The sequence below is a fragment of the Streptomyces sp. NPDC042259 genome (assembly GCF_055582085.1).
On sequence record NZ_JBVJDW010000001.1, the window covers coordinates 918845 to 975913 of the forward strand.

The 57069-nt window shown below is 72.9% G+C and carries 47 protein-coding genes, 4 tRNA genes and 2 pseudogenes; 37 read left to right on the forward strand and 16 right to left on the reverse strand.

The window, feature by feature from the left end:
* Positions 1-165 precede the first annotated feature (165 nt).
* Complete coding sequence (locus ACZ6MA_RS04125) at positions 166-777, reverse strand: SACE_7040 family transcriptional regulator (RefSeq protein WP_469430863.1); 612 nt, start codon at positions 775-777, stop codon at positions 166-168.
* An 88-nt stretch (positions 778-865) separates the two neighbouring features.
* On the opposite strand from ACZ6MA_RS04125, the gene ACZ6MA_RS04130 reads away from it, so the two are divergent.
* From ACZ6MA_RS04130 to glmS, 7 genes are all read left to right on the forward strand, one after another.
* Positions 866-2497 carry a carboxyl transferase domain-containing protein gene (locus ACZ6MA_RS04130; RefSeq protein WP_469430865.1) on the forward strand — a complete coding sequence of 544 codons (1632 nt, stop codon included), beginning with the start codon at positions 866-868 and terminating at the stop codon, positions 2495-2497.
* Between the two features lie 26 nt (positions 2498-2523).
* Positions 2524-4644, forward strand: coding sequence for an acetyl/propionyl/methylcrotonyl-CoA carboxylase subunit alpha (locus ACZ6MA_RS04135; RefSeq protein WP_469430867.1), 2121 nt, complete (start codon positions 2524-2526; stop codon positions 4642-4644).
* On the forward strand, positions 4641-5579 hold the full coding sequence (locus ACZ6MA_RS04140; protein WP_469430868.1) for a hydroxymethylglutaryl-CoA lyase: 939 nt from the start codon (positions 4641-4643) through the stop codon (positions 5577-5579). The genes ACZ6MA_RS04135 and ACZ6MA_RS04140 overlap by 4 nt, the downstream gene beginning before the upstream one ends.
* Before the next feature lie 3 nt (positions 5580-5582).
* A complete protein-coding gene (locus ACZ6MA_RS04145) occupies positions 5583-6743 on the forward strand; it encodes an acyl-CoA dehydrogenase family protein (protein ID WP_469430869.1) in 1161 nt (386 codons plus the stop codon).
* Between the two features lie 32 nt (positions 6744-6775).
* Positions 6776-7687: a DUF4429 domain-containing protein gene (locus ACZ6MA_RS04150; protein ID WP_469430871.1), complete on the forward strand. Its 912-nt coding sequence runs from the start codon at positions 6776-6778 to the stop codon at positions 7685-7687.
* Positions 7688-7787: 100 nt separating this feature from the next.
* Positions 7788-8063, forward strand: a complete 276-nt coding sequence (locus ACZ6MA_RS04155; protein ID WP_469430873.1) for a hypothetical protein — start codon at positions 7788-7790, stop codon at positions 8061-8063.
* Positions 8064-8122: 59 nt separating this feature from the next.
* The gene (gene glmS / locus ACZ6MA_RS04160; RefSeq protein WP_469430874.1) at positions 8123-9943 is read left to right on the forward strand and encodes a glutamine--fructose-6-phosphate transaminase (isomerizing); all 1821 of its coding nucleotides are present in this window, start codon (positions 8123-8125) and stop codon (positions 9941-9943) included.
* Positions 9944-10388: 445 nt separating this feature from the next.
* Here the strand turns inward: glmS and ACZ6MA_RS04165 are convergent, their stop codons facing one another.
* Positions 10389-10910: a universal stress protein gene (locus tag ACZ6MA_RS04165; protein ID WP_184729586.1), complete on the reverse strand. Its 522-nt coding sequence runs from the start codon at positions 10908-10910 to the stop codon at positions 10389-10391.
* 342 nt (positions 10911-11252) lie between these two features.
* On the opposite strand from ACZ6MA_RS04165, the gene ACZ6MA_RS04170 reads away from it, so the two are divergent.
* The 9 genes from ACZ6MA_RS04170 to ACZ6MA_RS04210 all read left to right on the forward strand — a co-directional run bounded on the left by ACZ6MA_RS04170 (position 11253) and on the right by ACZ6MA_RS04210 (position 20152).
* Entirely contained in the window at positions 11253-11585 is a 333-nt protein-coding gene (locus ACZ6MA_RS04170) for a hypothetical protein (RefSeq protein WP_469430876.1), read from the forward strand.
* A 368-nt stretch (positions 11586-11953) separates the two neighbouring features.
* Positions 11954-13309, forward strand: coding sequence for a helix-turn-helix domain-containing protein (locus ACZ6MA_RS04175; RefSeq protein ID WP_469430877.1), 1356 nt, complete (start codon positions 11954-11956; stop codon positions 13307-13309).
* 5 nt (positions 13310-13314) lie between these two features.
* Positions 13315-13920 (forward strand): oligoribonuclease, encoded by a 606-nt coding sequence (gene orn, locus ACZ6MA_RS04180; RefSeq protein WP_469430878.1) that lies wholly within the window; start codon positions 13315-13317, stop codon positions 13918-13920.
* Between the two features lie 98 nt (positions 13921-14018).
* A tRNA-His gene (locus ACZ6MA_RS04185) sits at positions 14019-14091 on the forward strand.
* A 140-nt stretch (positions 14092-14231) separates the two neighbouring features.
* Positions 14232-15200 (forward strand): hydroxymethylbilane synthase, encoded by a 969-nt coding sequence (gene hemC / locus ACZ6MA_RS04190; protein WP_469430880.1) that lies wholly within the window; start codon positions 14232-14234, stop codon positions 15198-15200.
* Between the two features lie 185 nt (positions 15201-15385).
* On the forward strand, positions 15386-16741 hold the full coding sequence (locus ACZ6MA_RS04195; protein ID WP_469430882.1) for an ABC transporter substrate-binding protein: 1356 nt from the start codon (positions 15386-15388) through the stop codon (positions 16739-16741).
* Positions 16738-17745: a carbohydrate ABC transporter permease gene (locus ACZ6MA_RS04200; protein ID WP_469430884.1), complete on the forward strand. Its 1008-nt coding sequence runs from the start codon at positions 16738-16740 to the stop codon at positions 17743-17745. Before ACZ6MA_RS04195 ends, ACZ6MA_RS04200 begins: the two co-directional genes overlap by 4 nt.
* Positions 17746-17754: 9 nt before the next feature.
* A complete protein-coding gene (locus ACZ6MA_RS04205; protein WP_469430886.1) occupies positions 17755-18669 on the forward strand; it encodes a carbohydrate ABC transporter permease in 915 nt (304 codons plus the stop codon).
* A gap of 49 nt (positions 18670-18718) precedes the next feature.
* A complete protein-coding gene (locus tag ACZ6MA_RS04210) occupies positions 18719-20152 on the forward strand; it encodes a GH1 family beta-glucosidase (RefSeq protein ID WP_469430888.1) in 1434 nt (477 codons plus the stop codon).
* Positions 20153-20158: 6 nt separating this feature from the next.
* Here the strand turns inward: ACZ6MA_RS04210 and ACZ6MA_RS04215 are convergent, their stop codons facing one another.
* Together ACZ6MA_RS04215 and ACZ6MA_RS04220 are read right to left on the reverse strand one after the other, a co-directional pair.
* On the reverse strand, positions 20159-21028 hold the full coding sequence (locus ACZ6MA_RS04215; RefSeq protein ID WP_469430890.1) for a spermidine synthase: 870 nt from the start codon (positions 21026-21028) through the stop codon (positions 20159-20161).
* Positions 21029-21155: 127 nt separating this feature from the next.
* The gene (locus tag ACZ6MA_RS04220; RefSeq protein ID WP_469431199.1) at positions 21156-21602 is read right to left on the reverse strand and encodes a hypothetical protein; all 447 of its coding nucleotides are present in this window, start codon (positions 21600-21602) and stop codon (positions 21156-21158) included.
* A gap of 266 nt (positions 21603-21868) precedes the next feature.
* On the opposite strand from ACZ6MA_RS04220, the gene ACZ6MA_RS04225 reads away from it, so the two are divergent.
* Positions 21869-23326, forward strand: coding sequence for a tetratricopeptide repeat protein (locus ACZ6MA_RS04225; RefSeq protein WP_469430891.1), 1458 nt, complete (start codon positions 21869-21871; stop codon positions 23324-23326).
* 610 nt (positions 23327-23936) lie between these two features.
* On the opposite strand, the gene ACZ6MA_RS04230 is transcribed toward ACZ6MA_RS04225, so the two are convergent.
* Complete coding sequence (locus ACZ6MA_RS04230; RefSeq protein ID WP_469430893.1) at positions 23937-24530, reverse strand: histidine phosphatase family protein; 594 nt, start codon at positions 24528-24530, stop codon at positions 23937-23939.
* Positions 24531-24796: 266 nt separating this feature from the next.
* On the opposite strand from ACZ6MA_RS04230, the gene ACZ6MA_RS04235 reads away from it, so the two are divergent.
* The 8 genes and pseudogenes from ACZ6MA_RS04235 (at position 24797) to ACZ6MA_RS04270 (ending at position 32433) form a co-directional block, all read left to right on the forward strand.
* Entirely contained in the window at positions 24797-25789 is a 993-nt protein-coding gene (locus tag ACZ6MA_RS04235) for a phosphatase PAP2 family protein (protein ID WP_469430895.1), read from the forward strand.
* Positions 25710-26384 (forward strand): annotated as a pseudogene (locus ACZ6MA_RS04240) (hypothetical protein); the annotation flags it as partial. The gene ACZ6MA_RS04235 and the pseudogene ACZ6MA_RS04240, both read left to right, overlap by 80 nt.
* Positions 26385-26906: 522 nt before the next feature.
* Positions 26907-27404 (forward strand): annotated as a pseudogene (locus tag ACZ6MA_RS04245) (hypothetical protein); the annotation flags it as partial.
* 100 nt (positions 27405-27504) lie between these two features.
* Positions 27505-29085: a hypothetical protein gene (locus ACZ6MA_RS04250; protein WP_469430897.1), complete on the forward strand. Its 1581-nt coding sequence runs from the start codon at positions 27505-27507 to the stop codon at positions 29083-29085.
* A 43-nt stretch (positions 29086-29128) separates the two neighbouring features.
* On the forward strand, positions 29129-30487 hold the full coding sequence (locus ACZ6MA_RS04255) for an AAA domain-containing protein (RefSeq protein WP_469430898.1): 1359 nt from the start codon (positions 29129-29131) through the stop codon (positions 30485-30487).
* Positions 30488-31071: 584 nt separating this feature from the next.
* Entirely contained in the window at positions 31072-31440 is a 369-nt protein-coding gene (locus ACZ6MA_RS04260; RefSeq protein ID WP_469430899.1) for a hypothetical protein, read from the forward strand.
* A 147-nt stretch (positions 31441-31587) separates the two neighbouring features.
* A complete protein-coding gene (locus ACZ6MA_RS04265; RefSeq protein ID WP_469430901.1) occupies positions 31588-32271 on the forward strand; it encodes a bifunctional DNA primase/polymerase in 684 nt (227 codons plus the stop codon).
* 88 nt (positions 32272-32359) lie between these two features.
* Positions 32360-32433, forward strand: a tRNA-Lys gene (locus ACZ6MA_RS04270).
* A gap of 70 nt (positions 32434-32503) precedes the next feature.
* Here the strand turns inward: ACZ6MA_RS04270 and ACZ6MA_RS04275 are convergent.
* Positions 32504-33727, reverse strand: a complete 1224-nt coding sequence (locus tag ACZ6MA_RS04275; RefSeq protein WP_469431200.1) for a M6 family metalloprotease domain-containing protein — start codon at positions 33725-33727, stop codon at positions 32504-32506.
* A gap of 385 nt (positions 33728-34112) precedes the next feature.
* Between ACZ6MA_RS04275 and ACZ6MA_RS04280 the strand changes: the two genes are divergently transcribed.
* Entirely contained in the window at positions 34113-35897 is a 1785-nt protein-coding gene (locus tag ACZ6MA_RS04280) for a putative bifunctional diguanylate cyclase/phosphodiesterase (protein ID WP_469430903.1), read from the forward strand.
* Positions 35898-36092: 195 nt separating this feature from the next.
* Here the strand turns inward: ACZ6MA_RS04280 and ACZ6MA_RS04285 are convergent, their stop codons facing one another.
* Entirely contained in the window at positions 36093-37232 is a 1140-nt protein-coding gene (locus ACZ6MA_RS04285) for an LLM class flavin-dependent oxidoreductase (RefSeq protein ID WP_469430904.1), read from the reverse strand.
* A 272-nt stretch (positions 37233-37504) separates the two neighbouring features.
* Between ACZ6MA_RS04285 and ACZ6MA_RS04290 the strand changes: the two genes are divergently transcribed.
* From ACZ6MA_RS04290 to ACZ6MA_RS04310, 5 genes are all read left to right on the forward strand, one after another.
* Positions 37505-38260, forward strand: coding sequence for an IclR family transcriptional regulator (locus tag ACZ6MA_RS04290; RefSeq protein ID WP_469430906.1), 756 nt, complete (start codon positions 37505-37507; stop codon positions 38258-38260).
* 122 nt (positions 38261-38382) lie between these two features.
* A tRNA-Lys gene (locus ACZ6MA_RS04295) sits at positions 38383-38456 on the forward strand.
* Positions 38457-38610: 154 nt separating this feature from the next.
* Positions 38611-39045: a hypothetical protein gene (locus tag ACZ6MA_RS04300; RefSeq protein ID WP_469430908.1), complete on the forward strand. Its 435-nt coding sequence runs from the start codon at positions 38611-38613 to the stop codon at positions 39043-39045.
* A 77-nt stretch (positions 39046-39122) separates the two neighbouring features.
* Positions 39123-39890 carry a DsbA family protein gene (locus ACZ6MA_RS04305; RefSeq protein WP_469430909.1) on the forward strand — a complete coding sequence of 256 codons (768 nt, stop codon included), beginning with the start codon at positions 39123-39125 and terminating at the stop codon, positions 39888-39890.
* Positions 39887-40765 (forward strand): cytochrome c biogenesis CcdA family protein, encoded by an 879-nt coding sequence (locus tag ACZ6MA_RS04310; protein ID WP_469430910.1) that lies wholly within the window; start codon positions 39887-39889, stop codon positions 40763-40765. The genes ACZ6MA_RS04305 and ACZ6MA_RS04310 overlap by 4 nt, the downstream gene beginning before the upstream one ends.
* Before the next feature lie 81 nt (positions 40766-40846).
* Here ACZ6MA_RS04310 and ACZ6MA_RS04315 read toward each other — a convergent pair whose 3' ends face one another.
* Both ACZ6MA_RS04315 and ACZ6MA_RS04320 read right to left on the reverse strand, forming a co-directional pair.
* Positions 40847-41437, reverse strand: coding sequence for a lytic polysaccharide monooxygenase auxiliary activity family 9 protein (locus ACZ6MA_RS04315; RefSeq protein WP_469430912.1), 591 nt, complete (start codon positions 41435-41437; stop codon positions 40847-40849).
* Positions 41438-41699: 262 nt separating this feature from the next.
* Complete coding sequence (locus ACZ6MA_RS04320) at positions 41700-42437, reverse strand: C40 family peptidase (RefSeq protein WP_469430913.1); 738 nt, start codon at positions 42435-42437, stop codon at positions 41700-41702.
* 496 nt (positions 42438-42933) lie between these two features.
* Between ACZ6MA_RS04320 and ACZ6MA_RS04325 the strand changes: the two genes are divergently transcribed.
* From ACZ6MA_RS04325 to glxA, 3 genes are all read left to right on the forward strand, one after another.
* Positions 42934-43007: transfer RNA gene (locus ACZ6MA_RS04325), tRNA-Lys, on the forward strand.
* Positions 43008-43336: 329 nt separating this feature from the next.
* Positions 43337-45214, forward strand: coding sequence for a glycosyltransferase family 2 protein (locus ACZ6MA_RS04330; RefSeq protein WP_469430915.1), 1878 nt, complete (start codon positions 43337-43339; stop codon positions 45212-45214).
* Complete coding sequence (glxA, locus tag ACZ6MA_RS04335; RefSeq protein WP_469430916.1) at positions 45211-47166, forward strand: radical copper oxidase GlxA; 1956 nt, start codon at positions 45211-45213, stop codon at positions 47164-47166. The genes ACZ6MA_RS04330 and glxA overlap by 4 nt, the downstream gene beginning before the upstream one ends.
* A 164-nt stretch (positions 47167-47330) precedes the next feature.
* Here glxA and ACZ6MA_RS04340 read toward each other — a convergent pair whose 3' ends face one another.
* The 6 genes from ACZ6MA_RS04340 to ACZ6MA_RS04365 all read right to left on the reverse strand — a co-directional run bounded on the left by ACZ6MA_RS04340 (position 47331) and on the right by ACZ6MA_RS04365 (position 53467).
* Positions 47331-48380, reverse strand: coding sequence for a glycoside hydrolase family 6 protein (locus ACZ6MA_RS04340; RefSeq protein ID WP_469430919.1), 1050 nt, complete (start codon positions 48378-48380; stop codon positions 47331-47333).
* A 175-nt stretch (positions 48381-48555) separates the two neighbouring features.
* On the reverse strand, positions 48556-49218 hold the full coding sequence (locus ACZ6MA_RS04345) for a class F sortase (RefSeq protein ID WP_469430920.1): 663 nt from the start codon (positions 49216-49218) through the stop codon (positions 48556-48558).
* A 19-nt stretch (positions 49219-49237) separates the two neighbouring features.
* Entirely contained in the window at positions 49238-49912 is a 675-nt protein-coding gene (locus ACZ6MA_RS04350) for a hypothetical protein (protein WP_469430921.1), read from the reverse strand.
* Between the two features lie 210 nt (positions 49913-50122).
* Positions 50123-50902 carry an HAD-IIA family hydrolase gene (locus ACZ6MA_RS04355; protein WP_362218630.1) on the reverse strand — a complete coding sequence of 260 codons (780 nt, stop codon included), beginning with the start codon at positions 50900-50902 and terminating at the stop codon, positions 50123-50125.
* A gap of 132 nt (positions 50903-51034) precedes the next feature.
* Complete coding sequence (locus ACZ6MA_RS04360; RefSeq protein WP_469430922.1) at positions 51035-51856, reverse strand: hypothetical protein; 822 nt, start codon at positions 51854-51856, stop codon at positions 51035-51037.
* Positions 51857-52003: 147 nt separating this feature from the next.
* Positions 52004-53467 (reverse strand): ROK family protein, encoded by a 1464-nt coding sequence (locus ACZ6MA_RS04365; RefSeq protein WP_469430923.1) that lies wholly within the window; start codon positions 53465-53467, stop codon positions 52004-52006.
* A 56-nt stretch (positions 53468-53523) separates the two neighbouring features.
* Here ACZ6MA_RS04365 and ACZ6MA_RS04370 point away from each other — a divergent pair, with 56 nt between their 5' ends.
* From ACZ6MA_RS04370 to ACZ6MA_RS04380, 3 genes are all read left to right on the forward strand, one after another.
* Entirely contained in the window at positions 53524-54642 is a 1119-nt protein-coding gene (locus ACZ6MA_RS04370) for a Gfo/Idh/MocA family protein (protein WP_469430925.1), read from the forward strand.
* A 56-nt stretch (positions 54643-54698) separates the two neighbouring features.
* Positions 54699-55163: a heme-degrading domain-containing protein gene (locus ACZ6MA_RS04375; protein ID WP_469431201.1), complete on the forward strand. Its 465-nt coding sequence runs from the start codon at positions 54699-54701 to the stop codon at positions 55161-55163.
* Positions 55164-55282: 119 nt separating this feature from the next.
* Positions 55283-56428: a serine hydrolase domain-containing protein gene (locus ACZ6MA_RS04380; protein WP_469430927.1), complete on the forward strand. Its 1146-nt coding sequence runs from the start codon at positions 55283-55285 to the stop codon at positions 56426-56428.
* 236 nt (positions 56429-56664) lie between these two features.
* On the opposite strand, the gene ACZ6MA_RS04385 is transcribed toward ACZ6MA_RS04380, so the two are convergent.
* Complete coding sequence (locus tag ACZ6MA_RS04385; RefSeq protein ID WP_469430928.1) at positions 56665-56943, reverse strand: hypothetical protein; 279 nt, start codon at positions 56941-56943, stop codon at positions 56665-56667.
* Between the last annotated feature and the right edge of the window lie 126 nt (positions 56944-57069).

Sequence of the window (57069 nt, forward strand, 5' to 3'; positions counted from 1 at the left end):
AAACCCCCCCCCCCCTCTCCTCTTTCCTCCCCCCCCCCCTCCCCTCCCCCCCCCCCCCCCCCTTCCGGCGGTGGACCCCGCGCCCGCAGGGCGCCCGCCGCCGCAGGCGGCACGACGGCCCGCAGCCGAAGAAGCCGCCGGCAACCGGAGAGGCACCGGAGTGGCCTAAAGGGCCCCAAGCGCTCCGAGCGCCAGCCTGCGCAGCAGCGCGGCCGTGGCCGTCCGGCCGGGAAGCGCGGCGGGGCGGCTGAGGTGCGGGGTGGAGTTGAGCAGCCCGAAGACGGCGTGCACGGCGGCGCGGACGTCGGCCTCGGTGGCATCGGGGTGCAGCCGGCCGACGACGTCGACCCACAGCTCCACGTACCGGCGCTGGAGCGAGCGCACCAGCTTGCGGTCGCTGTCGCGCAGCTGGCCCAGCTCACGGTCGTGGAGGGTGATCAGCGCGCGGTCGTCCAGGGCGAAGTCGATGTGGCCGTCGATGAGGGAGTCGAGGACCGCGGCGTCGTCGCCGCCCGCCCCGGTCGCCTCGGCGACGCGCGCGCGGCCGCCCGCGAAGAGCCGCTCGCTGATCCCCACCAGCAGCTCCGCCAGCATCGCGTCCTTGCCCGCGAAGTGCCGGTAGAGGCCGGGGCCGCTGATGCCGACCGCCGCCCCTATCTCGTCCACCCCGACACCGTGGAAGCCGCGCTCGGCGAAGAGCCGGGCGGCCTCCCGGAGGATCTGCTCCCGGCGGGTGGGGGCGGGGGCGGGCTGGAGGCGGGTTGCTGCGTCTGTCACGAAAACAATTCTAGACAGCGGCGTTAGTGGTCGTTAACCTGAGGGAAACGTGTTAACGCTCATTAACCGAGCAAGGGAGCTCGAGTCCATGCAGCAGGCACCGGTGCTGGGGAGCACCGCAGATCCGGCGTCCGACGCCTGGCGGGCCAACGAGGCCGCCCACCGCGAGCTGGCCGCCGGACTGCGCGAGAAGCTCGCCGCGGCACGGCTGGGCGGCGGCGCGAAGGCCCGCGCCCGGCACACCGCACGCGGAAAACTGCTCCCGCGCGACCGGGTGGACGCACTGCTGGACCCCGGCTCGCCGTTCCTGGAGCTGGCGCCGCTGGCGGCCGAGGGGATGTACGGCGGGGCCGCCCCGGCGGCGGGCGTCATCGCCGGCATCGGGCGCGTGTCCGGACGCGAGGTGGTCGTCGTCGCCAACGACGCCACCGTCAAGGGCGGCACGTACTACCCGATGACCGTCAAGAAGCACCTGCGCGCCCAGGAGGTCGCGCTGGAGAACAGGCTCCCGTGCCTGTATCTCGTGGACTCCGGCGGCGCGTTCCTCCCCCTGCAGGACGAGGTCTTCCCCGACCGCGACCACTTCGGCCGGATCTTCTACAACCAGGCCCGGATGTCCGGCGCCGGCATCCCGCAGATCGCGGCGGTGCTCGGCTCCTGCACCGCGGGCGGCGCCTACGTCCCGGCGATGAGCGACGAGGCGGTGATCGTGCGCGACCAGGGCACGATCTTCCTGGGCGGCCCGCCGCTGGTGAAGGCCGCGACGGGCGAGGTCGTCACGGCGGAGGAGCTGGGCGGCGGCGAGGTCCACTCCAAGGTCTCGGGCGTCACCGACCACCTCGCCGAGGACGACGCGCACGCCCTGCGGATCGTGCGGAACATCGTGGCCACCCTCCCCGGGCGCGGCCCGCTGCCGTGGACGGTGGAGCCCGCCGAGGAGCCGAAGACCGATCCGCGAGGGCTCTACGGCGCGGTCCCGGTCGACTCCCGCACCCCGTACGACGCGCGGGAGATCATCGCGCGGATCGTGGACGGCTCCCGGTTCCAGGAGTTCAAGGCGGAGTTCGGGCAGACCCTGGTGACGGGCTTCGCCCGGATCCACGGCCACCCGGTGGGCATCGTCGCCAACAACGGCATCCTCTTCTCCGAATCCGCCCAGAAGGGCGCGCACTTCATCGAGCTGTGCGACCAGCGCGGCATCCCCCTGCTCTTCCTCCAGAACATCTCCGGCTTCATGGTCGGGCGCAGTTACGAGGCGGGCGGCATCGCCAAGCACGGCGCGAAGATGGTCACGGCGGTGGCCTGCACCCGCGTCCCCAAGCTCACGGTCGTCGTCGGCGGCTCGTACGGCGCGGGCAATTACTCGATGTGCGGCCGGGCCTACTCCCCGCGCTTCCTGTGGATGTGGCCCAACGCCAAGATCTCCGTGATGGGCGGCGAGCAGGCCGCGTCCGTCCTCGCCACCGTCAAGCGCGACCAGCTCGAAGCGCGCGGGGAGGAGTGGAGCGCGGCCGACGAGGAGGCGTTCCGGGCACCGGTCCGCGAGCAGTACGAGACGCAGGGCAGCGCCTACTACGCCACCGCGCGACTGTGGGACGACGGGGTCATCGACCCGCTGGAGACCCGGCAGGTGCTGGGCCTGGCCCTGACCGCCTGCGCCAACGCCCCGCTGCCCGCGAAGGACCCGTCGGCGCCCGGCTACGGCGTCTTCCGGATGTGAGCGCCCCCATGACTAGCGGAGACTCCATGTTCGACACCGTCCTGGTCGCCAACCGCGGCGAGATCGCCGTCCGCGTCATCCGTACGCTGCGCGCGCTCGGCATCCGTTCGGTCGCCGTGTTCAGCGACGCCGACGCGGACGCCCGCCATGTGCGCGAGGCGGACACGGCCGTGCGGATCGGCCCCGCGGCGGCGGCGGAGAGCTATCTGTCCGTCCCGCGCCTGCTGGCGGCGGCGGCGCGCAGCGGGGCGCAGGCCGTCCACCCCGGCTACGGCTTCCTCGCGGAGAACGCGGCGTTCGCCCGTGCCTGCGCGGACGCCGGGCTGGTGTTCATCGGCCCGCCCGCCGAAGCGATCCAGCTGATGGGCGACAAGATCCGCGCCAAGGAGACCGTCCGGGCGGCGGGCGTGCCGGTCGTGCCGGGCTCCTCCGGCAGCGGTCTGACCGACGCGCAGCTGGCGGACTCGGCCCGGGAGATCGGGATGCCCGTGCTGCTCAAGCCCTCGGCGGGCGGCGGCGGCAAGGGCATGCGACTCGTGCGCGACGAGGCGCTGCTGGGCGAGGAGATCGCCGCGGCCCGGCGCGAGGCCCGGGGCTCCTTCGGTGACGACACGCTGCTCGTCGAGCGGTGGGTCGACCGCCCCCGGCACATCGAGATCCAGGTCCTCGCGGACGGCCACGGCAACGTCATCCACCTCGGCGAGCGCGAGTGCTCACTCCAGCGCCGCCACCAGAAGATCATCGAGGAGGCGCCGTCCCCCTTCCTCGACGAGGCCACCCGGGCGGCGATGGGCGAGGCCGCCGTGCAGGCGGCCCGCTCCTGTGGGTACACCGGCGCGGGCACGGTGGAGTTCATCGTGCCGGGCGACGACCCCGCCTCCTACTACTTCATGGAGATGAACACCCGCCTCCAGGTCGAGCACCCCGTCACGGAGCTGATCACGGGGCTGGACCTCGTCGAATGGCAGGTCCGGGTGGCCGCCGGCGAGCGGCTGGACCGGGCCCAGGCCGAGGTGACGCTGACCGGCCACGCGGTCGAGGCCCGCATCTGCGCGGAGACCGCCCGGCCCACGGCGGACGGCCGGGTGGACTTCCTGCCCTCGGCGGGCACGGTGCTCGCCCTGGGCGAACCGGCGGGCGCGGGCGTGCGGGTCGACTCCGGCCTCAGCGCGGGCACGGAGGTCGGCACCTCCTACGACCCGATGCTCGCGAAGGTCATCGCCTACGGCCCGGACCGCCCGACGGCGCTGCGCCGGCTGCGGGCCGCCCTCGCGGAGACGACTGTCCTGGGCGTGGACACCAACGCGGGTTTCCTGCGCCGGCTGCTGGCGCACCCCTCGGTGGTGTCGGGCGCGCTGGACACGGGCCTGGTCGACCGCGACGCGGGGGCGCTGGTGCCGCGCGGGGTACCGGACGAGGTGTACGCGGCGGCGGCGCTGCTGCGCCAGTCGGCGCTGGCGCCGGCCGCGCGTGACGCGGGCGGCTGGGTGGACCCCTTCTCCGCCCCGACGGGCTGGCGCCTGGGCGGCGAACCGGCCTGGACGGTCCACCACCTGCGCGTACCGGGCCAGGACCCGGTGCCGGTGCGGGTACGCGGCGACGTGACGAACGCGCAACTTAACGTCGCGGGCTCCGCCCAGGTTCCGGGGACGGACACCTCAGCGACCCCGGAAACGGGCGTCGGGGCCCGCAGCGTGAAGCTGTTGTGCCTTCGGGGGGCCGGGGGCTTGTCCCCGGGGGCGGGGAGGGGCGGGGTGGGGGAGATCACCGTCGACATCGACGGCCTCACCCACACCTTCACCCATGCCACCAGCCCGGAGGGCACCTGGCTCGGGCGCGACGGCGACACCTGGCACGTCCAGGACCACGACCCCACCGCCGCCCGCGGTGGCGCGGGCGCCGCGCACGCCGGGGCGCTGACCGCGCCGATGCCCGGCACGGTCACCGTCGTCAAGGCCGCCGTCGGCGATGCCGTGACCGCCGGGCAGAGCCTGCTCGTGGTGGAGGCGATGAAGATGGAGCACGTCATCTCCGCACCGCACGACGGGACCGTCACCGAGCTGGACGTGACGGCGGGCGCCACCGTCGCCATGGACCAGGTCCTGGCCGTCGTCACCCCCGCCGACGCCCCGCGGGAGGAGTCATGACCGACGGACTGCCGATGGTCGTGCCGGAGCCCGGCCTGCCGGACCGTGTCCGGATCCACGAGGTCGGCCCCCGCGACGGGCTGCAGAACGAGAAGACGGTCGTCCCCGCCCCGGTGAAGGCGGAGTTCATCCGCCGGCTCGCCGACGCCGGGCTCTCCACCATCGAGGCGACGAGCTTCGTGCACCCCAAGTGGGTGCCCCAGCTCGCCGACGCCGAGCAGCTGATGCCCCTGCTCGACGGTGTCGCGGCCCGCCTCCCCGTCCTGGTGCCGAACGCGCGCGGCCTGGACCGCGCCCTGGCCCTCGGCGTGCGCGAGGTCGCCGTGTTCGGCAGCGTCACCGAGTCGTTCGCCAAGGCCAACCTCAACCGCACGGTCGACGAGTCGCTGGAGATGTTCGCGCCCGTCGTGGCCACGGCACGGGAGGCCGGCGTCGGTGTGCGCGGCTATCTCTCGATGTGCTTCGGCGACCCCTGGGAAGGGGCCGTGCCGGTCGGGCAGGTCGCGCGGGTCGCCCGCCGGCTGCTGGACCTCGGCTGCGACGAGCTGAGCCTCGGCGACACGATCGGCGTCGCCACCCCCGGCCACGTCACCGCCGTCCTGACCGCGCTGGACGCGGCGGGCGTGCCGGCCGAGCGGCTCGCCGTGCACTTCCACGACACCTACGGGCAGGCCCTGTCCAACACCCTGGCGGCCCTGCGGCACGGCGTGGGCGTCGTCGACGCCTCCGCCGGCGGCCTCGGCGGCTGCCCCTACGCGAAGAGCGCCACCGGCAACCTCGCCACCGAGGACCTCGTGTGGATGCTCGACGGCCTCGGTATCGACACCGGGGTCGACCTCGGCCGGCTCACCGCCACAAGCGTGTGGATGGCCGGCCACCTGGGGCGGCCCAGCCCGTCCCGTACCGTCCGCGCCCTCTCCCACCAGGAGCTTTGAGTCATGTCGCTGGACCACCGCCTCTCCCCCGAGCACGAGGCCCTCCGCCGTACCGTGCGGGAGTTCGCGCACGACGTCGTCGCGCCGAAGATCGGCGACTTCTACGAGCGCCACGAGTTCCCGTACGAGATCGTCCGGGAGATGGGCCGCATGGGCCTGTTCGGGCTGCCCTTCCCCGAGGAGTACGGCGGGATGGGCGGCGACTACCTGGCCCTTGGTCTCGCCCTGGAGGAGCTGGCCCGCGTCGACTCCTCCGTGGCGATCACCCTGGAGGCCGGGGTCTCGCTGGGCGCGATGCCGGTCTTCCGCTTCGGCACCGAGGAGCAGCGGCGGGAGTGGCTGCCCAAGCTGTGTTCCGGCGAGATGCTGGGCGCCTTCGGGCTGACCGAGCCCGAGTGCGGTTCGGACGCGGGCGGTACGCGCACCACCGCCCGGCTGGACGAGGCGACGGACGAGTGGGTGATCAACGGCACCAAGTGCTTCATCACCAACTCCGGCACCGACATCACGGGCCTGGTCACGGTCACCGCCGTCACCGGCCGCGACGAGAACGGCAAGCCGCGCATCTCGTCGATCATCGTGCCGTCGGGCACCCCCGGCTTCACCGTCGCCGCCCCCTATTCCAAGGTCGGCTGGAACGCCTCGGACACCCGTGAGCTGTCCTTCTCCGACGTCCGGGTCCCGGCGGCGAACCTGCTGGGCGAGGAGGGCCGCGGGTACGCCCAGTTCCTGCGCATCCTCGACGAGGGCCGGATCGCGATCTCGGCACTGGCGACGGGGCTCGCCCAGGGCTGTGTCGACGAGTCGGTGTCCTACGCCAAGGCCCGGGAGGCGTTCGGCAAGCCGATCGGCGCGAACCAGGCGATCCAGTTCAAGCTGGCCGACATGGAGATGCGGGCGCACACCGCCCGGATCGCGTGGCGCGACGCCGCGTCGCGGCTGCTGCACGGCGAGCCGTTCAAGAAGGAGGCGGCGCTGGCCAAGCTCTACTCCTCCGAGATCGCCGTCACCAACGCCCGCGAAGCCACCCAGATCCACGGCGGCTACGGATTCATGAACGAGTACCCGGTGGCCCGTATGTGGCGGGATTCCAAGATCCTGGAGATCGGCGAGGGCACGAGCGAGGTCCAGCGGATGCTGATCGCCCGCGAGTTGGGCCTGTAGGACGCCCCCGCGCGGCTGCGAGAATTCCGCCCATGGCCGAGATCCTGCAGAAAGACGGTACGTGGGCGTTCGACGGCGACACGATACGGATCGTGCCCGGGCGGGAGCGCGGGGTGCACCCGCTGCGCCAGACCCTGGGCGAGCTGGCCGTTCCGCTGACGGCGGTGGCGGGCGTCGCCTTCGAGCCGGGCCGTAAGGGCGGCCGGCTGCGGCTGCGGCTGCGCGACGGGGCCGACCCCCTGACGCAGGCCGCGCGCGGCCGGCTGCCGGACGGCGCCGACCCGTACCAGCTGGCGGTCGAGCCGGACCGCACGGGCGTGGCGGAGTACTTCGTGGCCGAGGTGCGCGACGCCCTGCTGCTGGAGGGGGTGCCGGACGGTCCCACGGACCGCTATCTGCTGCCGGGGCCCGCCGTGCCGCTGTCGCTGGGCGCGGGGGACGGCACGGCCTCCTTCGACGGCGAGTGGGTCCGGCTGGAGTGGAACTGGATGACGGAGGAGGGCAAGAAGTCCGCCGGAACGCGCACCTTCGCGGTGGCCGACCTCGCCTCGGTGGAGTGGCTGCCCTCCCACGGCCTGGAGAACGGCTGTCTGCGCTTCGTCCCGGCCAGGGGGACGACGAAGGCCCCGCCGAAGCACGACCCGTACGCGATCGTGCTGTACGGCTTCAAGAAGGACGCGCTGATGGCGCTGGTCGCGGCCGCGGTGCTGGCCCGGCTGCCGCACCCCTCGGGTGCGGCGGCGGGCCGCCCCGCCCCGGTCCTGCCGGCCGGCGGGAGCGCTGTCCCGGGCTCCGGCCCGGGCCCCGGCCCCGGTGGCGCTCCCGGCTCCGATCACGACGCGCTGCTGCGGCGCCTGCGGGAGCTGGGCGAGCTGCACGGGAGCGGGGTGCTCACCGACGAGGAGTTCGCGGCGGCGAAGCAGGCCGTACTCAAGCGCTTCTAATCCGACATTTCCCGGCCTTCCCCACCCTTTCGATCTTCACTCCTGCCCGATATCGGGCAGGATTCTTGCGAAAGGCCTCGGCACCCCTCAGTATCAACGGGTGCTCGAACGCCGTATGACCCATGACGACCTGGTGGACCACCTGGTGCGCAGCACGCCGCTTCAGCGCGGCGAGGCCGCCCGGGTGGTGCTGGACGTCCTGGCGTACTTCGACGAGTCGACCGAGACGTTCGTGCGTCGCCGACACCGCGAGCTCCAGTCCGGCGGACTGAACAACGCGGAGATCTTCGAGCGGATCGCCACGGAGCTGCCGCACCGCGCGGTGGCCCCACCCGAGCTCTCGCTGCGGCAGCTGCGCCGCATCGTCTACGGCTGAGTCGGCGGCTCCTGCCGCCGCCGAGCATCACTGATCGTTTGTCTGGGAGGGTCAACACCATGTGCGGAATCGTCGGTTATATCGGTAAGCGCGATGTCGCGCCGCTGCTGCTGGAGGGTCTCCAGCGCCTGGAGTACCGCGGCTACGACTCCGCCGGTATCGCCCTGCACGCGAGCGGCAAGACGGGCGGTCTGAAGTCCGCCAAGGCCAAGGGCCGCGTCCGCGAGCTGGAGTCGCGCCTGCCCAAGCGCTTCAACGGCACCACCGGCATCGCCCACACCCGCTGGGCGACGCACGGCGCGCCCAACGACGTCAACGCCCACCCGCACCTGGACGCCGAGGAGAAGGTCGCCGTCGTCCACAACGGCATCATCGACAACGCCTCCGACCTGCGCGCCAAGCTGACGGCCGAGGGCTTCGTCTTCGTCTCCGACACCGACACCGAGGTCCTGGCCCACCTCATCGCCCGCTCCGAGGCGGCGACGCTGGAGGAGAAGGTCCGCGAGGCCGTCAAGCACATCGAGGGCACGTACGGCATCGCCGTCCTGCACGCCGACTTCCCGGACCGCATCGTCGTGGCCCGCAACGGCTCCCCCGTGGTGCTGGGCATAGGCGAGAAGGAGATGTTCGTCTCCTCCGACGTCGCGGCGCTGGTCAGCCACACCCGCCAGGTCGTCACCCTCGACGACGGCGAGATGGCCACCCTCCGGGCGGACGACTACCGCACGTACACCACCGAGGGTTCCTCCACCTCGGCGCAGCCGACCACCGTCGAGTGGGAGGCCGAGTCGTACGACATGGGCGGCCACGACACCTACATGCACAAGGAGATCCACGAGCAGGCGGATGCGGTCGACCGCGCGCTGCGCGGCCGGATCGACGACCGCTTCTCCACCGTGCACCTGGGCGGGCTGAACCTCGACGCCCGTGACGCGCGCGCCGTGCGCCGGGTGAAGATCCTCGGCTGCGGCACCTCGTACCACGCCGGTCAGATCGGCGCCCAGATGATCGAGGAGCTGGCGCGGATCCCCGCCGACGCCGAGCCGGCCTCCGAGTTCCGCTACCGCAACCCGGTCGTGGACCCCGACACCCTCTACATCGCGGTCTCCCAGTCCGGTGAGACCTACGACGTGCTCGCCGCCGTGCAGGAGCTCAAGCGCAAGGGCGCCCGCGTCCTGGGCCTGGTCAACGTGGTGGGCTCCGCGATCGCCCGCGAGACCGACGGCGGCATCTACGTGCACGCCGGCCCCGAGGTCTGCGTCGTCTCCACCAAGTGCTTCACCAACATGGTGGTCTCCTTCGGTCTGCTCGCCCTGCACCTGGGCCGCACCCGTGACCTGTCCGTCGCCGACGGCAAGCGGATCATCGCGGGCCTGCGCAAGCTGCCCGAGCAGATCGCCGAGATCCTGGCGAACGAGGGCGAGATCGAGAAGCTGGCCGGGGAGTACGCCGACGCCAAGTCGATGATGTTCATCGGCCGCGTCCGGGGCTACCCGGTCGCCCGCGAGGCCTCGCTGAAGCTCAAGGAGGTCTCGTACATCCACGCCGAGGCCTACCCGGCGTCCGAGCTCAAGCACGGCCCGCTGGCCCTGATCGAGCCCGCCATGCCGACGGTCGCGATCGTCCCGGACGACGACCTGCTGGAGAAGAACCGCGCCGCGCTCGAGGAGATCAAGGCCCGCAGCGGCCGCATCCTCGCCGTCGCGCACCAGGTACAGGAGAAGGCCGACCACACCATCGTGGTGCCGAAGAACGAGGACGAGCTGGACCCGATCCTCATGGGCATCCCGCTGCAGCTCCTCGCCTACTACACGGCGAAGGCCATGGGCCGCGACATCGACAAGCCCCGCAACCTGGCGAAGTCCGTCACGGTCGAGTAAGACCCGGGGTCTCGATCGGTAGCGGCCTGTCCCCGCGACCACGCGTCGAGCAACCCCTGGCGGCGAAGCCACGCCCGCGAAAGCGGCGGCGCTTCAGCCGCGAAAAGGGGACGGTCTTCCCCGCACGTGCCACCACGCGCGCGGGGAGGACCGCCTCCCCTGCGCCGGCGTCGCCCGCACGCCGGCGGTGATGCCGCCGGTCCCGGGAGCCGTCACCTCCCGTCCGGCAGCACGTCACATGTAGCGGGTTGTACCCGCCGCCGCGGCGCTATCCACCTCTACGCGCGAGTAGATTCATCCGGTTCGTCAAGGGTGGAATCGGCGCCGCTCCGGGCGTATCGCGCCACCATCTCCCCTGCGGCGCGGCCGAGTTGGCGCCGGATGGCCGACGCCCGCACACCTGCCGCGGCCGGGGGCCACGCGAGCGGTACGGCGGGACCGGGACTTAAGGGATGACGACGACCGGCCGCTGCGCGCGCCGTGCCAGCCGCCCCGCGACGGAGCCGAAGATCCGGCCGACCAGGCCGTGGGTGGAGCCGACCACGATCGCGTCCGCCGCGTACTCCCGGCCGACTTCCTCCAATTCGTGGCAGATGTCCCCACCGCGCTCCACCAGGATCCAGGGCACCTCGGACAAATAGTCCGCACAGGCCAGTTCGAGGCCGAGCACTTCCGTCCGGTGGTCGGGGACGTCCACGAAGACCGGCGGCTCACAGCCCGCCCATACGGTCGTCGGCAGCCGGTTGGCCACATGGACGATGATCAGCCCGGAGCCCGAGCGCCGGGCCATCCCGATTGCATATGCAAGCGCTCGCTCGCTCGACGTGGAGCCGTCGAAGCCCACCACGACACCGTGCTGGAACGCCGGATCGCAGGCATGACGTGTTTCTTCCGCCGCTTCGGGGTGCGCCGCTTGATCGGCGACCCGCTTGCGGTCCGCGGGTTCGGAGAATTCGTGACCGGCCATCGGTGTCTCGGCGAAGGAGTCCTCTTGCGGAGGGGGATCGACGGGGGCTGATTGGAGTTGTCGAGGGGGACGGATCGGATGGATCAAGAACGAAAAAATCCGTCCGGGATTCATCTTTTCAAGTGCTTACCCCCCAGGGTACGGCGCCACTCGCCGGCTGCCCAGAGGCCGCCCGGCCGGGCACGCCGGTTTCCACACCCCCCGGGGCGTTCCCCGGAGCATGCACGAGGGCGGCGCGCAGCGCAATGCCCCGGCCGGGCCCCGGATCCCCCGCTTCCCAGTGACCCCGGGGGCGGCCGGGCGTTGTACTACCGCCAGCAGCCGCCACCAGGGAGCCGTTCCGTGCCCGGAACCCGCGAGTCCGCACGCGCCGACGCCGCCAAGGGGGAGTCCCCCGATCCGGTGAGCGACGTAGTCCGCTGGGCGGCCTTCAGCTGCGCCCTGGTCCCCGTCGTCCTGCTGATGTGCGGTCAGTCCTTCGGCGGTGCCGCCGGCACGGCGGCCGGTCTGGTGGCGGTCACCTGCGCCTGCCACGCCCTACTGCGCCAGTCGGAGCGCAGCGCCGCCCGGGTGGCGGCGGAACAGTCGATTCCGCACCGCGGCAGGCGGGGCCGCACCGGTACCGGATCGCATCGCGGAGCGCGTCATCCCGGCACCGGCTCATCGGTCGACTGACGTCCTCGCACGCCTGCACCCATAGGTTTTCAGCCAACTTGGGGCCGAACTCCATCCCTTGGCCAAAGCACCCCCCAACAGCCGGTCGACCAGCAAGGGAAGGGCCGTTGAGGGCGGTTGCGCCCTACGGGGAGTGGGCATGGGCGAGAGGCGTACTTTTCACCGAGCCCTGCAAGTGCAACGCTTCGTGATCGAACGCTTCACGCCAAGTTGTCATGTCGACATAGAGCCGGGTGGTGAACTGGTCACCGCGTCTCCATTCGACGCAGTAGATTCGATCTTGGCCATGACCGGCGGGGGAACCGTTCAGGACCGAGGGGAAACGTGCAGGACCGAGAGGACTCGACCGCCGAGGGGGGCTTAGCGCCATGAGCCAGGACTCCACGACCGTACCGGAGACCGCGCGCAAGCTCTCCGGACGCCGCCGCCGGGAGATCGTCGCAGTGCTGCTATTCAGCGGCGGCCCCATCTTCGAAAGCTCCATTCCGCTCTCCGTGTTCGGCATCGACCGACAGGACGCAGGAGTCCCCCGCTACCGCTTGCTGGTGTGCGCGGGCGAAGATGTGCCATTGCGAACAACCGGCGGCCTTGAACTGACCGCACCGTACGGCCTGGAGGCACTCTCCAGGGCGGGCACCGTCGTGGTGCCCGCGTGGCGGTCGATCACCCAGCCGCCACCGACCGCCGCACTCGACGCGCTGCGCCGCGCCCATGAAGAGGGCGCCCGCATCGTCGGGCTGTGCACCGGGGCCTTCGTACTGGCCGCCGCGGGGCTGCTCGACGGCAGGCCCGCCACCACCCATTGGATGTACGCGCCCACGCTCGCCAAGCGCTATCCGTCGGTCCACGTGGACCCGCGGGAGCTCTTCGTGGACGACGGTGACGTACTGACGTCCGCGGGCACCGCGGCAGGCATCGACCTGTGCCTGCACATCGTCCGTACCGACCACGGCGCCGACGCGGCGGGGGCCCTGGCCCGTCGTCTCGTCGTACCGCCACGCCGCAGCGGCGGGCAGGAGCGCTATCTCGACCGGTCTTTACCGGAGGAGATCGGCGCCGACCCGCTCGCCGAGGTCGTCGCCTGGGCCTTGGAGCACCTCCACGAGCAGTTCGACGTGGAGACCCTGGCGGCGCGCGCCTATATGAGCAGGCGCACCTTCGACCGGAGGTTCCGCTCGCTCACCGGGAGCGCTCCGCTGCAATGGCTGATCACCCAGCGGGGGCTTCAGGCGCAGCGGCTCCTGGAGACCTCGGACTATTCCGTGGACGAGGTCGCCGGGCGCTGCGGCTTCCGCTCGCCGGTGGCCCTGCGCGGTCACTTCCGGCGGCAGCTGGGGTCCTCCCCCGCCGCCTACCGGGCCGCCTACCGGGCACGCCGGCCGCAGAACGGCGCGGCCGACCGGGCGGAGCGGGGCGAGCGTCCGGACCGTCCGGACAGAGGGGACCGCTTCGACCGGCAGGATCTGCCCGAGCAGCGGACCGGGGAATCCTCGGTGATGGCGATGCGGCGCACGGCCATGGCCGGCGCCCATGCCGTGACCGGCGCGTCCCTGGCACCGCCACCACCCCACGGTGGACATAGCGGGCATATGGGATCCGGCGGCCATCTCGGCCATGGGTCCGGACACAGTGGTCCCGGCGGGCTCGGCCCCGAGCCCGGCAAGCCGGAGTCCGACCTCTACAGCCCACGCCTGCCCGGGCAGCGGGAACGCCCCGTAGGGTGAGACGTATGAACGATCGCATGGTGTGGATCGACTGCGAGATGACCGGGCTCTCGCTGTCGGACGACGCGCTCATCGAGGTGGCCGCCCTGGTCACCGACTCTGAGCTGAACATCCTCGGCGACGGCGTGGACATCGTCGTCCGCCCGCCCGCCGAGGCCCTGACCACCATGCCCGAGGTGGTGCGCCAGATGCACACGGCCTCCGGGCTGCTCGCCGAGCTGGACGGCGGGACGACGCTCGAGGACGCGGAGCGGCAGGTCCTGGCGTATGTGCGCGAGCACGTCCCGGAGCCGGGCAAGGCCCCGCTGTGCGGAAACTCGGTCAGCACCGACCGTGGGTTCCTGCTGCGGGACATGCCCGAACTGGAGAACCACCTGCACTACCGGATCGTCGACGTGTCCTCGGTGAAGGAGCTGGCCCGGCGCTGGTTCCCCCGCTCCTACTTCAGCAGCCCGAAGAAGAGCGGCAACCACCGGGCACTCGCCGACATCAGGGAATCGATCGCCGAGCTGCGCTACTACCGCGAGGCGATCTTCGTACCGCAGCCCGGCCCGGACTCGGACACGGCGAAGGCCATCGCGGCCAAGCACGTCCTGCCCGCTCAGGGATAGTGACGCAGCTCGCTCCCAGGACGCGTGTCATCTGGGAGCGAGCACCCCTGAAGACCCTGTACACTTTTTCTCAGCCGGTGGGAAACGCACCGGACATGGTGGGTATAGCTCAGCTGGCAGAGCACCTGGTTGTGGTCCAGGATGTCGCGGGTTCAAGTCCCGTTACTCACCCTGTATGACGAAGGCCCGGTCTGTGAGAACAGACCGGGCCTTCGTCGCGTCCCCGCCTCTTCCGTCCCGTGCGGCTGATCCGTCGTCAGCGGGGCCTGGTGCCGGTACCGGGGTGCGGGCAACGTGCCATGGTGCTTTCTGTGAACCCCTCCCCCCACAGCCGCCCGCTGCGCATCGGCACCCGCAAAAGCCCCATGGCGCTGGCCCAGACCGAGCGGGTCCGCGAGCTGTTGCGCAAACTCGAACCCGATCTCGGAATCGACGTGGTCCCCCTGGAGACCGAGGCCGACCGGTGGCAGGGCGATCTCGCGAAGCTCGGCGGGAAGGGCCTCTTCGTCAAGGCCATCGACCTCCGGCTGCAGAACGGCGACATCGATCTGGCCGTCCACTGCCTGAAGGACGTCCCCGGCGACGGGCCCCTCCCCGAAGGGCTCGTCTTCGCGGCGATGCTGCCGCGCGACGACGTCCGCGACGTCCTCGTCGTCCCCGAGGACTCGGCGGTGCGCACGCTCGCCGATCTGCCCGCCGGGGCCCGTGTGGGCTCGTCCTCGGTACGCCGCCGGGCACAGCTCGGCCGCGCCCGGCCGGATCTGCGGATCGTGCGGGTGCGCGGCACCCTCGGCACCCGTCTCGACAAGCTGGACGGCACGAAGGCCGTGGTCCCCCCGCTCGACGCGCTGGTCGTGGCGGCCGCCGGGCTCGACCGGCTCGAGCTGCGGCAGCGGGCGCGGCAGGTGTTCACCCTCGAAGAACTCCTGCCCGCCGTCGGCGCCGGGGTGCTGGTGCTGGAGTGCCGCCGTGCCGACGACGGCCTGCGCGCCCTGCTGCGGCGGCTGGGCGACGCGCGGACGCTGGCGGAGGCCACGGCGGAACGGGCGATGCTCTACAGCCTGCGCGGGCACTGCAACTCCCCCATCGCGGGGTACTGCGACACCGAGGTCGACGGGCGGCTGTCGCTGCGCGGCATGGTCTTCGACGAGACCGGGTCCACCTTCGTCCGGGCCCACATCCGGGGCACCGCCGACGACCCGGTGGACCTCGGCAACCGGGTCGGCACCGAACTCCTCCGCCAGGGGGCGGCCGATCTCATCGCCGGAACCGTCCACTGAGCGATCCCCGCGCACACCCATCCCGGTGACTTCGACGAGACACGCCCTCACCCTTTCGGGTAGGGGCGGCGCCGACGACACGCGCGGCCCTTCAATGAGCGGGAGGCGGCGCGGCCGCCCCGCCTCCGCCGGGAAACCGGCCCTGACGCACCACCAGTTCCGTCGGCGGCATCAGGAGGACGCAATTGCGCGGCAGCACGGGCACCCACCGGCGGCGGACGACGCGGCTTCGCGGACACGTCCTGGCGGCCGTCGCCGTGCTCGGCGCGGCGCTCCTCGGTGGCTGCGCCCGGGACGGCGGCACCGCCGCGAGCGGCACCGGGGGCGCCACCGGGGGCGGGGGCGGCGGGAAGACCACGATCACGATCGGCACCTTCGGGGTCTTCGGCTACAAGCAGGCCGGGCTCTACGCGGAGTACGAGCGGCTGCACCCGGACGTCACGATCAAGGAGAGCGTGATCGAGCGCAACGACACCTACTACCCGCAGCTGCTGACCCATCTCGCGGCGGGCGGCGGGCTCGCCGACATCCAGGCCGTGGAGGTCGCCAACATCAACGAGGTGGCCACGACACTGTCCGGCAAGTTCGAGGACCTGTCGAAGGCGGCGGGGGTGCGCAGGGGCGACTGGCTGGACTGGAAGTGGCGGCAGGCCACGGACCGCGCGGGGCGGACGGTCGGGCTCGGCACGGACATCGGACCGATCGCCGTGTGCTACCGGAAGGACCTCTTCGCCAAGGCCGGACTGCCCACGGACCGGGAGGCGGTCGGCAGGCTGTGGGCCGGTGACTGGCAGAAGTACATCGACACCGGCAAGGCGTACAAGAAGCGGGCACCGGCCGGCACGGTCTTCACCGACTCGGCGGCCGGGATCTACAACGCGTCGATCCACGCCTACCCCGAGCGCTACTACGACCGGCACGGCAAGGACATCCACGCGACCAGCCCGGCCGTCAAGGCGTCCTGGGACCTGGCGGTGCAGGCGGCGCGGGGCGGACTGACCGCACGGCTCAAGCAGTTCGAGAAGCCATGGGACCAGGCGTACGCGAACGGCCGCTTCGCCACCGTCGCCTGCCCGCCGTGGATGCTCGGCTACATCAAGGAGAAGGCGGGCGCGGCGGGCAGGGGCAAGTGGGACGTGGCCGCCGCGCCCCGCCCCGCCAACTGGGGCGGATCCTTCATCGGCGTACCGAAGGCGGCCCGGCACAAGGCGGAGGCGGTCAGGCTCGCGGTGTGGCTGACCGCGCCCGCCCAGCAGGCCACGCTCTTCGACCGGCAGGCGAGCATCCCCTCCACCCCCTCCTCGTACGACATGCCGCAGGTCAGGGACGCCCGGCACCCCTACTTCGGCGGCGCCCCGACCGGGCGGATCTTCGCGGCGGCGGCCAAGGGCATCCCCACCTTGGTGATCGGCCCGCACGAGCAGCAGATCGGCGCCGCCTTCACCGACGTCGGGCTGCTCCAGATCGACCAGCAGGGCAGGTCCCCGCGCGCGGCCTGGCGGGCGACGCAGAAGGAGATCGAGAACGCGGTGGACGAATGACCACGACCGCCACCGCGGCCCCGGGCACGGGCGGGGACGCGGACGGCCCGTCGCCGCGGTGCCCGGACCGCGGCCCCGGCCGCGACCGGGCGGCCCGGCTGCGCAGCCGGCTCTACCGGTGGGACGTCCGCTACAGCCCGTACGCCTTCGTCGCGCCGTTCTTCCTCTTCTTCGGCGCGTTCGGTCTCTTCCCCCTCCTCTATACGGGCTGGGCCTCGCTGCACCGCGTGGAGCTGGCCGCCCCGGACGACATGAAGTGGGTGGGGGCGCGCAACTACACCCGGCTGCTGGACGACGACTTCTTCTGGAACGCGCTGGGCAACACCTTCACCATCGGGGTGCTGTCGACCGTCCCCCAGCTGCTGATGGCCCTGGGCCTGGCGCAGCTGCTGCACTACCGGCTGCGGGCCGCGAACTTCTGGCGCGTGGCACTGCTCACCCCGTACGCCACCTCGGTCGCCGCCGCGACGCTCGTCTTCGTGCTGCTCTACGGGCGCGACTACGGGATGGTCAACTGGGCCCTGGGCGCGGTGGGGATCGACCCGGTCGACTGGCAGAGCGGCACCTGGACCTCGCGGTTCGCGGTCTCCTCGATCGTGATCTGGCGGTGGACGGGCTACAACGCGCTGATCTATCTGGCCGCCATGCGGGCCGTGCCCGCCGACCGCTACGAATCGGCGGCCCTCGACGGCGCCTCCCGGTGGCAGCAGTTCCGGCACGTCACCGTGCCCGCGCTGCGACCGACGATCCTCTTCACGGTCGTGGTCTCGACGATCGGGGCGACACAGCTCTTCGGCGAGCCGCTGCTGTTCGGCGGGGCCGGGGGCCAGAAGGGCGGCGCCTCCCACCAGTTCCAGACCCTGGGCCTCTACCTCTACGAGCAGGGCTGGTACTCCTTCCACCTCGGGCGCGCCTGTGCCGTCGCCTGGACGATGTTCCTGATCCTGCTGCTGATCGCCGCGGTCAACGTGACCATCGCGCGGTGGCTGCGCACGAGTCATTGAGGGGCTGCCGTGACGACCACCACGACGACCGACCCGCCGGCTCCCGCGCCCGTCCCGGCCGCCCGGCCGGAACGGGGGCCGCGGGCCGGCACCCGGCGCGCGGGACGGCACGCGCACGGCGGACCCGTCGCCTACGCGGTGCTGGCGCTCTTCACCGCCGGCTCGCTGTTCCCCCTGGTGTGGACGGCGGTCGCCGCCTCGCGGGACAGCTCCCGGCTCGCCCGGACCCCGCCGCCGTTGTGGTTCGGCAGCGATCTGGCCCGGAACCTGGGCACGGCGTGGACCGACGCCAACATGGGCCTCGCGCTGTTCAACACCGTGCTGGTGGCGGGCGCCGTCGCACTGGGCACCGTGCTCTTCTGCACCATGGCCGGTTTCGCCTTCGCCAAGCTGCGTTTCCGCTTCAAGAGCGCCCTGCTGATGCTGACGATCGGCACGATGATGATTCCGCCGCAGCTCGGTGTGGTCCCCCTCTTCCTGGTCGTCGCCGAGCTGGGGTGGACCGACCGGCTGCAGTCGGTGGTGCTGCCCACACTCGTCAGCGCCTTCGGGGTCTTCTTCATGCGGCAGTACCTCGTGGAGGCGCTGCCCACCGAGCTGATCGAGGCGGCCCGCGTCGACGGCGCGAGCGGCTGGCGCGTCGTGTGGCACATCGTCTTCCCCGCCGCCCGGCCGGCGATGGCGGTGCTGGGAATGCTCTCCTTCGTCCAGGCGTGGAACGACTTCTTCTGGCCGATCATCGCGCTGACCCAGGAGAACCCGACCGTGCAGGTGGCCCTCACCGGGCTGGGCCGCGGCTATGTGCCCGACCAGGCCGTGATCATGGCCGGTGCGCTGCTGGGCACGCTGCCGCTGCTGCTGGCATTCACGCTGTTCGGCAGGCAGATCGTCGGCGGCATCATGCAGGGCGCCGTCAAGGGCTGACGGCCCGGCCCCTGCCCCGTCCTCCCTTCCCCCACCTCGGGAGCGTTCCATGACCCCTCCGCCCTCCCCCTCTCCCTCCTCCCCGTCGGTGAACTTCCCGCCCGGCTTCCTCTGGGGCGCGGCCACCGCCGCGTACCAGATCGAGGGCGCCGCGCGGGAAGGCGGCCGCACCCCCTCCATCTGGGACGTCTTCGCCCGCGTCCCCGGCAAGGTCCTCGGCGGGGACACCGGGGACACCGCCACCGACCACTACCACCGCCACCACGAGGACGTGGCACTGATGGCGGAGCTGGGGCTCGGCGCGTACCGCTTCTCCGTCTCCTGGCCACGCGTGCAGCCCACCGGCCGGGGCCCGGCCTCCCGCCGCGGTCTCGACTTCTACCGCGCCCTCGTCGACGACCTCCTCGCGCACGGCATCCAGCCCATGCTGACGCTCTACCACTGGGACCTGCCGCAGGAACTTGAGGCGGCCGGCGGCTGGCCCGAGCGCGAGACCGCGCACCGCTTCGCCGACTACGCCCACCTCGTCGCCGAGGCACTGGGCGACCGGGTCGAGCTGTGGACGACCCTCAACGAACCCTGGTGCAGCGCCTTTCTGGGCTACGGCTCGGGGGTGCACGCCCCGGGCCGTACGGACGAGGTCGCGGCGCTGCGGGCCGCGCACCATCTGAACCTGGCGCACGGCCTCGGCGCGGCGGCACTGCGCGCGGCCCTGCCCGCCCGGGCGCGGCTGTCCGTCGCCCTCAACCCCAGCGCCGTCAGGGCCCGCACCGACGCCCCCGAGGACGTGGACGCGGCACGCCGCGTCGACGCCCTGGCCACGCGTATCTTCACCGACCCCATGCTCCACGGCGCGTACCCCGAGGACCTGCTGACCGACACGGCGGGCATCACCGACTGGTCGTTCGTGTACGACGGCGACCCGGACACCATCAAGCACCCCCTCGACGCGCTGGGCATCAACTACTACGCACCCACAGTGGTATCAGGCACCACTGACAGCCGCCCCCCGCGCGCGGACGGCCACGGGGGCGGCGAGCGGTCGCCCTGGCCCGGGGCGGACCGCGTGGCCTTCCACCAACCGCCCGGCAAACGCACGGCGATGGACTGGACCGTCGATCCCTCCGGCCTGTACGACCTGCTGACCCGCTTCGCCCGCGAGGCCCCCGGACTGCCGCTCGTCGTCACCGAGAACGGGGCCGCGTACGACGACAAGCCGGACGGCGAGGGGGTGGTGCACGACCCGGAGCGCATCGCCTATCTGCACGCGCACCTCGAAGCGGTGCGGCGGGCCATCGCCGACGGCGCGGACGTGCGGGGCTACTTCCTCTGGTCGCTGCTGGACAACTTCGAGTGGGCCTACGGCTACAGCAAGCGTTTCGGCGCGGTGTACGTCGACTACGCCACCCAGGCCCGTACGCCCAAATCCAGCGCCCGGTGGTACGCCCAGGTGGCCCGGAGCGGGCAACTCCCGCCGTTCTGATCCGCGTTACGCGAAGGCGTCGGGCGGCGGCGCCGGTGAGGGCCGGGCGGCGGCATCGGTGACCGGTGCCGCGCCGCCCGTGAAGTCGGCCAGCGCGCGGCCGTGTTCGACCCGCCCCTGATGCGGGTCGGACGCGGCCCGCCGGGTCAGCTCGGCGACGGGCAGCTCCCGGTCACCGGCCAGCAGCACGGCGTTGCCGAAGCGCCGCCCGCGCAGCACCGCCGGATCGGCCGTCAGGCACAGCTCGGGGAAGACGGCCGCCGCGGTCGCGATCTGACCCTTCAGATGGGCGAGCGGCGGTCCGTCGGCGAGGTTCGCGGCGTAGAAACCGCCCGGGCGCAGGGCCCGGCGCACCTCGCCGGTGAACTCCACGCTGGTCAGGTGCGCGGGGGTGCGGGCACCGCTGAAGACATCGGCGATGATCAGGTCCGCCCACCCGTCCGGCACCTTGGCGAGCCCCTCCCGGGCGTCACCGCCGCGCACCCGGACGCGCCAGCCTCCGTCCAGGGGCAGCTCGGTCCGGACGAACTGGACGAGCGGCGCGTCGATCTCGAAGATCTGCTGGGTCGAGCGGGGGCGGGTCGCGGCGACGTACCGGGCAAGGGTGAAGGCCCCGCCGCCCAGGTGCAGCGCCTGGATGGGCTTGCCGGGCGGCGCCACGAGGTCGGCGATGTGGCCGAGGCGCCGCTGATAGGCGAAGTCGAGGTACGCGGGGTCGTCGAGGTCCACGTGGGACTGCGGGGCCCCGTCGATCAGAAGGGTCCGCCCACGCGGCCGGTCCCGGTCGGGCACCAGCTCCGCCAGACCCCCCGCCACCTGCGCCGACACCGGCTCCACCGCGCGCCCGCGCCCTTGCTTCTGCTTGCCCTTCGCCACGTGCCCAGTATCGCCCGCGCCGTGCGGCACCGCCGCACGGGCTGCCGTGCTGTGTCCTCAAACGCCGGACGGGCTGCTGTGCCGTGTTCTCAAGCGCCGGACGGGCTTGATTCAAGCCCGTCCGACACTAACGGCAGCGGTCGACCGCCGCGATCGTGCGGGCCGCCTCACCGAGCGCGGCCCGCAGGACGACGGGGTCGGTGGAGGCGGTGAAGGCCACATCCGGCGGCACCAGCCAGCCCGTGCCGGTGACGGGGGGCTCGGCGAAGCCCAGGGGCAGACGGCCGTAGGTCTGCGTACAGGAACTGCCCGGTACGTCCCAAATGGCAGCCGTGCCGGGCGGCACGAGGAAGCCGAGGGTGTCGCAGGTCCCGTCGTGCAGGACGGGGCCCACACCGTCGCGCAGCCGAAGGATGTCGACCGCTTCCAGGCCCTGGCGGGCGGGGACGGTGACGAGATCGCACGGGCCGGCGTCGTCGAACGTCACGGGCGGGTACGGGAACGGGCTGCGGTCCTGGCGCGGGCGGTGCAGCGCCGTCGTACGCGAACCACCGATGTCCACTCCGGCCTCCACCAAGGGAAACGCCTCCTCCGCCGTGGGCACTCCGCGTCGAGCGCACTCCAAGGATTTCAACGCCCCGGCGCGTCAACGGCTACGGCGCACAGCCGCCGCAAAGGATGGCAGTTCATGGCGGATGGTGCGTGAGATATCCGTTTTGTAGCCAAACCGAGCGTAGTGAACAGCTCACAGCCGGTACGGTTTTCATGCCGCAAAGGCAAGTACAGCCGTCCGCCCCGGCTCGCACCCGGGGCGGCATTCGCCAGGGAGAGGGTCCGGCCATGGCGTCGTCCCACGCATCCTCGTCACCTCGTCCGAACACCGCCTTCCGGCAGTTGCGAGGACACCGCTCACCTGGCGAGTTCGCGGCGGCCGTACGGCGTGCGGCCCGTGAGATCGGCGAACACGTCTCCTGCGACGCGCGCTACATCGGGCGTGTCGAATCCGGGGAGATCCGTTGCCCCAACTACGCCTACGAACGGGTGTTCCGGCACATGTTCCCCGGCCGCGAGCCCGTGGACATGGGCTTCGCGCCACGGGACGCGGTACGCGGACGGGGGGCGCGCGGTGGGGGACGTACGCCGTCCCCGCAATCCGAGATCCCCGAAGCGACCCGCGTTTCCGCCCCCTCGGCCGCCCCCGAAGACGACCTCACCGACAGTCCCTTCGATGAACAACCGCACCACGACCACCAGTTCCACCTGGACAACCCCTTCGACCGGCACCGGTCGGACAGCACCAAGGAGAGCGACGTGTTGCGTCGCGCGTTCATGACCAGCGGCACGGCCGCGATGGCCACCGCCTCGCTGGGCATCCCCGGCGGCCGCCCGCCCCGCCGCGTGGGCGAGGCCGAGGCCCAGGCCGTCGAACGGGCGGTGCGGCGCATCCGGGTCCTCGACGACCGGCACGGCGGGGACGGCCTCTACCGACGCGCCGCGCAGCCCCTGCGGGTGGCGTACGAACTGCTCGACGCGGGCACCCGGCGGCAGTCGGTCGCGGACCGGCTGCACGCGAGCGCGGGCGAACTGGCCATCTCGGTCGGCTGGCTGGCCCACGACTCGGGCCGGTTCGCCGACGCCCGCTCGCACTACGCGGAGGCCCTCGCCACCGCACGCGTCGCCGGGGACGCGGCCCTGGAGGCACACGCGTTCTGCAACACCGCCTTCCTCGCGCGCGACGCGGGCCGGCCGAGGGAGGCCGTCCGCGCGGCACAGGCCGCGCAGCGGGCTGGGCGGAAACTCTCTTCGACGCGGCTGATGTCCCTGCTGACGCTCCGCGAGGCGGGCGGCTGGGCCGGGCTCGGCGACCGGCCGGCGTGCGAGGCGGCGCTGCTGCGGGCGCGAACGCTGTTCGGGAAGGGCGCCGGGACGACGGACCCGGAGTGGATGACGTTCTTCGGCGAAGCGGAACTGGAGGGGCTGGAGGCGCAGTGCTGGTCGGTGCTCGGCGACTGGCCGCGCGCGGTGGAACACGCCCGGCAGGCGGTCTTCCTCCAGGACTCGCACTTCGCCCGCAACACGGCCCTCTTCACCGCGCAGCTCGCGGGCGACCTGGCCCGCGCCGGCCGCCCGGACGAGGCGGTGGCGGCGGGCGAACGCGTCCTGGACCTCCTCGACCAGGTCCGCTCCTCCCGCATCCACGCGATGCTCGCCACCACGGCCCGCCTGCTGCGCTCCTACGAACACGACCCGGCCGTGGCATCCTTCCTCACCCGCCGGGCGGCTGCGCGCCGGGCGTAACGATTCACTCCGTGGGCTTCCCGCGCTACGGACACCGTCCCGCACCACCGCTGCGCGGCGGTGTCCTCATCACCGGACGGGCTCGATGGGCTATGTCCTCAATCGCCGGACGGGCTTGAGGACGCGCCCGCCGGGCGGCTGCGCGCCGGGCGTAGCGCTCCCTGGGCGGCGCCATCCGCACCACCGCTGCGCGGCGGTTGTCCTCAATCGCCGGACGGGCTTGATGGGGCTGAGGCCGCCCCCATCAGCCCGTCCAGGCCGGATTCGGCTGAGCCCAGCCAATCCAAGCCCTCCGGGCTTGATGGCGAGGCCGGGCGCATCAGCCCGTCCGGGGCTGAATGCGGCCGAGCCCAGCCAAATCAAGCCCGTCCGGCGATTGAGGACGCGCCCGCAGGGCGCTTGCCGCCGCAGGCGGCGGAGACGGCCCGCAGCCGAAGAGCCGCCGCCCAGGCAAGAGGCGCTTGCCGCCGCAGGCGGCCAAGACGGCCCGCAGCCGAAGAGCCGCCGGCCAGGCGAGAGGCTCGCCGCCACAGGCGGCACAAACCGGCCCGTAGCCGAAGAACCGCCGGCCAGGCGAGAGGCGGCAAAGACAGCCCCCAACCCCCCACCGCTACGCGAGGTGCCCCGTATCGTTCCACCGCTCGATCGCCGGAGCCCCGTACGCCCAGCCGAGGATGGACAGTGACGTCGGGTCGAGGCGGATGCGGCCGGCGAAGGAGACGTCGAGGCCGAGCCAGCGCGCGCCGATGACGCGCAGGATGTGACCGTGGGCGAAGATCAGCACGTCGCGGTCGGCCGAGCGGGCCCATTCCACGACCTCGTCCGCCCGGGCCCCGACCTCCGCCAGGGTCTCGCCCTCGGGGACGCCGTCACGCCAGATGACCCAGCCCGGCCGCGCCGCCTTGATCTCGTCCGGGGTCATGCCCTCGTACGCGCCGTAGTGGAACTCCATCAGCGCGTCCCACGGCGTGGCGCGGTCGCCGAAGCCGGCCAGCTCGCAGGTCTCCTTCGCGCGCACCAACGGGCTGGTGCGGACCTCGACGCCCGGCAGCGCGGCCCACGGCTCGCGGTGCAGCCGCTCGCCGAGCAGCTTGGCCCCGCGCCGCCCCTCGTCGAGGAGCGGGATGTCCGTACGGCCGGTGTGCTTGCCGGAGAGCGACCACTCCGTCTGTCCGTGCCGGGCCAGCAGGATGCGCGGTGCCATGGAGGGGCCCCCTTCATAAGATTTCGGTGATTTTGGCGACAGAACGACACGCTCGCTCGCCCCACCCCCATCATCGCTCACCCCTTTCACAGGCAACCCTGTGGGGAATTCCGGCGTCTCCCCCCTTACAACCCGTAGACCACCGCACAACAGCGGGCGAACACGGTGCAGCCGGGAAGCCACGGGGCGGTGTGCGAGCCGAGGGCCGTAGACCGTACGGTGGCATGCGCGCTTGTTGGCCGCCTGAACAAATGGAGAGCGTCCGGATGTACCGCACCGCACCACTCGGGAAGCGGCCGCGCTGGTGGACCGAGCTGCCGCTGATCGCCGTGGTCTACGCGGTGTATTCGGCGGGGCGGCTCCTGGTCCGGGGCGACGTGCAATCAGCCGTCGACCACGGCCTGGCAATTCTCGATCTTGAAAAAACGTTTCGAATAAATTTCGAACACCCACTCAACCGGTTGTTCACGGAGCACGCCTCCCTCGGCATACCGGCCGACTTCGCCTACGCGTCGCTGCACTACCTGCTGACCCCCGCGCTGCTCGTGTGGCTCTTCAAGCGCCGCCCGGCGGACTACCGTCCGCTGCGGACGTGGCTGATGGTCTCCACCCTCATCGGGCTGATCGGCTTCACCCTGCTGCCGACCTGCCCGCCCCGGCTGCTCGACCCCGGCTACGGCTTCGTCGACACGATGGCCCAGTACGGGTCGTACGGCTGGTGGGGCGGTGAGGCCAGCGCACCGCGCGGGCTCGGCGGAATGACCAACCAGTACGCGGCCATGCCCAGCCTGCACGTCGGCTGGGCCCTGTGGTGCGGCGTCGTGCTGTGGCGCTACGGCCGCACGACCTGGGCGCGGATCGCGGGCGTGGCCTACCCGCTGGCCATCACGATCATCGTGATGGGCACCGCCAACCACTACTTCCTGGACGCCGTGGCGGGCGTCGCCGTGATGGGCGTCGGCTTCCTGCTGGCCCGTCCCGTCCTGCGGCTCGCCGACCGGTTCCTCCCGGGCCGCTCCCGGGCCACGGCCGGCGCGGAAACCGGTGAGACGCCCGCGCGTGTCAGTGGCGGATGCGAGACTTCGGCGGGTACAGCGCTTCCCCGGTCGGCGCCCTCCGGAGCAGGGGCCCCGGAGGCCCGTCCGGGGGCGCCGGAGAGACATCGCGAGGCGGACGCCAGTGACCAGATCCCTCGACAGCCGGCCCACGGCGGGGCGGCCGACAGCCACCCCGGCGGGGCTGCGGCAGCGGCTCGCTGACCTGCGCGGCCCGGCCGTCCCACCGCACCCGCTCGATGCCCGCGCCCTCGCGGCGCTGGCCGCCAACCCCGGCTGTCACCGCCGGGCGCTGCTCGACGGCGCCGGGGTCGACAAGGGCGCGCTGGCCCGGGCCCTGGGGTCACCGGCCACCTTCGGGCAGTCGCAGTTCGCCTTCGTCCGGGGCAACGCCTTCGAGGCCCGCGTCAAGGACGACGGCGGCGCGGAGCTGATCCGGTTGCTGCGGGAGCGGCTGGGCGAGGAATCGGGGGAGCCCGGCCCCGAGCCCGCCCCGGCCCCCGATCTGTCGGCCGTCGGGCCCGAGGGCCGTACGGCCCGTACGGCCCTGGCCCTGCGCGACGCCACGGCCGCCGGCCGGTGGACGCTGTTGGACCACCCCTTGCTGGCGCTCCAGGTCGCCGGTACCCCGGTCTATCTCGAACCGGACGCGGTGGTCGTCCACCCCGACGGCAGCTGGACGGTCGTGGAGATCAAGTCGTTCGCGATGATCGACGGCTCCGCCGACACGGCGAAGGTCGGCGCGGCGGCCCGGCAGGCGGCGGTGTACGCCCTGGCCTTGGAGGACGTGGCGGGGCGCCTGCCCGTGCCCTCCGGGCGGGGCGACGAGGCCGGTGTGGAGGCGCGTCCGCCGGGCCCCCAGGACGAACCGGGTGACGGGCCCGCCACCCGCACCGGCCCGGACGCCCGGCCGGCCCTCGCGGACCTGCCGCCCAGCCGTCACGGTGACAGGGACACCGCGCCCGAAACGCTCCCGGTGCACGGTGCCGACACGGCCGGCGAGTCCGGCGCCCACGCCTACGCGGCCACCCCGGGCCGGCCGCCCGGCGGTGAGGACGAGACGAGCGGCGTCGACTTCGGCCAAACCGCCCGGCCGCGTACCGCGAACCGGATGCCGGCCGCTCAGGACCACACGAGCACCCGGCCCGAGGCCCGTCCGGGCGAGGGGGACCACGCCGCCGCACGGTCGCCCGGCCACCAGGACGACACGGGCGGCGAGCCCCCGGCCCACGCCCGCCCGGACGCCCCGGCGAACCGGCACCCCGCCGTCGTGGACGGTGCGGCCCGCAGCCATCCCGAGGAGGCCCCGGCCGACGGCCGGGCCCGGGTGCGTCATCACATCCTGCTGGTCTGCCCCAAGGACTTCTCCAACCTTCCCGCCGCCGAGCTGGTCGACGTCCGCAAGCAACTCGCCACCACCCGCCGTCAGCTGGCCCGGCTGACCCGCGTCGAGGACATCGCCGCCGCGCTGCCCGCCGACATCACGTTCGATCTGCGGCTGGCCGACGACGGCCGGACCGCGACGCGGCCCGTCGCCGAGCTGGCGACCGCCGTCGAATCGGTCCACGCCGCCTACGCCCCGGAGTGCCTGGCCGCGTGCGAGCTGGCGTTCCACTGCCGGGCACGGGCCCGGGAGGCCGGCGCGGTGGAGACCCTGGGCCGTGCGGTGCGCGGCGAGCTGGGCGCGCTGACCACCGTCGGCGCGGTCCTGACCGCCGCCCGCGGGGAGACGGGCGACCCCGCCGACCCCACCGTCGCCGCGCTGCGTCGCGCGGCGACGCTGCGCGCGGAAGCACTGGCCGCCGGGGGCGCGTCGTGATCCGCCCGGCGCCCGCGCGCCCCGCTCGTACGCCCGCCCGAGGCGCACCCGCCCACGCCACGCCCGCCGTGGCGGTCCGGCGCACCCGTACGGAGGCCGCATGTCGCTGATCACCACGTTGGCGCGGCTGGAGGCCGTACAGGAGGGGCGGGCCCGGCCGATGGCGACCGTGCGGCACCGGCACGTCGCCGAGCGGCCGCTCGTGTTCGTACCGCTGACGACCGCCGGCGAGGCGGGGGCGCCGCTGGGCGCGCTGGTCGGGACCGAGCGGGACGCACCGCGGTTGCTGATGGTGGCGCAGCCCCGCGACCGGGATCTGCGGTCCGCGTTCCTCGCCGAACTGGCCGAGGCCGTGCTGCCGTACCTCGAGTCGTTCGCCGACGACGTCGTGCTGGAGCAGCGCAAGGAGACCGACCCGGAGACGGGCAAGAAGGTCCCGGTCGACGTCGAGCTGTGCGCGGACGCCCCGCAGATCCTGGTGCCCGCCGGTGCGGGTGTCGCGTACGTGCGGCTGCTGGGGCGGTCCATGCGGTTCCGCCGTACCGCCGAGCAGGACCCGGACACCCCCTACCCCGCTCCCCCGCGGGTTCCGCTGCTCGGCCGCTGGCTGACGCACTTCGGCGAGCGGGCCCGGGTGCCCGGCTCGTCGCTGCTGCTGCCGATGACGCAGTTGCTGAGCCGTCACTGGGCGACGGGCCAGTCCCATCTGGAGGACCAGCATCTGGGCGCGCTGCTCGCCTGGATCGACCCCCCGGCGGGGGAGACGGGCGCGGAGGCGGCCGTCCGGGCGGAGCTGGGGCGCGGCCCGGACGGGCTGCTGTACTGCCCGCCCGCCGGCCCCTCGACCGACCCGGTGTTCGACAACAAGCGGCTGGCGCCCGCCGTCGCCCGCTACGACCGGGCCCGCGCGGACGTCCTGGCGGCGGGCCCGTACCGGGCGGCCGCCCGGGAAGCGCTGGCCGGCGCCGAGCGCGAGATCGGTGCCCTCCTCACCTCGCAGCTGCGCCCCACCTGGGACGCGGTGTGGCGCGGCGTGGACCTGCTGCGCGCCCTCCCGGAGGGGGCCAGGGTGGGTGAGCGGTGGAAGCGGGACCGCTGGTCGTACACCGCGCACCGCGACCGGGTGCGGGCCGGTGAGCCGCCGCAGCCCAAGCGGGACGACGCGGTGACGGCGGCCCGCAAGCTGGCGGCGCGGGAGACCGCGCAGGCGCAGCTGGACGCCCAGGAGGCGCTGGACGACCCGCTGGTCATGGCGGGGCGGCGGCTGGCCGGCGAGGCCTTCGCGGGCGAGGTCACCGAGGTGGTCATGGAGTATTCGGAGGCGAAGATCCCGCGTCCGCGCCCTTTGGTCACGGTCCGCACCGACGACGGCCCGCACCTCGCCGAGGGGGCGAAGGCGCACCGAGTGCTGGCGGACGGCAAGACGCAGTCGGCCGAGTGCGTCGCCCACGCGGCGGGCGCGCTGACCCTTCGGCTGACGGGCGGCATGGGCCGGGGGAAGGTCCCCGACCCGGGGTCGGTGCCCGTCCCCGGCGACCGGGTGTGCTGGACTCTGTTCGAGCACGCTCCCCGGGGCGGCCCGGAGCTGCCCGACCCCGAGCGGACGCCCTGGACGCACGGCGGCCCGCCGGGCGCCGCGGCGGACGGCCCCGATCCGGTGACCGCGGAGGACCTTCTGTGACCGAGTACCGGCTGTCGCCCGCCCCTGCCCGGTGGGTGGCCCCGTGACCCTGCGAGCCCCCCGTACGGCCTCGTTCGACCCCGCGGCGGCGGCCACCGCCGCGACGGACGCGATCCTGCGGGACACCCTGCACAGCCCGCACCGCGGTGTGGTCGTGGACTCGCCCCCGGGCGCGGGCAAGTCGACGCTGGTCGTACGGGCCGCGCGCGAGCTGGCCGCCGCCGGCCGGCCCCTGATGATCGTCGCGCAGACCAACGCCCAGGTCGACGATCTGGTGCTGCGGCTGGCCGAGCAGGACCCGGAGCTGCCCGTCGGCCGGCTGCACGGCGGTGACGCCCCCTACGACCCGGCGCTCGACGCCCTCGGCTCCGTCGTGACGTCCGCGAAGGTCGCTGAGCTGGCGGGGCTGGACATCGTCGTCTCCACGGCCGCCAAGTGGGCCCACACCAAGGTCACCGAGCCGTGGGGCCACGCGATCGTGGACGAGGCGTATCAGATGCGCTCGGACGCGCTGCTGGCGGTGGCCGGGCTGTTCGAGCGGGCGCTGTTCGTCGGCGACCCCGGCCAGCTGGATCCGTTCAGCGTGGTGGGCGCGGACGGCTCGGCCCAGTGGGCGGGGCTGTCGTACGACCCGTCCGCCAGCGCGGTGACCACGCTGCTGGCGCACAACCCCGAGCTGCCCCAGCACCGGCTGCCGGTGTCCTGGCGGCTGCCCGCGTCCGCGGCGCCGCTCGTCTCGGACGCCTTCTACCCGTACACGCCCTTCCGCAGCGGCACCGGTCACGGCGACCGGCGGCTGGCCTTCGGCGTCCCCTCGGACGGTTCCGGCCCGGACCGTGTGCTGGACGAGGCGGCCGAGTCGGGCTGGGGCCTGCTGGAGCTGCCCGCCCGCCACACGCCGCGCACGGATCCGGAGGCGGTCGGCGCGGTGGCGCTGGTGGTCCGGCGGCTGCTGGACCGCGGCGGGGTCGCGACGAGCGAACGGTCACCGGTCCCGGTGCCGCTCACGGCGGACCGGATCGCGGTGGGCACGGCCCACCGCGACCAGGCCGCGGCCGTCCGGACCGCGCTCGCGGGCCTGGGGGTGTCCGGCGTCACGGTGGACACGGCGAACCGGCTGCAGGGCCGGGAGTTCGACGTGACGGTCATGCTGCACCCGCTGTCGGGCCGCCCGGACGCGACGGCGTTCCACCTGGAGACGGGCCGGCTGTGCGTGCTGGCCTCCCGGCACCGGCACGCGTGCATCGTGGTGTGCCGGGCGGGCGTCGAGCGGCTGCTGGACGAACATCCGTCGACGGAGCCCGTGCAGCTGGGGGTGACGGTGAAGTTCCCCGACGGCTGGGAAGCGATGATGTCCACCTGGGACCACTGGTCCGACCACCGGGTGGCCTGGCGGCCTTGACCCGCGCTACGGGCATCCCCCGCCGGGTCGCCTGGCGGCGGCCTTGGCGTGCGCACGCGCGCGCCGTCGGTTCTTCGGCTGACGGCCCGTCTCGCCGCCTGCGGCGGCAGGCGCCCTGCGGGCGCGTCCTCAAACGCCGGACGGGCTGACTGGGTCGGCCTCAGCCAATTCCAGCCCCTGGGGGTACCTCCCAGCGGTAGCTGGGGAAGGAAACGCGCGGCCGCAGGCCGGCCGGCGGAAAATTGCGGCACCCGACACGCCGCATGGCGGCGTCCTCAAGCGCCGGACGGGCTGACTGGCTGAGCCTGTCCCATCAGCCCGCCCGGGCTTGTCGCGGCTGAGGCCAGCCAAAACCAGCCCGTCCGGCGTTTGAGGACGCGCCCGCAGGGCGCTGAGGCCGCCGCAGGCGGCAACGACGGCCCGGAGCCAAAGAGCCGCCGGCCAGGCGAGAGGCGGCCAAGACCGGCCCGTAGCCGAAGATCCGCCGGAGGCACCCGGCCGGGGGCTGGAACCCCTAGCCCGTGGGCGTACTTGCGCGGCGCAGGACAATGGATGGCGGTGGAGACGATCCTGGAGGTATGTACATGTGCGAGCCGCAGTCGGCTCCCGACGCGCGCGGTGCTGGTGGGCCGCGCCGCCTGAAGCCCGCGCAGCTGCTCTTCGAGCCGCCCGAGGCCGTCGCGGACGCCGAGCATTTCTTCGATCTGGAGTCGATCGAGGACCCGCGCGAGCTGCTGGCCCGCTCCACCGAGCTGGCGCTGGCCTTCCGCGCGGCGGCCGACCGGGCGATGGAGTTCCAGGCGGTGGCCGCCGCTCAGCTCGCCGACCCCCGGCGCTTCGACCGGCTGCCCACCGCGGTGATCGCGGCGCGCGCCGAGTGGAGCGAGGACTACACGGAGAAGATGGTCGAATTCGGCCGTGACCTGCTGCGCAGCGGCAGAGTGGCCGACTGACCGCACCGGTGGCCACGACGGCCCATGGTCCCCGATCATGGGCCGTTGGCATATGCGGCGCACAAAGTAGCGCACCTCCCGTCGGCTTGTCCCGGGTTCGGGCAACTACTGGCGGCGGGCCCGGAGATGGCGCTGAATATAGGACCCATGAACTCCTGGCCGCATGACCCGCGCCCCGCCCGTCCGCACCTCCTCGGCCCCCTTTCCCCGCCCCCTGCCCACCCCTCTCCCGCCGCGTTCCCCTCCCCCCACCGGCCGACCGCCGCCTACGTCACCCTCGCCGGGGCCGACTGGCTCGCCTCGGCCAGCCCCTTTCCGCAGAGCATCCACGCCCTGTGGTGCGATCAGCCGAGCGCACCGGTGGTGCTGCCCTGCGGCAGGGCGTTCGACGTGATCAGCGCGCCGGCGCTGTTCGGCCGCCGGCTGCTGGACCGCTTATGGACCGCGGGGCCGGGCTCCGGCCCGGTCGCCGCGCAGCGCGGCCGGCTGCTGCTGTTCGCCGCCCCCGGCACCGCCCAGCGGCTGCCCGCGCTGCTCGCCTGGGAGGAGTGGTCCCGTGCGGTGCCGCCCCTGCTGTGCCACGGCAAGGGCGACGCGGTGACCGCTCCCCCGCTCTACCCGCCGGGCGAGGAGGAGCCCACGGCCCCCGGCTCCCGCTGGCTGGTGGCCCCCGAGGTGCGGCACCCGTGGCTGCCGGGCCCGGAGGTCCTGCTGTGGGCGTGCGTACGGGCCGCCCGCGAGGGGGCGGCGACCGAGTCCGCAGGTCAGGGCGGTGCCCAGGCCCCTTCCGCCGGCCCGTCGGCCCCCGTGCCCGCGCCCGCGCCGTTCTGAACGCCCGGGGGCCGGGCCCGCGCCGGGCGGCGGGTTTATCGATTTTCGTTCCGCCGGAACAGGGTGCTAAAGTCTTCCACGTCAGCAGGCGCCGCTAGCTCAGTTGGTTAGAGCAGCTGACTCTTAATCAGCGGGTCCGGGGTTCGAGTCCCTGGCGGCGCACCGACAGACGAAGGCCCTCACCGATGGTGAGGGCCTTCGTCGTGTCCGGGGCCGGGCCGCCCCGGGTCTCTCATGCGCGTTCCACCGCCACCGTCCACGCCCCGTCGGCCGTTCGCCCCCGCACCTCCACCCGCACTCCGTCCGGGCCGGTCGAGAGGGACTCCCCCTCCCGCAGTGGCGCGTCCGCGAGCGGCGGGTAGACGGACTCGCCCCAGCAGGCCTGGCTGTCGGGGTGCCCGTCCAGCACCTGGACGGGCCCGCCGCCGGAGGCGGTGTCACTGAGCACCCGGTAGACCAGCACACCTTCGGAGCAGGCCCCGGCGTCGTTGCCGGAGGCGCCGCGCGCCTCGATGACGATGGCGCTCGTCTCACCGGTGCGGACCACGATCATCCGGGTCCTGGCGTCGATGCCGGGCCGCATCGGGACCTCCAGGGCGTGCAGCGCGTGCAGGCTGCTGCCGGCGCTCCGGACGCAGCGGACGTGCCGGGAGGTGAGCCAGCCCAGCTTCCACTTGTGCCAGCCGAAGGGGTCCGAGGCGAGCCCGAACTGGCTGCCCATGAGATCCCAGTCCCCGACGTGGGTGTCCCAGTCGCCCTTGCCGTCCGTGGGCCGGTGGTAGAGGTCGGGCAGGTCCAGGACGTGCCCGGTCTCGTGGGCGAGGACGTTGCGGTCCGGCGGGTGGTGCTCGAAGACGGTGACGATGCGGCGCAGCACGGTGCCGTCGACGCGGGCGGGCCGGTCGAGGTTGACGACCTTCGTCGCGTCGGAGTCGACGCCCGGGGCGTCGGGGTCGGCGACGAGGTAGACGAGGTCGTAGCGGGCGAAGTCCACCGTGCGGTCGGCCGCGGCGATGGCGTCGCGCAGATAGGCGGCGCGTCGTTCGCCGTCCCAGTCGCGCTGTATCCGGTACGCGGCGGCCGGCCGCGGCATGCGCACCCAGCGGTTCAGGGGGTGGTGGTGCAGCGAGAAGCGCCCGTAGGAGGCCCGTTGGAAGAAGCGCGAGGTGCCGGGGAAGTGGTCGGCCGCGAGCTGGGCCGGGGTGGTGCGGGGTCGGGAGCCGGGAAAGGAGAGGAAGACCATTACGGCGTCGAGATGGCCGATGGGGCGGGGGTAGGCCGGGTTCCAGCTGTCGAGGCCCTCGGAGTGGTGGGCCTGGCTGCGGGGGAGCGCGCACGGGCCGCCGGGCCCCGCCGCGTGCGCCGGTCCGGCGACGACGGTCGTGGCGGCGATCGCGCACAGCGAGGTGACCACGGCTCCGGCACGGCGCCAGCGGGGCTGCCGGTCCACTCCCATGGGTGTCTGCGGACGCACCACGTCGACCTCCGGAGACGGATTCGGGACACCTCACCCACCCTCTGATTGTTTGTGGTGATATGCCCTGTTCCGCTACCCCAGTCGAGTGACTAAGCCGACTTCTGGGTACATCACACTCAGTCACTGACGGTCAATCGAGAAGACGCGGCCACCCGGACTCAGGCACGAGCGCGCACGGTCATGCAAAAACGGACAAACCAGAGACGGCGGTTCGGGCGCTCGCGGCAGGGCCGCTGGAACGGTCCTTGCGCGAGCCCTATGATCGCCACATTTCCAGCACGGGATACCCCCGACAGGGCGGTCATATGCCGCGTTTTCGACCACGCGTACGAGATCCACGAGAACCAAACGAAACCAGTGCGGAATGAATGCCACGTGGGAGCGAGCGGTGAGCGGAACCCTCGACGGCCAGGGCGGCACGCCCGGTTCAACGCCTCCAGTCGTCACGCAACGTAACGTACCTTCGAGTGATTTCCGTGCCGCCTTCCATGCCGCGCGGCTGGGCATGGCCGTCGTCGGCCGCGACGGGCTCGTCCGCACCGCCAATGACGCGCTCGGCGCGCTGCTCGGCACCGATCCCGCCCGGCTGGCCGACTCCCCCGCGGCCGACTTCACCGGCCTGCGCGAGGACGCCCGCACCTGGAGCGAGTACCGCGAGGTGCTCCTCGGCCGCCGCGACCGGCTGCACTGCACCCGGCGCCTCAGACACCGCGGCGGCCAGGGGGTGTGGGCCGAGGTGACCCTCACCCAACTGCCCGACAGCCGCGAGACGCTGCTGTCGGTCACCGACATCAGCGACCGGCGGGATCTGCGGGCCCGGCTGCGGCACTTGCGGATGCACGACCCGGTCACCCACCTGCCCAACCGGAGCCTGTTCTTCGAGCGGCTGGCCGCGGCGCTCACCACGGGCGCCCCGGCCCGGGACGGCGGCGGCCGGATCGGGCTGTGCTACCTCGACCTGGACGGCTTCAAGGCCGTCAACGACACCCTCGGCCACCGGGCCGGCGACCGGCTGCTGGGACTGGTGGCCAAGCGGCTGAGCGAATGCGCGGCGCCCGACGGCCATCTGGTGGCCCGGCTCGGCGGCGACGAGTTCGCGCTGCTGGTCGAGGAGTCCACGGGCACCGAGCAGCTCGTCACCCTCGCCGCGGCCGTACAGACGGCGCTGCAGCGGCCGTTCGACGTGGCCGGGCAGCGGCTGTCGGTGTCGGCGAGCATCGGCGTCGTCGAACGCCCGGCCGCCGGTACGCACGCGACGGAACTGATGCAGGCCGCGGACACCACCCTCTACTGGGCGAAGGCGGACGGAAAGGCCCGCTGGACGCTCTTCGACCCGGAGCGCAACGCCCACCGGATGACCCGCCAGGCCCTCTCCAGCACCCTGCGGCCCGCCGTCGAGCGCGACGAGTTCGTCCTGCAGTACCAGCCACTGGTGGGGCTCGACGACGGGGTCGTGCGCGGGGTGGAGGCGCTGGTGCGCTGGCGCCACCCGCAGTTCGGCACCCTCGCCCCCAACCGGTTCATCGGCCTGGCGGAGGAGACGGGGGCGATCGTGCCGCTCGGCCGCTGGATCCTCGCGACGGCCTGCCGCCAGGCCCGCCGCTGGCAGCTCGACCACCCCGAGGAACCGCTCGTGGTCAGCGTCAATGTGGCGGTGCGCCAGGTGTGGGACTCCGACCTGGTCACGGACGTGGCCCGGATCCTCGCCGAGACCGGGCTGCCACCGCACCTGCTCCAGCTGGAGCTGACCGAGTCCGCGCTGATGGGCTCGGCGGGCCGCCCGTTGCAACAGCTCCAGCAGCTCAGCGACATGGGCGTGGCCATCGCCATCGACGATTTCGGCACCGGCTATTCCAACCTCGCCTACCTCAGCCGGCTCCCGGTCTCCACCCTCAAACTCGACGGCTCGTTCGTCCACGGCTTCCGCTCGGACGAACACCCCAACCCTGCCGACGAGACGATCGTGGAGGCACTCGTCCAGCTCGCCCACCGGCTCGGGCTCACGGTGACGGCGGAATGCGTGGAGAGCGCGGAACAGGCGGAACGGCTGGGCCGAATCGGCTGCGACACCGGCCAGGGCTGGTTCTACTCCCGCCCCGTACCGGCCGATCGCATCTCGGCGCTGCTGCGCACGGGTGTGCGGCCTTGAGGTTTTCGTCCTCAAGCGCCGGACGGGCTGGTTGAGGCTGAGCCCAGCCACATCAAGCCCCTGGGGGTACCTCCCAGCGGTAGCTGGGGGAGATTGAGGACGCGCCCGCAGGGCGCCATGCCGCCGCAGGCGGCGAGACGGGCCGTCAGCCGCTGCGCCGGACGGCGTCCGCACCGCCGCTGCGCGGCGGCGTCCTCAAGCGCCGGACGGGCTTGAATTGGCTGAGGTCGTCCGAATCAGCCCGTCCGGCAACCCATACGCATCCGCGATCAGTTCATAACTCCGCAGCCGCACCCCCGGCGTATGCGCATTGGACGTGATCATCAATTCGTCCGCACCCGTCCGCTCGACCAGGGCGTTCAGGCCCGCGCGGACCTCGTCCGGGGTGCCGAAGACGACGTCGCGCAGCCAGTCGTCGACGAATTGCGCCTCGGCCGCGCCGAAGTCGTACGCCTCGGCCTCCTCCGGCGTCGGGACCAGCCCGGGCCGGCCCGTGCGCAGCCGCAGCATCGCGAGGGCGCCGGTGAGGACCTGGCGGCGGGCCTCCTTCGGGTCGTCGGCGGCGAACGCCTGGACGCCGATCTTGGCGTACGGGCGGTCGAGGACCTCGGAGGGCCGGAAGGAGTCGCGGTAGAGCTGGAGCGCGGGGACGGTGTTCGCCGCGGAGAAGTGGTGCGCGAAGGAGAAGGGCAGACCGAGCGCTCCGGCGAGCCGGGCGCTGAACCCGGAGGAGCCGAGCAGCCAGACGGAGGGCCGGTCGGCCCGCTGCACCCCGCCGGGGACCCGGCCCTGGACCGGCCCGGGGACGGCGTGGATCCGGGCGTAGGGGTGGCCGTCGGGGAAGTCGTCGTCCAGGAACCGCGTCAGCTCGGCGAGCTGCTGCGGGAAGTCGTCCGCCCCCTCCCGCAGGCGGTCCGAGCGGCGCAGCGCGGCGGCGGTCGCGCCGTCCGTGCCGGGCGCCCGCCCGAGGCCGAGGTCGACGCGACGGGGGGCGAGGGCCTCCAGCGTGCCGAACTGCTCGGCGATCACCAAGGGGGCGTGGTTGGGCAGCATGACGCCGCCGGAGCCGAGGCGGATCCGCTCGGTGTGGGCCGCGAGGTGGGCCAGGATGACGGCCGGGGAGGAGCTGGCCACTCCGGGCATCGAGTGGTGCTCGGCCACCCAGAAGCGGTGGAAGCCCCGGCGCTCGGCGAGCCGTGCCAGTTCGACCGTGGTGCCCAGCGCCTGCCGGGCGGTGCGGCCGCTGCCGACGGTCGCCAGGTCCAGTACGGACAGCGGCACCGGCGCGCTGCCCTTGGGCTCGGCCCGGATGATGTCGTCCCGCTCGTCGGCCACGGTGGTCCGCCTCCCTGGTTGGCGCTGCGTCTGGTTCGTCCCGCCGCGGGATTCGTATTCCCCGCGCGACGCCCAGCCCAACCGGAGCAACACTCCGCTTATTCCCGGCCCGCCACGTCTCCCCCTTTCATGACATCGGCATATGCCATCGGGGTGCGTCCCAGGACAGCCGCCCCGCACCCGGATCCAAGTCCTCAACACCCGCTACGGAAGGACCCTTTCGCCTTTATCGTGGGGAGCGGATACTCGCTGGAAACCGCTAGGGGGAAACCGTGGCGCTCAAGCCCGAGCCGACCGCGCCGTTCCACTCGGTGCAGTACGCGCTGCGCGTGCTGGAGACGGTCGCCAGACACTCCGGCGGCGTCACCGAGATCCAGATCGCGCGCGAGACCGGCCTGCCCGTCGGCCACCTCGCCCATCTGCTGATGATGCTCCGCCGCGAGGACTACGTGGAGCGGACGGGCGACGGCGCCTACGTCACCGGCGAGGCCCTGGTGCTGCTCGGCTCCGGCGACCGGAAGGCCGCCGTGGAGCGCAAGCTCCAGCAGTCGCTGTCCGCACTGCGCGATTCGGTCGGCGCGGCCATCTATCTGAGCCGCTACATCGACGGCGAGGTCAGGATCACGCAGTACGCGGACGGCCCCGGCACCCCCAAGGTCAACGAGTGGGTCGACTTCCGCGCCGCCGCCCATGCGAGCGCACTCGGCAAATGCCTGCTCACCCAGCTCGACCACGACGACCGGCGCGACCATCTCTCGCGGCACAAGACCGCCCGGCTCACCTCCCGGACGATCACCAACGAGAAGGTCCTCTTCCGCAAGCTCGACGCCCAGCCCGCGACCGTCCCCGTCCTCGATCTGCAGGAGTACGCGGTCGGCACGGTCTGCGCGGCCGTGCCGATAACCGTCGGCCACTCGGTCGGCTGTCTCGCGCTCTCCCTCCCGCTGGCCCACGCCCACCGGCTGCGGCAGGCCGCCGAGACGCTGAACCGGAAAGCGGCACCGCTGCTGCTGTCGATGACCCTCTGAGCGGCCCTCGGAGCGATCTTGCCCGTCCCTCCACACCCGGGCGCGGAGGGACGGGAGGGGTCCCGGGCGGCGGGTGGTTCGGAGCACCCGTTCGGACCGGGTATTATTTTCTCTGTCAGCAGGCGCCGCTAGCTCAGTTGGTTAGAGCAGCTGACTCTTAATCAGCGGGTCCGGGGTTCGAGTCCCTGGCGGCGCACCGACAGACGAAGGCCCTCACCGATGGTGAGGGCCTTCGTCGTGCTCCCGTCCAGGCCGCCCCGCGGGCCGGCCGCCGTAGCATGGGGGCCGCGGCGGGCCCCGCCGCGCCCGTCCGGGACGGACGAGGGGAAGACAGGGGAAGGAGGGGCCACGTGCCGCAGCACCGCCGTTCGACGGCAGCCGCGCTGCTCCTGCTCCTCCTCGCGGTCCTCGCCGGCCCCACCCTGTCCGGCCCCGCCCTGTCCGGCACCTCCCCCTCCGGCCCGGCCCGCTCCGGGACGGCCCCGTACGCGCGGACGGTGAACGGCGTCGCGGCCACCACTTCGCCGGACGCCCGGCCCGAGATCCGCGAGCCCCACGCCGTCCGCGCCGCGTCCGGCGACGACGGCGGTACGTGCCGGCCGCAGGACCTCCCGCTGAAGGGAGCCGAGGCCGTCGTCCCGGCCGGGCACGGCGACCCGCTCACCGCACCCGCCGCGACCCGCGCCGCACCACCTGCCGCGCTCCCGCCCCGGGCCACCGCCCCCAGGCCGCCGCCCGCCCCCGTCGCCGGCTGCGCCGAGCTGCTCCCCGTCCTACGGATCTAGGCCCGCCCCACGACGGCCCGCCCCGGGCCGTACTCCGGCATGCCCAGAATCCTTCCGACCCGTGGAGCCCCTCACTCATGTCCGCAACGCTCACCACACCCGCCCGCCGCCTCGCGGCCGTCGGCGCGGTCCTCGCCCTCGTCGTCGCGCTCGTCGCGGCCGGCATCGCGATCGGCAAGAACTCCGGCGGCTCCGGCAAGCGGGCGGCGGGCGCTTCCGCCGAGCCCGCCGCCGACCCCCGGCAGCCCGCCTACGACGAGGCGGAGAAGACCACCAGCCGACGTCAGAACGGCGACCCCCTCGCCCTCGGCCGGGCCGACGCACCGGTGGTGCTCGTCGAATACGCCGACTACCAGTGCTCGTACTGCGGCCGCTTCACCCGCGAGACCCAGCCCGAACTGGTCAAGAAGTACGTCGACGAGGGCGTGCTGCGCATCGAGTTCCGCAACTTCCCGATCTTCGGCAAGGACTCGCTGCGGGCGGCTCGGGCCGCCTGGGCCGCCGGGCAGCAGGGCCGTTTCCCGCAATTCCACCACGAGCTGTTCGCCAAGCTCCGCAAGGGCGACGCGCTCGCCGAGGACAAGCTGGTCGAGATGGCCCGTACGGCGGGTGTGTCCGACGTCGACCGGTTCCGCGAGGACATGAACGGCCCGGCGTCCGCGGCCGCCGTGAAGAAGGACCAGGAGGAGGGCTACGCCCTCGGTGTGCAGAGCACCCCCTCCTTCCTCGTCGGCGGCCGGCCCGTCGCGGGCGCCCAGCCGATGAGCGCCTTCGAGACCGCGATCGCCGAGGCGAAGGCCGCCAAGGCGGCCAAGGGCGGGGACAGCGGGAAGAGCGAGAAGTGACCGACATCGGTTACCTCGCCGCCTTCCTCGGTGGCGCCCTCGCCCTGCTCAGCCCGTGCAGCGCGCTGCTGCTGCCGGCGTTCTTCGCCTACTCCCTCGCGAGCCCCGGCAAGCTGCTGGCCCGTACCTGCGTCTTCTACCTCGGGCTCGCCACCACGCTGGTACCGCTCGGCGCGGCCTCCACCGCCGCCAGCCGGCTCTTCAACGGCCACCGCGATCTGCTGATCACCGTCGGCGGCTGGGTCGTGATCGCCATGGGCGCCGCCCAGATCCTCGGCCTCGGCTTCGCGTCCCGCAAGGCGCAGGCCGCCGCCGGGCGCATCACCCCCCGCTCGGCCGCGTCGACGTTCCTGCTGGGTTGCGTCTACGGGCTGGCGGGCTTCTGCGCCGGGCCGATCCTCGGCGCGGTGCTGACCGTGACCGCCGTCAACGGCAACCCCGTGTACGGGGCGTCGATGCTCGCCGTCTACGCGCTGGGCATGGCGCTGCCGCTGTTCGTGCTGGCCGTGTTCTGGGACCGGTTCAAGCTCGGCGGCCGGGGCTGGCTGCGCGGCCGGGAACTGCGTCTCGGCAGGCTGCGGCTGCACACCACCTCACTGGTGTCCGGGCTGTTCTTCATCGGCATCGGCGTGCTCTTCCTCGCCTACGACGGGACGACCGGCCTGCCCGGGATCCTGGACGCCGACCAGGAGTTCGCGCTGGAGGAGGTCGCCTCCCGGATCGGCAACGCCGTGCCCGACTACGCCCTGCTGGCCGTGATCGCGCTGGTCGTCGCGGGGGTGCTGGGCCGGATCGCCCTGCGGCCGGCTCGGCCGGCCACACCCGTCGAGCCGGCCGAGCCCGCCGAGCGAGGCGGATCCGCCCGCGAAACGTGACCGGGCCGGCACGGGAGGCCCCGGTGCGCGGTGCGCCACGAGGTCTCCCGGCCGGCCGGGGGCCGCATCGGGGTCAGAGCGTCAGAACTGCACGTCCGAACAGGCGTAGAAGGCGTTGGGGGTGTCCGCGATCGTCCAGACGGCGAGGATGATGTGCTTGCCGGTCTTCAGGGTGGGGACGGTGCCCTGGTGGGTGACGTTGGCCTCGGGTATCCGGCCCCCGTAGGGCACGCTCATGAAGGGCTGGGGTTCGAGGTCGGCGCGGGTGAGGGGCTTGGCGGGGTTGTAGCCGTCCTTGGTGATGTAGTAGCGGAAGTCGGTCGTGGCGTGCCGGGCGGTGAGCTTCCAGCGGAAGGCATACCCCTGGCCCGCGGTGAGCTTGGTGGCGGGCCACTGGCCGCCGCGCGGGTCGTCGAGTTCGGCGAAGCGGCTGTTGCCGCCTGCACAGATCCGGCCGTCGGCGGGACCACGGGACGGGAAGCCCTTGGGGCCCTCGACGCTCTGGGGTTCGTACTGGATCTCGCCGCAGTTCTTCACGGTGCCCTTGGCGCAGAACACCTGCCGGCTGGTGGGGGAGTCGGTGTAGCCGTGACTGTTGGCGCTGCCGGTGGCGAGCAGGGACACGCCGGCGACCGAGAGGCCGATGATCACCGCACTGATCTTTTTGCGCATGCTTCGCTCCTCGAGAACGTGGGGGGTTCTGTGAGGCGGGTGGAGTGTGCGGTCTAGACCAAGTCGGAGATTAGTCCCGAGAAATAGTCATGTCCAGGCCAAAGGCGACGGGAATCCGCCTGCTGTTCACCAGTCAGCCCCTGGGGGTACCTCCCAGCGGTAGCTGGGGGAGTTTGAGGACGCGCCCGCAGGGCGCCCCCGCCGCGGGCGGCAAGACGGCCCGCACCGAAAGAGCCGCCGGCCAGGCGAGAAGCGCCGGCCGTCACGACGGACGACCGTACAGATTCGGGTTGTAGTAGGAGAAGGTCGAGACGCGCACCCGCTTACCGGGCCGCGGCGCCTCGACGTACTTGCCGCCCCCCAGATAGATCGCCGCGTGATGGATGCCCGACGCCTTGCCGTTGGCCGACCAGAAGACGAGGTCGCCCCGGCGCAGGGCCCGGCGGGCGACGCGCTTGGTGGCGCGGTACTGGTCGGCGGCGACGCGCGGCAGCTTCACCCCCGCCCGGCGGTAGGCCTGCTGGATGAGCCCGGAGCAGTCCCAGGCGTCGGGGCCGTTGCCGCCCAGCTTGTACGGGTCGCCGATCTGGGCCAGCGCGAACGCGACGGCCCTCTCCACCCGGGACTGCGCGGCGGAAATCTGCGGCGTGCGCTCCGGGTCCGCCGGGGCGGGCGGGGACACCGGCTCGGCGGGCCACTGCGGGACGGCGACGCCGGGGATGTCCTGGTCACTGAGCGGGACATCGGGTTCGGCCGGCGCCACCTGGGCCGGGGAAGCGTCCGGGGCTCCCCCCTCCGGCCCTTCCGGCTCCGGCACCGGCTCGTCCGCGACGGTGCCGCCCGGGACGGGAACCGTGCCGCCCGGGACGGGAGGGTCTTCCGGGTCACCGGGTTCGTAGACGGAGCTGTCCCCGCCCACCGGGTCCGGAGGTTCCGGGCCGGCAGCCACGGCGGCCGTTCCCGAGCCGGCGATGACCGCCGCGCCCACGGCCGCCGCCACGATCGCACCACGCAGGGCACCCCGGTGCCGGCCGCCGCTCTCGGCCGCGGGCTCGTCGGGGGAACCGGCGGAGGAATCGACAAAGGACCCAGCGGCGGGACCGGCAAGGGATGCGGCAGGGCATTCGGCGAGACGGGTGTGAGCGGTGTCACTTTCATCCGCCCGCACCGGGGCGGGGGCGGACGCGTCCGCGCGGACGGCGCATCCCCGGCTGCCGGGTAGCCGCTCGGTGAATTCCGGAGTCCGCACCGCCTCGCTGCCTTTCCGTGCGCCTGTCCGGGGCGGCCGCCGATGGGCCCGCACCCGCCGCGCCCCGGCGGCCCGTCGGACCGCTCGCCACGCGTCGGTACTCGGCACAGCTTCTCAACGGCCCGGAGAAAGCGCATGTCGGGCGCGGTGTCGGCCGATGGCGGCGGGAGGGGCGCCGATCCGGCGGCCGTTCGCGGGGCGGTCGGGAGCACCCTCGAACATCAGGTAGAGTTTTCTCTGTCAGCAGGCGCCGCTAGCTCAGTTGGTTAGAGCAGCTGACTCTTAATCAGCGGGTCCGGGGTTCGAGTCCCTGGCGGCGCACCGACAGACGAAGGCCCTCACCGATGGTGAGGGCCTTCGTCGTGTCCGGGGCCGGTCCCCGAGGGCATACGACACCCCCTTCGACACCATTCGCACACTCCTTCGCCCGACGCACCGCTTTGCCCGGTAACCACCTCGTTTCACCCTTGCGATCATGGCGCGGGGTCGGAGATCCTGAACCGACAGCAACGACTCGATCTCACCGTGTGACGAGTGGGTCGAGTGGGGTACCGGGGGGAGCCGGTACCCCTGCGCCCGAGCGGCCGAGGGGGGTCGGCCGGGCTCAGGATCTGACACACGCAGCCAGCTGCGTGTCGGGGGGATGACTCATGACGTCGACGCCTGCCCATGCCCGGGAGCAGTCCCACGACCCGTCGTCGGCCACGCGCCCGCGCCCGCCGCGCGAGCCCGCCCCGGGGCCCCCGCCACCGGTCCCGAGGATCCCACCGGATCCGGCACGGCCGGCCGGGGCGGCCCCGCCGGGGGCCGCCCCGCCGCATCGGCGCGGCGCCCGGCCCCGCTTCGACTACGAGCACTACAGCCGGCTGGCCGGCCCGCTCACCCGGCCCCATCCCACCGAGCCCTACCGCGTCCGGTACCGCAGCCTCCTCGCGGATGAGCCGCACCGGATCCGGGCGGCCCTGCTGCTGGGGGCCGCGCCCGTCGTCTCGCTGGGGCTGCTGGTGTGGCTGATGCAGCCCGCGCACTGGACCGAGCGCGAGCACGCCACGACCGCCATGCGGGCCCTGGACGCCGTGATGCTCGTGTCCATCGGCCTCATCGAGCTGTTCCGCACCCTGAATGTCATATCGAACGCGCATGCGACGCTGGTCGCCCGCGATCCCGTCCCCGTCGTGCCCGAGACCGGCACGAAGGTCGCCTTCCTGACTTCGTTCGTGCCCGGCAAGGAGCCGATCGAGATGGTCACCCGCACCCTGGAGGGCGCGACGCGGCTGCGGCACCGCGGCCCGCTGGACGTCTGGCTGCTGGACGAGGGCGACGACCCCGAGGTCAAGGAGGTCTGCCGGCGGCTCGGGGTGCGCCACTTCTCCCGCAAGGGCGTCGAGAAGTGGAATCAGGCGAAGGGCCCGTACCGCGCCCGGACCAAACACGGGAACTACAACTCCTGGCTGGACGCCCACGGCGACGACTACGACTTCTTCGCCTCGGTCGACACCGATCACGTGCCGCTGCCCAATTTCCTGGAGCGGATGCTCGGCTATTTCCGCGACCCCGACATCGCCTTCGTCGTCGGCCCCCAGGTCTACGGCAATTACGACGCGGCCGTCACCAAGGCCGCCGAGAGCCAGCAGTTCCTTTTCCACGCCCTGATCCAGCGGGCCGGCAACCGCTACGGCGCACCCATGTTCGTCGGCACCAACAACGCCGTCCGGATCAGCGCGCTCAAGGGCATCGGCGGGCTCTACGACTCGATCACCGAGGACATGGCCACCGGCTTCGAGCTGCACCGGCACCGCAATCCGGCGACCGGGCGGAAATGGCGCTCGGTCTACACGCCCGACGTGCTCGCCGTCGGCGAGGGGCCGAACGCGTGGACCGACTTCTTCACCCAGCAGCTGCGCTGGTCCCGGGGCACCTACGAGACGATCCTCAAGCAGTTCTGGAAGGGGCCCTTCACCCTCTCCCCCGGGAAATTCCTGAACTACACCCTGATGGTCATCTACTACCCGATGACCGCCGTCAACTGGATGCTGGGCGCGCTGAGCTGCGCTCTCTTCCTCGGCCTCGGCGCCTCCGGCATCTCCATCAATTCCGAGATCTGGATGATGCTCTACAGCGATGCCGCCGCCCTCCAGATCGGCCTGTACATCTGGAACCGCCGGCACAACGTCTCGCCGCACGAACCCGAGGGCTCCGGCGGACTCGCCGGCATGGTGATGTCCGCGCTGTCCGCGCCGATCTACGCCCGCTCGCTGATGGACGCGGTACTGCGCCGCAAAAGCAGCTTCGTGGTGACGCCCAAGGGAGACTCGGCCAGTCCCGACACTCTGTTCGGCACCTTCCGTGTGCACCTGTTCTTCCTGGTGGTATTCGGCGGCTCGCTGGCCGCCTCCTTCTGGTTCGGCCACACCCATGTTGCGATGACCACCTGGGCCGCGCTCGCCCTCGCGATCACTGTCGCGCCGATCGCCGCCTGGTGGTGGACCCTCCGCCACACCGACCGTGCCGTGGAGGCCCGCACATGAGAACCCGCCCGTTCCGTGTCAGCCGCCGCACCCGCCGCATGGGCATCAGTGCGGCGGTGGCGGTCGTCCTGGCGGGGATGAACGGCCCCGCCATCTGGGGCTACGCCGCCGACAAATACCACGAATACAAGATCAACCAACCGGAGTACAAGGCGGCGAACGGCCACTGGAAAGCGGTCGACATGCCCCGCGAATACCGGATCAACACGATCCATGCGGCCCTGCTGCACACCGGCAAGGTGCTGCTCGTCGCCGGTTCGGGGAACAACGCCGCCAATTTCGACGCCAAGAGTTTCCGCTCGGTCCTGTGGGATCCCGAGCACAACACCTTCAAGAACATCGAGACCCCCAAGGACCTCTTCTGTGCCGGGCACACCCAGCTGCCCGACGGCAAGCTGCTCGTCGCGGGCGGCACCCAGCGCTACGAGAAGCTGGAGGGCGACGTCACCAAGGCGGGCGGGCTGATGATCGTCCACAACGAGGACCCCGACAAGCCGCTGACCCTCCCGGCCGGCACCCGCTTCACCGGCAAGAAGAGCGGCAAGACCTTCGAGTCCCACGACGCGCTGCTCGTGCCGCGCGCGAAGAAGACACAGGAGGACGGGGGCAAGAAGGTGACCGTCTCGGCCAGCACCGCGCGGGTCTATGTGGAGGCGCTCGGCCAGGGTCCCAAGTACGAGACCGGTCTCACCGACAACTACCGCATCGAGGGCCTCACGGGGAAGGACGCCCGGAACTTCTACGGCATCGCCAACAAGCTCTCGTTCGACAAGAAGGACTTCCAGGGCATCAAGGATTCCTTCGAGTTCGACCCCGTCAGCGAGCGGTACGTGCCGGTCGACCCGATGCGGGAGGCCCGCTGGTATCCGACGCTGACCACCCTCCCGGACGGCAGGGTCCTGTCCGTCTCCGGGCTGGACGAGATCGGCCAGGTCGTCCCCGGGAAGAACGAGGTCTACGACCCGAAGACCAAGAAATGGAGCTACCTTCCCAAGGAGCGGTTCTTCCCCACCTACCCCGCCCTCTTCCTCACCGACAAGGGCCGGATCTTCTACACCGGGTCCAACGCGGGCTACGGGCCGGCCGACAAGGGCCGGGTGCCGGGCGTGTGGGACCTGGAGAGCAACGCGTTCACCGAGGTGCCCGGGATGAGCGACCCGGACACTTTGGAGACCTCGATGTCCGTCCTGCTGCCGCCCGCCCAGGCCCAGCGGTACATGGTGCTCGGGGGCGGCGGGGTCGGCGAGAACAAGAAGTCCACCGCCAAGACCCGCATCGTCGATCTGCACGCCCCCGAGCCGCGCTTCCGGGACGGCCCCGACCTGTACGCCAAGGCCCGCTATCCGAGCAGCGTCATCCTGCCGGACGACACCGTGCTGACGACCAACGGCTCGGGTGACTACCGCGGCCGGGGCGACTCCAACGTGCTGAAGGCCGAGCTGTACGACCCGAAGTCCAACACCAAGCGCGCGGTGGCCGACCCGCTGGTGGGCCGCAACTACCACTCCGGCGCGCTGCTGCTGCCCGACGGACGGGTGATGACCTTCGGCTCCGACTCGCTCTTCGGTGACCGGGCCAACTCCCGGCCCGCCACGTTCCAGCAGCAGATGGACCTCTACACCCCGCCCTACCTCTTCCGCGACTCACGCCCCGAGCTGGCGGACACCGCGCCGAGAACGGTGAAGGCCGGGGAGAAGACCACGTACCGGACGGCGCACTCGCAGGCCATCCGCAAGGCGCGGCTGATCCGGCCCGGCTCCTTCACCCACGTCACCAACATCGAGCAGCGTTCGATCGAGCTGGAACTCACCAAGACCGCCACCGACATCACCGTCACCCTGCCGAAGGACACGTCTTTGATGCCTCCCGGCTGGTACATGCTGCATGTGATCGACGACCAGGGGACCCCGTCCAAGGCGGTCTGGGTCAAGGTCCCCCGGGCCGGTGACTAGGGTCCGGCCGGCGGATCCCCGGCCATCGGGCCGTCTTGCCGCCCGCGGCGGCGAGCGCCCCGCGGGCGCGTCCTCAAGCTCCGGACGAGCTGGAAAATCCAGCCCGTCCGGCGTTTGAGGATTCCGCCGCGCAGCGGAGGTGCGAGCACCGCAGGGCCGCCCGCCTACACGGCGTTGCGGGCGAGTTCCAAGGCGTAGGTCTCCCACCACTGGCCCGCGTCGGGGCCGCCCTTGCAGGCGCCGTCGGACTCGCCCGGGCGTTTGACCCAGAGATAGGCGTCCGTCAGCGCGTCCCCGGTCCGGGTGGTCGGGGGTTCGCCGAGGGCCCGGCCGGAGGGGTTGCACCAGGCCTTCTCGTGGTCGCCGCCGTTGAGGGGGCCGTTGCCGTTGCGGCTGGTGTCGATGACGAAGTGCTTGCCGCCCACGAGGGCGGACAGCTGACGGCCGTAGTCCTTGTTGGCCCGGGTGGTCTGGAAGTTGGAGACGTTGAGCGCGAATCCGTCGGCCTTGGCGATACCGGCCCGCCGCAGCGGCTCCGCCATCCGCCCGGCGGGCGTGACCCAGCTGGGGTTGCCCGCGTCCAGGTAGACCTTGGTGTGCGGCAGTGCCTTCAGCTTGCCGACGGCCTCGTTGAGCAGCGCGAACCGCTCCTCGTGGAACTCCTGCGGCGTACAGCCGTCCTCGATGTGCGGCAGCGCGTCCGGTTCGAGGATCACGGTCGCGTTGCGGTCGCCGATGCCCTTGGCCGCCTGGTCCAGCCACTGGCGGTACGCCTCGCCGTCGGAGGCACCGCCCTGGGAGTACTGGCCGCAGTCGCGGTGCGGGATGTTGTAGAGCACCAGCAGGGCGTCCCGGTCGGCCTTGGCGGCGGCTTCGGTGAAGCCGCGCGTCTGGCCCTCCGGGTCGTCCACCCCGATCCACTCGGCGACCGGCTGGGCGGCGATCTTCTCGAGCAGTTCGGCCTCCCGCGCCTTGCCGTCGCGGCGCAGCCGGTCGGCCCGCTGGGCGGCGGTGGCCTGCGGGTTGACCCAGAACGGGGCGTGCGCCTTGGGCTGCTGCCGGGTGGGCGGCCGGGTGGACTCGCGCTCCTTCGGGGCGGCGGACTCCGAGGACGAGAAGCACCCGGAGAGCAGCAGCAGCGCCCCCACCGCGGCTGCCGCTCTCGCCGGGCCCGTGCGGCCCCTGCGTGTGTGGCCGGTGTAGCTGCCGTACATCCACTCCCCCTTGGCTGTACTGCCTGGGGGTGCCCCCAGACCCGCGCGGGACATGACCGGTCGTCTCAATGCTGACACAGACGTGTCCTCCACAGTGGGTGCTCTGGGTATGACTTGGTGTCATATCGCCCCGTTGGACCAGAGTGCGCGGTCGCCGCCCGGCGGAACCGTGCGGTCACAGCCGGCCCGCGCCGGTCAGGTAGGCGGAGACGACGACGTTGGCGGAGTAGGAGTGCCGTGCCCGGTCGTAGTCGCCGCCGCAGGTGATCAGCCGCAGCTCGGCCCGGTCCGCCTCGCGCGGCCCGTAGACCTTCTTGGCGTCGAAGCGGTCCTTGGCGTAGACGGAGACGTCCTCGACGGTGAATTCGGCGGTCGTGCCGTCGACGCGGGCCACGGTGACGGCCTCCCCGGGTTTCAGTTCGCTGAGGTCGTAGAAGACGGCGGGCGCGCGGGCGGTGTCGAGGTGGCCGACGAGGACGGCGGCCCCGGTGCTGCCGGGCTGCGGGCCGCCGCGGTACCAGCCGACGGCGTTCGAGCGCGAGTACGGCGGTGGTTCCACCGCCCCCGTCGGGTCGAGGCCGCGTTCCTCGATCGGCGCCCAGACGCCCGTCGCCTTGATGGACAGGCCCCGGGGCCGGGACGGGCGCAGCGGTTCGTGGGCCGGGGGCAGCGGGCGGCCCATCGGGCGGCCCGCCGCGGCCACGTCGCCGGTGGTGGGCGTGGCCGAGCCGTGCCCCTCGGTGATCTCCCGCCCCCACATCCACACAGCCAGCAGCAGGGCCGCCCATATCACTCCGGTCAGGAGGCGGCCGGTGCCGCTGGCACGCGGTTCGGACATCGGTTCGTGCCGCGTTCCGTCAGTGCCGCGATTCGTCGGTGTCGCGGCGCTGCGCGGTCTCGTTGCGGCGGCGGTACCAGATCACGCCGGCGGCGATCAGCGCGGTGCTGCCCGCGAGGACGAGCCCGGGGGTGCCGGGGGCCTCGGCGGTGGCCATCGAGGTGCCGCCGCCGCCCGCGGGGACGGGGGCGACGGGCAGCTCGGAGGAGCCGGAGTCGGGCAGGGGGTGATCGCCGGACGACAGCCGTCCGTCGGGCCGGTCGTGGCCGTCCGTCGGGTCGTGGGTCTCGGAGCCGACGCGGTCGTCCTGCCGGTCGCGGTCGCCCGCCGGCTCCTCGCCCTCCTTGACGATGGTCAGCCGTCCGGCGGCCATCGCGTCGTAGCCGTCGCAGTTGACCTTGACGGGGTAGACGCCGGGGGCGACGGTCGAGCGGACGGTCGCCTCGGCGAACAGCCCGGCCGAGTCCCTGGCGAGCACCGCGTCGGTGACGAACGCCTCGGAGCTGGCGGTGGCCTTATTGTTGCCGCAGCCGGAGACGCGCAGTTGCACCTCGCCGCCGGGGTGGCTGGTGACCGGGGTGAGTTCGACGGTCCCCGACATGGTGGCGGGGTCGTCGACGGCGTACGCGGGGGCAGCGCAGACGACGGCCGCCGCCACGAGGGCGCCACAGAATGTGAAGCGGGCAGAGTCCATGGTGAAACCTCCTGGGTACGTCAGAAGGTTCACCCGTCGGACTCCGGCGTCGCATCCGCTCCGAGGTGGTATTGCGCCATCCGATGGCCAAAGGCCCCCGATCGGCTCGGAGCGGACCGGATCGCCTTGGGTCATTTGAGTGCCGGTCAGATCGGCCCGGGGCGGCTCGGCTCCGCCGGACGGGGGATCAGACCGGCCCCCGTCGGGGGGTCAGATCAGCTCGACGAGGTCGGCGATCGAGTCGACGACGCGGGAGGGCCGGAAGGGGTGCAGTTCGATCTCCTCGGAGCGGGTGAGCCCGGTCAGTACGAGGAAGGTCTCCATGCCGGCCTCCAGCCCGGCCAGCACATCGGTGTCCATCCGGTCACCGATCATGGCGCTGGTCTCGGAGTGCGCGCCGATCGCGTTGAGCCCGGCCCGCATCATCAGCGGGTTCGGCTTGCCGACGAAATAGGGGTCGCGGCCGGTCGCCTTGGTGATCAGCGCGGCGACGGAGCCGGTGGCGGGCAGCGCGCCCTCGGCGGAGGGGCCGGTCTCGTCGGGGTTGGTGGCGATGAAGCGGGCACCGGCGTTGATCAGCCGGATGGCCTTGGTGAGCGCCTCGAAGCTGTAGGTGCGGGTCTCGCCGAGGACCACGTAGTCGGGGTCGTGGTCGGTGAGGACGTAGCCGATGTCGTGCAGGGCGGTGGTCAGCCCGGCCTCGCCGATGACGTAGGCGGTGCCGCCGGGCCGCTGGTCGTCCAGGAACTTGGCGGTGGCCAGTGCGGAGGTCCAGATGTTGTCGACGGGGACGTCGAGCCCGATGCGGGCCAGCCGGGCGTGCAGGTCACGCGGGGTGTAGATGGAGTTGTTGGTCAGTACGAGAAAGGGCTTGCCGGACTCGCGGAGCCGTTTGATGAAGGTGTCCGCGCCGGGCACCGGGATGCCCTCGTGCATCAGGACACCGTCCATGTCGGTCAGCCAGGACTCGATGGGCTTGCGCTCTGCCACAGTGGGACTCCTGCCGTAAACGCCCCTCGCCGGGGCTGGGTACGCCAGAGCGGCACCGCTCGTGCGCCGCCCTGACCCCTCCAGCCTAATCAGCTCCCGGCCGCGTTCCGCCGGACGGCGGCGCGGCGGCGGTCAGCGGCCCGACCTGCGCGCACCGAACATCAGCGCCGCCCCGCCGAGCAGCAGCGCCAGGGCGGCCGCGCCGATGCCGAAGAGGTGGTGCGCGGAGCCCGTGTCGGCGAGCGCGGGCGGGCCGGTGTCCTCGGCGGACGGGCTCGCCCCGCCGTCGCGGATCCTGCCGTGACCGGGGTCCATCGCGTCCCCGGGGTGCCCGGTGCGCTCGGCGGGTTCGGTGGGCTCGGGCGCGCCCTCCTCGATGGCGAAGGCGTAGTCGTCGGACTCCCCCACCCACTCGCCGTCGTTCCCGCGCCGCTGCACGGCGGTCACGTTGGCCGTGACCGGGCCCTCGGGGGCCCCGGCAGCGAAGGCCAGCCGGAGGTCGACGGTGACCGAACGGCGGGCGGGGACGGCGAAGCCGGGGAAGTCCGGCGAGGTGCCGTCGAAGACGCCGACGTTCTCGGCCTCGTCGGTCCGCTCGAACCGCACGGGCCGCCAGCGTGCGGCGCCCCGGTCGTAGAAGTCGAGGCGGATGTCGCCGGGCCGCAGCGCGCGGCCCCGGTCGACGAGGACGACGACGGGGTGCACGGACTGGCAGTCGGCGCCCGTGCCGTTGCGCAGCTCCAGCCGCCAGGGGTGCGGGGCGCCGCCGCGCCCGTACGCCTCGGGGCCGCCGGTCAGCCGCGAGCTGATGGGGAAGGCGGCGCTGCCGGGGTCGCCGCAGGGCGGCTGTTCGGCGACCGGGTGCGCGGCGGCCTGCTCCGCCGCCGGTGCCGCCGCCGGGGCGAGCGCGAGCGCGGCGGCGCCGACTGCGACGAGGGCACGGGACAGGGGCATCGCGGGACCTTTACGGGTGGGCTGCGGTGGGGGCTCCGCTGCGGTGGGGGGCTCCGGGTCATCAGGAACCCTCAGGACCCTCAGGAACATCGCACTCTCCGCGCGCGCGAGCCGGGCGCGGCGCGGCCCGCTGCGGCCGACTGGCCGTCACATACCGCCCGATGTGACGATTTTCCGCTCATCGGATCGGGTGGCGAAGGCGGTGCCGGACCGCCCGAAGAGCGGGGCGAGCACGAGTTCGGCCGCGCCCTCGACCACCGTCCGGTCGCCGCCGGGGGCGACGGCCACGGGGACCGTCCGGCCGTCCGCGCGGGTGGCGTCCTCGGCGAGGACCGCGCGCACACCGCGCAGATACGCCTCCGGTTCGGCCAGCACGGTCCGGCCGCCGAGGAGGACGAGGTCGATGTCCAGCAGCCGTACGAGGTTGGCGGCGCCGATGCCGAGCAGACGCGCCGCGCGGGCGGTGTCACCGGCCGCGACGGCGCCCAGGCACAGCGCCTCGACGCAGCCCCGGTTGCCGCAGGGGCACGGCGGCCCGTCGAGCTGGAGCACCTGGTGCCCGAACTCCCCGGCCCCGGTCCTGGCCCCGCGGTGCACCCCGCCCCCGAGCACGAGCCCGGCACCGAGGCCCGTGCCGAGGTGCAGATACGCGAAGGAGCCGGCGCCGGGCGCCTCGCGCAGCACGAGACCGAGCGCGGCGGCGTTGGTGTCCTTGTCGACCACGACCGGAAGCCCGAGCCGCTCGGCGAGCGCGTCCCGCAGCGGAAACCCGTCCCACTCGGGAAACCCGGTGACCCGGTGCAGCACCCCACGCGCATGATCAAGCGGCCCGGGCACGGCGACGCCGACTCCGAGGACGGTACGGGGCGCTTGGGGCGCGCGCCCATGGCCGGGGGACGCCCCCGAGGCGTCCACGGCGGCGGGACCGGCCGCGCTCCCCGCGTCGGCACCGCCACCACGGCCGGAGGGCTCCGCCGAGGAATCCACGACGCCGGTGCCCCCGGCACCATCCGCACCGGTCCCGCGCGCGCCGCCGGGGAGCGGATCCGCGGCGGGAGCCGTCAAGCGGTGCGCGCGGGCGCCGCGCTCACCACCGGGCGGCGCCGCCGAGGCGCGGGCTTCCCCCGGCACGGGGTCCGCTTCCGCGTCGGCCCAGGCCAGCAGGGCCGTCACCTCCGCCGCCACCGTGTCCAGCAGGGTCTTCGCGCCCGCGCCGAAGGCGAGGGGGGCCGTGCGGGTGGCGACGGTCGTGCCGGTGAGGTCGACGAGGACCGCGGTCAGGGCGTCGCGGTCGAGGTGGAGGCCGATGGCGTGGGCCGCGTCCGGGACCAGGCGCCAGGTCGTGGCGGGCTTGCCGCCGGTGGACGCGCGGCGGCCCGCCTCGGCGGCGAGACCCGCGGCCCGCAGCCGGGCGCTGATCTTGCTGACGGCCTGCGGCGTCAGCCCCGTACGCCCGGCCAGCTCCGCACGGCTCGCACCCGCCGCACCCGCGTCGCGCAGCAGCCCGAGGACGAGGGCGGCGTTGTGGTCGCGCAGCGCGGCCAGATTGGCCCCGGGGACAGGGCTGCCGCCGCTCGAACCACTCGGACCGCCATTCACACCGTTGTTCACCCACCCATTGTCGCCATCGCTTGCACTTTCGCAACAGCGTTGCCAAAGTGGAAGACATGGATGGCACCACAGGCACAGATACAGGCACCCCCCGCACCCCGCTTCGCGTCGGCCTCATCGGTTACGGCCTGGCGGGCTCCGTCTTCCACGCCCCGCTGATCGCCGCGACCGAGGGGCTGGCCCTCGACACGGTCGTCACGGCCAACCCGGACCGGCAGCGGCAGGCCGTCGCCGAGCACCCGGGCGTCCGTACGGTCGCCGACGCGGACGCCCTCTTCGCGGGGGCGGACGGTCTCGACCTGATCGTCATCGCCTCTCCCAACCGCACCCACGTCCCGCTCGCCCGCCAGGCCCTGGAGGCCGGGCTGCCGGTGGTCGTCGACAAGCCGCTCGCCGCGACGGCCGCCGAGGCGGAGGAGCTGGCCGCCCTGGCCGAGGACCGCGGCCTGCTGCTCAGCGTCTTTCAGAACCGCCGCTGGGACAACGACTTCCGTACCCTCCGGAAGCTGATCGCCGACGGCGCCCTCGGCCGGGTCCAGCGCTTCGAGTCCCGCTTCGAGCGCTGGCGGCCGCGCCCCAAGGGCGGTTGGCGCGAGTCCGGCGACCCGGCCGAGATCGGCGGGCTGCTCTACGACCTGGGCAGCCATGTCGTGGACCAGGCCCTGCACCTCTTCGGCCCGGCCGTCACCGTCTACGCCGAGACCGACGTGCGGCGCGCGGGCGCCGAGGCCGACGACGACACGTTCATCGCGCTCACGCACGCCGGCGGCGTCCGCTCCCATCTGTGGGTGAGTGCCACCACCGCCCAGCTCGGCCCCCGCTTCCGGGTGCTCGGCAGCGAGGCGGGCTATGTGAAGTACGGCCTCGACCCCCAGGAAGCCGCCCTGCGCGAGGGCCTGCGCCCCACGCCCGAGGGGGCGGCCTGGGGCGTCGAACCCGAGGATGCCTGGGGTCGTCTCGGGGCGGGCGAGTCCCCCCGGACGGGCGGCGGGGAACCCGTACCGACCCTGCCCGGCGACTACCCCGCTTATTACGCGGCGATCGGGGAAGCCCTGCGCACCGGTGGCCGGCCGCCGGTCACGGCGGCGGAGGCGGCGGACACCCTGCGCGTCCTGGAGGCGGCCCGCACCTCGGCGACGGAAGCCCGGACGGTCCGGATCGAGGCAACCCGATGAGCGAGACCCCGGTACACGAGACCCCGGCACCGGGGACCCCGGTACCCGAGGACCCGATGCGCGAGGAGATCGCACGGCTGGAGGAGCAGGAACGACGCCTGGTCCTCGACCACTTCGACAACGACGACGCCTGGCGTCTCGGTTCGCTGCTGTCCGCACTGGCCCGCGAACGCGGCGCCGCCGTCACGGTCACCGTCCGGCGCGGCGCGCAACGCCTCTTCCACCGTGCCCTGCCCGGCACGTCCGCCGACAACGACGCCTGGCTGGACCGCAAATGCCGCGTCGTCGAGCGCTACGGGGAGTCCTCCTACCTCGTGGGCACCCGCTTCCGGGCGAAGGGCCGCACCTTCGAGGAGTCCTCCCGGCTGGACCCGGACCGCTATGCCGCGCACGGCGGCGCCTTCCCGGTCACGGTGCGCGGCACGGGCGTCGTGGGCGCGGTCGCCGTCTCGGGGCTGGCACAGGCCGACGACCACGCGCTGGTGGTGGAGGCCCTGGAACGGTTCCTCGCAGCGGAGTGAGGGGCGGGCGCACGGAATATCGTTCGATCCGCGCCCGCGTCCTCCGTATCGTGACCTGGCCAAAGGTTGACGAGGGGGGCAGCGGTCCGGCGTGCCCCGACGCGAGGAATGAGCGGCAAGTGGAGCACAGCGGATGGGCCGACGAGGGGTTCGGAGCCGTCGCGGACGAGTTCGCCCGGAACTTCACCGAGCGCGGTGACCTCGGCGCGGCCGTGACCGTGTTCGCGGGCGGCCGCAAGGTCGTGGACCTGTGGGGCGGCATCGCCGACCAGCGGACCGGCCGGGCCTGGGAAGAGGACACGGCCGTCCCGGTCTTCTCCGCCGGCAAGGGCATCGTCGGCATCTGCGCCCATCTGCTCGCGCAGCGGGGCCGGCTCGACCTCGACGCCCCGGTGGCCGACTACTGGCCGGAGTTCGGGCAGCGCGGCAAGGAGCGGATCACGACCCGCATGGTGCTCGCGCACCGCGCCGGTCTCCCCGTCGTCGACGACCGCACGCTGCGCTTCGAGGACCTCGCCGCCTGGGCCCCGGTCGTACGCGCCCTGGAGAAGCAGGAGCCTCTCTGGGAGCCCGGCACCGCGCTGGAGTACCACGGCTTCACCCTAGGCTGGCTGGTCGGCGAGGTGATCCGGCGGATCACGGGGCTCACCCCCGGCGCGTACTTCCGCTCGGCCGTCGCCGACGAGCTGGGGCTCACCACCTGGATCGGCGTGCCCGAGGCCGTGCTCCCGTCGCTGGCCCGCCTCGTCGAGGCCGACGGACGCCCCGCGCTGCCCGATCCCGAGACGCTGATCATGCGGATCCTGACGGCGAACGGGCTGGTCCCCTTCCCCGGCCTCGACGATCCGCACGGCTACAACTCCCCCGCGCTGCTGACCGCCGAGTTCCCCGCGACCGGTGCCGTCTCCTCCGCACGCGGCCTGGCCACGCTGTACGCGGCGGCCGCGCACGGCGTGGGCGGTGCGCCCCGGCTGCTCTCCCACGAGACCGTCACCGACGCGGTACGGGAGCGGTCGGCCGGAGCGTCCTGGTCGGGGTTCCCGGACCTGGGCGCACGCTGGGGCACCGGGTTCCACCTCGACTCGGCACGGCACCCCCTGCTCGGCCCGCGCAGCTTCGGCCACGACGGCTCGGGCGGTCAGTTGGCCTTCGGTGACGACGAGTTCGGCGTCGGCTTCGGCTACGTCACCAACCGGATGATCGGCAACGGTGACGCTCGGACGACGTCCCTGCTCATGGCGGTGCGGAAGTGCGTCGGTCGCTAGCGCTCGGCAACACCCGGCCCGTCCGGCGCCTGAGGACACAGCACAACAGTTTGTCCGGCACTTAAGGACACAACACAGCAGCCCGTCCGGCGCCTGAGGAAACCGCACAACAAGCCCGTCCGGCGCTTGAGGACACCGCCGCGCAGCGAAGGTGCGTACTCGACAGCAGTCCGCAGGACAACAGGCATCGCCCGCCCCCACACACTCGGGACGGGCGATGCCTGATGGGGGTTCTGCTACCAGCGCGGCTTGGAGGCCGTCTCGTCGGCCTTGATGCAGGCGGCGCGCTGCTTGGCGATGGAGTCCGCCTGGGCCTGGGCGCGCCTGGCCGCCTCGGGCTCGCCCAGCTTCCGCAGCTTGGCGGCCTTGGCCTTGAGGTCGGCGACCTGCTGACCCATCTGGGCCACGTCGCAGGTCTTGTGGGGAGCGGCGGTGGCGGTCGTGACGGGCAGGGCCGTGAACAGAACGCCACCGGCCAGCGCGGCGGTCACGGCGAGCGCGGAAATGCGACGCATGCGTCTCTCCAAGTTCCGGGTCGTACCGACCCGTTGAGGGGGGAAAATTCGCCGACCTCCATCGGTTACCGAAGGTGGCCGACAACGCGGAGCGTAGTGGAAAAGGCGATCTTGGAGACCCGGCAA

Coding starts and splice junctions, on each gene's coding strand:
- ACZ6MA_RS04235 (WP_469430895.1), top strand. CDS start 24,797: ATGTACCGCACCGCACCACTCGGGAAGCGGCCGCGCTGGTGGACCGAG.
- ACZ6MA_RS04165 (WP_184729586.1), bottom strand. CDS start 10,910: ATGGCCGGTCACGAATTCTCCGAACCCGCGGACCGCAAGCGGGTCGCC.
- ACZ6MA_RS04200 (WP_469430884.1), top strand. CDS start 16,738: ATGACCACGACCGCCACCGCGGCCCCGGGCACGGGCGGGGACGCGGAC.
- ACZ6MA_RS04145 (WP_469430869.1), top strand. CDS start 5,583: ATGTCGCTGGACCACCGCCTCTCCCCCGAGCACGAGGCCCTCCGCCGT.
- ACZ6MA_RS04210 (WP_469430888.1), top strand. CDS start 18,719: ATGACCCCTCCGCCCTCCCCCTCTCCCTCCTCCCCGTCGGTGAACTTC.
- ACZ6MA_RS04265 (WP_469430901.1), top strand. CDS start 31,588: ATGAACTCCTGGCCGCATGACCCGCGCCCCGCCCGTCCGCACCTCCTC.
- ACZ6MA_RS04375 (WP_469431201.1), top strand. CDS start 54,699: ATGCGCGAGGAGATCGCACGGCTGGAGGAGCAGGAACGACGCCTGGTC.
- ACZ6MA_RS04175 (WP_469430877.1), top strand. CDS start 11,954: ATGAGCCAGGACTCCACGACCGTACCGGAGACCGCGCGCAAGCTCTCC.
- ACZ6MA_RS04340 (WP_469430919.1), bottom strand. CDS start 48,380: ATGTACGGCAGCTACACCGGCCACACACGCAGGGGCCGCACGGGCCCG.
- ACZ6MA_RS04135 (WP_469430867.1), top strand. CDS start 2,524: ATGTTCGACACCGTCCTGGTCGCCAACCGCGGCGAGATCGCCGTCCGC.
- ACZ6MA_RS04305 (WP_469430909.1), top strand. CDS start 39,123: ATGTCCGCAACGCTCACCACACCCGCCCGCCGCCTCGCGGCCGTCGGC.
- ACZ6MA_RS04225 (WP_469430891.1), top strand. CDS start 21,869: ATGGCGTCGTCCCACGCATCCTCGTCACCTCGTCCGAACACCGCCTTC.
- ACZ6MA_RS04130 (WP_469430865.1), top strand. CDS start 866: ATGCAGCAGGCACCGGTGCTGGGGAGCACCGCAGATCCGGCGTCCGAC.
- glxA (WP_469430916.1), top strand. CDS start 45,211: ATGAGAACCCGCCCGTTCCGTGTCAGCCGCCGCACCCGCCGCATGGGC.
- ACZ6MA_RS04385 (WP_469430928.1), bottom strand. CDS start 56,943: ATGCGTCGCATTTCCGCGCTCGCCGTGACCGCCGCGCTGGCCGGTGGC.
- ACZ6MA_RS04330 (WP_469430915.1), top strand. CDS start 43,337: ATGACGTCGACGCCTGCCCATGCCCGGGAGCAGTCCCACGACCCGTCG.
- ACZ6MA_RS04315 (WP_469430912.1), bottom strand. CDS start 41,437: ATGCGCAAAAAGATCAGTGCGGTGATCATCGGCCTCTCGGTCGCCGGC.
- ACZ6MA_RS04280 (WP_469430903.1), top strand. CDS start 34,113: ATGAATGCCACGTGGGAGCGAGCGGTGAGCGGAACCCTCGACGGCCAG.
- ACZ6MA_RS04360 (WP_469430922.1), bottom strand. CDS start 51,856: ATGCCCCTGTCCCGTGCCCTCGTCGCAGTCGGCGCCGCCGCGCTCGCG.
- orn (WP_469430878.1), top strand. CDS start 13,315: ATGAACGATCGCATGGTGTGGATCGACTGCGAGATGACCGGGCTCTCG.
- ACZ6MA_RS04260 (WP_469430899.1), top strand. CDS start 31,072: ATGTGCGAGCCGCAGTCGGCTCCCGACGCGCGCGGTGCTGGTGGGCCG.
- ACZ6MA_RS04370 (WP_469430925.1), top strand. CDS start 53,524: ATGGATGGCACCACAGGCACAGATACAGGCACCCCCCGCACCCCGCTT.
- ACZ6MA_RS04230 (WP_469430893.1), bottom strand. CDS start 24,530: ATGGCACCGCGCATCCTGCTGGCCCGGCACGGACAGACGGAGTGGTCG.
- ACZ6MA_RS04350 (WP_469430921.1), bottom strand. CDS start 49,912: ATGGACTCTGCCCGCTTCACATTCTGTGGCGCCCTCGTGGCGGCGGCC.
- ACZ6MA_RS04345 (WP_469430920.1), bottom strand. CDS start 49,218: ATGTCCGAACCGCGTGCCAGCGGCACCGGCCGCCTCCTGACCGGAGTG.
- ACZ6MA_RS04275 (WP_469431200.1), bottom strand. CDS start 33,727: ATGGGAGTGGACCGGCAGCCCCGCTGGCGCCGTGCCGGAGCCGTGGTC.
- glmS (WP_469430874.1), top strand. CDS start 8,123: ATGTGCGGAATCGTCGGTTATATCGGTAAGCGCGATGTCGCGCCGCTG.
- ACZ6MA_RS04150 (WP_469430871.1), top strand. CDS start 6,776: ATGGCCGAGATCCTGCAGAAAGACGGTACGTGGGCGTTCGACGGCGAC.
- ACZ6MA_RS04140 (WP_469430868.1), top strand. CDS start 4,641: ATGACCGACGGACTGCCGATGGTCGTGCCGGAGCCCGGCCTGCCGGAC.
- ACZ6MA_RS04250 (WP_469430897.1), top strand. CDS start 27,505: ATGTCGCTGATCACCACGTTGGCGCGGCTGGAGGCCGTACAGGAGGGG.